Origin of the sequence: Planktothricoides sp. SR001, assembly GCF_001276715.1 — a bacterium.
GTDB lineage: Bacteria > Cyanobacteriota > Cyanobacteriia > Cyanobacteriales > Laspinemataceae > Planktothricoides > Planktothricoides raciborskii.
The window spans coordinates 1-57,671 of the sequence record NZ_LIUQ01000025.1; the positions used below are offsets into that span (position 1 = coordinate 1).

General features: G+C 42.6%; 43 protein-coding genes (1 of these 43 running past the window's edge). 27 read left to right on the forward strand and 16 right to left on the reverse strand.

Annotation, left to right across the window (positions count from 1 at the left end; translation table 11 throughout):
* Nucleotides 1-115 precede the first annotated feature (115 nt).
* Complete coding sequence (locus AM228_RS15545; protein WP_054467015.1) at nt 116-553, reverse strand: caspase family protein; 438 nt, start codon at nt 551-553, stop codon at nt 116-118.
* Between the two features lie 313 nt (nt 554-866).
* Here AM228_RS15545 and AM228_RS15550 point away from each other — a divergent pair, with 313 nt between their 5' ends.
* Nucleotides 867-1,259: a hypothetical protein gene (locus AM228_RS15550; RefSeq protein ID WP_190878150.1), complete on the forward strand. Its 393-nt coding sequence runs from the start codon at nt 867-869 to the stop codon at nt 1,257-1,259.
* Between the two features lie 293 nt (nt 1,260-1,552).
* Here AM228_RS15550 and ftsZ read toward each other — a convergent pair whose 3' ends face one another.
* A complete protein-coding gene (gene ftsZ, locus AM228_RS15555) occupies nt 1,553-2,857 on the reverse strand; it encodes a cell division protein FtsZ (protein WP_054467071.1) in 1,305 nt (434 codons plus the stop codon).
* A 183-nt stretch (nt 2,858-3,040) separates the two neighbouring features.
* Complete coding sequence (locus AM228_RS15560) at nt 3,041-3,889, reverse strand: cell division protein FtsQ/DivIB (RefSeq protein WP_054467017.1); 849 nt, start codon at nt 3,887-3,889, stop codon at nt 3,041-3,043.
* A gap of 461 nt (nt 3,890-4,350) precedes the next feature.
* On the opposite strand from AM228_RS15560, the gene AM228_RS15565 reads away from it, so the two are divergent.
* The 4 genes from AM228_RS15565 (at nt 4,351) to AM228_RS15580 (ending at nt 13,804) form a co-directional block, all read left to right on the forward strand.
* Nucleotides 4,351-5,760: an AAA family ATPase gene (locus AM228_RS15565; RefSeq protein ID WP_054467018.1), complete on the forward strand. Its 1,410-nt coding sequence runs from the start codon at nt 4,351-4,353 to the stop codon at nt 5,758-5,760.
* A gap of 1,042 nt (nt 5,761-6,802) precedes the next feature.
* Nucleotides 6,803-11,848 (forward strand): NACHT domain-containing protein, encoded by a 5,046-nt coding sequence (locus AM228_RS15570; RefSeq protein ID WP_054467019.1) that lies wholly within the window; start codon nt 6,803-6,805, stop codon nt 11,846-11,848.
* Between the two features lie 173 nt (nt 11,849-12,021).
* On the forward strand, nt 12,022-12,402 hold the full coding sequence (locus AM228_RS15575) for a DUF1823 family protein (protein WP_054467020.1): 381 nt from the start codon (nt 12,022-12,024) through the stop codon (nt 12,400-12,402).
* A 592-nt stretch (nt 12,403-12,994) separates the two neighbouring features.
* Nucleotides 12,995-13,804 (forward strand): TPM domain-containing protein, encoded by an 810-nt coding sequence (locus AM228_RS15580; protein ID WP_054467072.1) that lies wholly within the window; start codon nt 12,995-12,997, stop codon nt 13,802-13,804.
* 206 nt (nt 13,805-14,010) lie between these two features.
* Here AM228_RS15580 and AM228_RS15585 read toward each other — a convergent pair whose 3' ends face one another.
* Complete coding sequence (locus AM228_RS15585) at nt 14,011-15,570, reverse strand: WD40 repeat domain-containing protein (protein WP_054467021.1); 1,560 nt, start codon at nt 15,568-15,570, stop codon at nt 14,011-14,013.
* A gap of 65 nt (nt 15,571-15,635) precedes the next feature.
* Between AM228_RS15585 and AM228_RS32795 the strand changes: the two genes are divergently transcribed.
* Nucleotides 15,636-15,773 carry a hypothetical protein gene (locus AM228_RS32795; protein WP_156331823.1) on the forward strand — a complete coding sequence of 46 codons (138 nt, stop codon included), beginning with the start codon at nt 15,636-15,638 and terminating at the stop codon, nt 15,771-15,773.
* Nucleotides 15,774-16,112: 339 nt separating this feature from the next.
* On the opposite strand, the gene AM228_RS15590 is transcribed toward AM228_RS32795, so the two are convergent.
* Together AM228_RS15590 and AM228_RS15595 are read right to left on the reverse strand one after the other, a co-directional pair.
* The gene (locus AM228_RS15590; RefSeq protein ID WP_054467022.1) at nt 16,113-16,751 is read right to left on the reverse strand and encodes a Shedu immune nuclease family protein; all 639 of its coding nucleotides are present in this window, start codon (nt 16,749-16,751) and stop codon (nt 16,113-16,115) included.
* A gap of 5 nt (nt 16,752-16,756) precedes the next feature.
* Nucleotides 16,757-17,077 carry a hypothetical protein gene (locus AM228_RS15595; RefSeq protein ID WP_054467023.1) on the reverse strand — a complete coding sequence of 107 codons (321 nt, stop codon included), beginning with the start codon at nt 17,075-17,077 and terminating at the stop codon, nt 16,757-16,759.
* A gap of 183 nt (nt 17,078-17,260) precedes the next feature.
* Between AM228_RS15595 and AM228_RS15600 the strand changes: the two genes are divergently transcribed.
* From AM228_RS15600 to AM228_RS15625, 7 genes are all read left to right on the forward strand, one after another.
* Nucleotides 17,261-17,488 carry a UPF0175 family protein gene (locus AM228_RS15600; RefSeq protein WP_231636814.1) on the forward strand — a complete coding sequence of 76 codons (228 nt, stop codon included), beginning with the start codon at nt 17,261-17,263 and terminating at the stop codon, nt 17,486-17,488.
* Nucleotides 17,489-17,513: 25 nt separating this feature from the next.
* On the forward strand, nt 17,514-17,717 hold the full coding sequence (locus AM228_RS15605) for a hypothetical protein (RefSeq protein ID WP_054467024.1): 204 nt from the start codon (nt 17,514-17,516) through the stop codon (nt 17,715-17,717).
* Between the two features lie 54 nt (nt 17,718-17,771).
* Nucleotides 17,772-17,930, forward strand: a complete 159-nt coding sequence (locus AM228_RS29735; RefSeq protein ID WP_190878144.1) for a DUF3368 domain-containing protein — start codon at nt 17,772-17,774, stop codon at nt 17,928-17,930.
* A 227-nt stretch (nt 17,931-18,157) separates the two neighbouring features.
* Nucleotides 18,158-22,147, forward strand: a complete 3,990-nt coding sequence (locus AM228_RS15610) for an Eco57I restriction-modification methylase domain-containing protein (RefSeq protein WP_054467025.1) — start codon at nt 18,158-18,160, stop codon at nt 22,145-22,147.
* A gap of 30 nt (nt 22,148-22,177) precedes the next feature.
* Nucleotides 22,178-22,435 (forward strand): hypothetical protein, encoded by a 258-nt coding sequence (locus AM228_RS15615; RefSeq protein WP_054467026.1) that lies wholly within the window; start codon nt 22,178-22,180, stop codon nt 22,433-22,435.
* A gap of 53 nt (nt 22,436-22,488) precedes the next feature.
* On the forward strand, nt 22,489-22,773 hold the full coding sequence (locus AM228_RS15620; protein ID WP_054467027.1) for a hypothetical protein: 285 nt from the start codon (nt 22,489-22,491) through the stop codon (nt 22,771-22,773).
* Between the two features lie 120 nt (nt 22,774-22,893).
* Nucleotides 22,894-23,469 carry a Uma2 family endonuclease gene (locus AM228_RS15625; protein WP_054467028.1) on the forward strand — a complete coding sequence of 192 codons (576 nt, stop codon included), beginning with the start codon at nt 22,894-22,896 and terminating at the stop codon, nt 23,467-23,469.
* Nucleotides 23,470-23,982: 513 nt separating this feature from the next.
* Here AM228_RS15625 and AM228_RS15630 read toward each other — a convergent pair.
* From AM228_RS15630 to recQ, 3 genes are all read right to left on the reverse strand, one after another.
* A complete protein-coding gene (locus AM228_RS15630; RefSeq protein WP_369817740.1) occupies nt 23,983-25,992 on the reverse strand; it encodes a long-chain fatty acid--CoA ligase in 2,010 nt (669 codons plus the stop codon).
* 145 nt (nt 25,993-26,137) lie between these two features.
* The gene (locus tag AM228_RS15635) at nt 26,138-27,088 is read right to left on the reverse strand and encodes a Uma2 family endonuclease (protein ID WP_082348899.1); all 951 of its coding nucleotides are present in this window, start codon (nt 27,086-27,088) and stop codon (nt 26,138-26,140) included.
* 160 nt (nt 27,089-27,248) lie between these two features.
* Nucleotides 27,249-29,441 carry a DNA helicase RecQ gene (recQ, locus tag AM228_RS15640; RefSeq protein ID WP_054467075.1) on the reverse strand — a complete coding sequence of 731 codons (2,193 nt, stop codon included), beginning with the start codon at nt 29,439-29,441 and terminating at the stop codon, nt 27,249-27,251.
* A gap of 285 nt (nt 29,442-29,726) precedes the next feature.
* On the opposite strand from recQ, the gene AM228_RS15645 reads away from it, so the two are divergent.
* From AM228_RS15645 to AM228_RS15655, 3 genes are all read left to right on the forward strand, one after another.
* Nucleotides 29,727-30,011 carry a DUF427 domain-containing protein gene (locus AM228_RS15645; protein ID WP_054467076.1) on the forward strand — a complete coding sequence of 95 codons (285 nt, stop codon included), beginning with the start codon at nt 29,727-29,729 and terminating at the stop codon, nt 30,009-30,011.
* A 600-nt stretch (nt 30,012-30,611) separates the two neighbouring features.
* On the forward strand, nt 30,612-32,237 hold the full coding sequence (locus tag AM228_RS15650) for a serine/threonine-protein kinase (protein ID WP_054467030.1): 1,626 nt from the start codon (nt 30,612-30,614) through the stop codon (nt 32,235-32,237).
* Nucleotides 32,238-32,455: 218 nt separating this feature from the next.
* The gene (locus tag AM228_RS15655) at nt 32,456-33,955 is read left to right on the forward strand and encodes a YdiU family protein (protein WP_082348900.1); all 1,500 of its coding nucleotides are present in this window, start codon (nt 32,456-32,458) and stop codon (nt 33,953-33,955) included.
* Nucleotides 33,956-34,481: 526 nt separating this feature from the next.
* On the opposite strand, the gene AM228_RS15660 is transcribed toward AM228_RS15655, so the two are convergent.
* The 4 genes from AM228_RS15660 to AM228_RS15675 form a co-directional block, all read right to left on the reverse strand.
* Nucleotides 34,482-35,762 carry a tetratricopeptide repeat protein gene (locus tag AM228_RS15660; RefSeq protein ID WP_054467031.1) on the reverse strand — a complete coding sequence of 427 codons (1,281 nt, stop codon included), beginning with the start codon at nt 35,760-35,762 and terminating at the stop codon, nt 34,482-34,484.
* A 159-nt stretch (nt 35,763-35,921) separates the two neighbouring features.
* Nucleotides 35,922-38,570, reverse strand: coding sequence for a DNA methyltransferase (locus tag AM228_RS15665; protein WP_054467032.1), 2,649 nt, complete (start codon nt 38,568-38,570; stop codon nt 35,922-35,924).
* An 87-nt stretch (nt 38,571-38,657) separates the two neighbouring features.
* Nucleotides 38,658-39,305 (reverse strand): MAE_28990/MAE_18760 family HEPN-like nuclease, encoded by a 648-nt coding sequence (locus AM228_RS15670; protein ID WP_054467033.1) that lies wholly within the window; start codon nt 39,303-39,305, stop codon nt 38,658-38,660.
* Complete coding sequence (locus tag AM228_RS15675) at nt 39,302-40,408, reverse strand: DUF262 domain-containing protein (protein WP_054467034.1); 1,107 nt, start codon at nt 40,406-40,408, stop codon at nt 39,302-39,304. Before AM228_RS15675 ends, AM228_RS15670 begins: the two co-directional genes overlap by 4 nt.
* A 303-nt stretch (nt 40,409-40,711) precedes the next feature.
* On the opposite strand from AM228_RS15675, the gene AM228_RS15680 reads away from it, so the two are divergent.
* Genes AM228_RS15680 through AM228_RS15690 form a run of 3 tightly spaced genes read left to right on the forward strand, consistent with a single transcriptional unit; the run spans nt 40,712 to nt 44,055 of the window.
* On the forward strand, nt 40,712-41,158 hold the full coding sequence (locus tag AM228_RS15680; protein ID WP_197285313.1) for a HEPN domain-containing protein: 447 nt from the start codon (nt 40,712-40,714) through the stop codon (nt 41,156-41,158).
* Nucleotides 41,159-41,161: 3 nt separating this feature from the next.
* Entirely contained in the window at nt 41,162-42,538 is a 1,377-nt protein-coding gene (locus AM228_RS15685) for a tyrosine-protein kinase family protein (RefSeq protein WP_054467036.1), read from the forward strand.
* 5 nt (nt 42,539-42,543) lie between these two features.
* A complete protein-coding gene (locus AM228_RS15690; protein ID WP_054467078.1) occupies nt 42,544-44,055 on the forward strand; it encodes a P-loop ATPase, Sll1717 family in 1,512 nt (503 codons plus the stop codon).
* Nucleotides 44,056-44,229: 174 nt separating this feature from the next.
* Here the strand turns inward: AM228_RS15690 and AM228_RS15695 are convergent, their stop codons facing one another.
* From AM228_RS15695 to AM228_RS15705, 3 genes are all read right to left on the reverse strand, one after another.
* Nucleotides 44,230-44,865 carry an NADPH-dependent F420 reductase gene (locus AM228_RS15695; protein WP_054467037.1) on the reverse strand — a complete coding sequence of 212 codons (636 nt, stop codon included), beginning with the start codon at nt 44,863-44,865 and terminating at the stop codon, nt 44,230-44,232.
* Nucleotides 44,866-45,250: 385 nt separating this feature from the next.
* On the reverse strand, nt 45,251-45,895 hold the full coding sequence (locus tag AM228_RS15700) for an LON peptidase substrate-binding domain-containing protein (protein WP_054467038.1): 645 nt from the start codon (nt 45,893-45,895) through the stop codon (nt 45,251-45,253).
* A 301-nt stretch (nt 45,896-46,196) separates the two neighbouring features.
* The gene (locus AM228_RS15705; protein WP_054467039.1) at nt 46,197-47,951 is read right to left on the reverse strand and encodes a DUF2079 domain-containing protein; all 1,755 of its coding nucleotides are present in this window, start codon (nt 47,949-47,951) and stop codon (nt 46,197-46,199) included.
* 496 nt (nt 47,952-48,447) lie between these two features.
* On the opposite strand from AM228_RS15705, the gene AM228_RS15710 reads away from it, so the two are divergent.
* The 8 genes from AM228_RS15710 to AM228_RS15740 all read left to right on the forward strand — a co-directional run.
* The gene (locus AM228_RS15710) at nt 48,448-48,747 is read left to right on the forward strand and encodes a hypothetical protein (RefSeq protein ID WP_054467040.1); all 300 of its coding nucleotides are present in this window, start codon (nt 48,448-48,450) and stop codon (nt 48,745-48,747) included.
* Nucleotides 48,748-49,097: 350 nt separating this feature from the next.
* Nucleotides 49,098-51,584, forward strand: a complete 2,487-nt coding sequence (locus AM228_RS15715; protein WP_231636815.1) for a WD40 repeat domain-containing protein — start codon at nt 49,098-49,100, stop codon at nt 51,582-51,584.
* A gap of 311 nt (nt 51,585-51,895) precedes the next feature.
* On the forward strand, nt 51,896-52,576 hold the full coding sequence (locus AM228_RS36825; RefSeq protein ID WP_156331824.1) for an AarF/ABC1/UbiB kinase family protein: 681 nt from the start codon (nt 51,896-51,898) through the stop codon (nt 52,574-52,576).
* A 189-nt stretch (nt 52,577-52,765) separates the two neighbouring features.
* On the forward strand, nt 52,766-52,933 hold the full coding sequence (locus AM228_RS36830; RefSeq protein ID WP_156331825.1) for a hypothetical protein: 168 nt from the start codon (nt 52,766-52,768) through the stop codon (nt 52,931-52,933).
* A 340-nt stretch (nt 52,934-53,273) separates the two neighbouring features.
* On the forward strand, nt 53,274-54,668 hold the full coding sequence (locus AM228_RS15725) for an oligosaccharide flippase family protein (RefSeq protein WP_054467043.1): 1,395 nt from the start codon (nt 53,274-53,276) through the stop codon (nt 54,666-54,668).
* A 74-nt stretch (nt 54,669-54,742) separates the two neighbouring features.
* Complete coding sequence (locus tag AM228_RS15730; protein ID WP_054467044.1) at nt 54,743-55,603, forward strand: glycosyltransferase family A protein; 861 nt, start codon at nt 54,743-54,745, stop codon at nt 55,601-55,603.
* Between the two features lie 82 nt (nt 55,604-55,685).
* Nucleotides 55,686-57,113, forward strand: coding sequence for a hypothetical protein (locus AM228_RS15735; protein ID WP_054467045.1), 1,428 nt, complete (start codon nt 55,686-55,688; stop codon nt 57,111-57,113).
* A 457-nt stretch (nt 57,114-57,570) separates the two neighbouring features.
* Nucleotides 57,571-57,671, forward strand: the beginning of a protein-coding gene (locus AM228_RS15740) for a glycosyltransferase family 2 protein (protein WP_231636816.1). It continues 865 nt past the right edge of the window; the window shows 101 of its 966 coding nt (coding positions 1-101); its start codon is at nt 57,571-57,573; the stop codon falls past the right edge of the window.

Here is a 57,671-nt window from a genome sequence, read left to right on the forward strand (position 1 = left end):
GGTTGTTTCTTTAGCCCAACTCCAAGCCATTGCTCGACAACAAAATGCAACAATTGTTCAATATTCTAGGATTGGCGATCAATTTTCACGTAAACAACAATACCGAGAATCAGAATTATATATTTGGGTAATTAAGCCCACAGGAGAATAGGTTGGGGGTCAAAAATGCGAGAACCATGTCCAGAATAGTGATAAAAGAATCCCTACCCACATCTCCCGGCTTGGCTTGTTTGATTAAGTATTCTTCAAAGGCGGTTAAAATGCCGTCGCGAGTGGCTTGTTGGTCTTCTAATATGTAGATGTCTTTGGGGTTAAAACCGAAGCGGTGGATGAGTAGTTCTTGCTGTAAATATATGTCGTTGACACAGCCATTTAAAGGTTGTTTGCTATAGCTGTTAATTCCTACCAGTAAGGCAAGTTTGCGGGAGGTACTCTGGGCTAAAACTTGGCGATGGCGTTGGGCTTGTCGGTGGAATAAAACCGGATCCAGTCCTAGGGTGGCTAGGGCGGCGCCTAGGAACTGTAGAAAGTGACGGCGGGTAGAATTACTCATGGCTTTAATTGGGATATTTTGATAAAGTTATATGGGCATCTATATGAGATATTTTGGTTAGGGATTATTTTATAGGACTTACGCAAATCTAGGATTTAATCACTATATATATTGCATGGTGGCCAATGCCCACCCTACATATATATTAGCTGCTATCGTCCTGTTTTATTCAAGATGATAATTCAATATGATAATTTAATATTATAAATTCTGGATAATTTATGGGGTGAAGCTGGTTTAAATTGTTTATTTGATGTGCAGATTATTATAAATGTTGTTAATGGCTTTCTCGTCGGGTATAATGATTATCATTATGCGCTACAAGTATTTTCTACCATTTACAAAAATTCATCCAACAGCCCCTAACATTCGTAAGGTGGGCTACTATGAAGAGAGGAAAGAGAGGAGAGAAAAGAGAGGGGAGAAAAGAGAGGGGAGAGGACTTTTTCCTCTTTCATCAGCATCCTCTATCCTATTTCCTCTATCCTCAATTCATCCAACAGCCCCTAACATTCGTAAGGTGGGCTACTATGAAGAGAGGAAAGAGAGGAGAGGAAAGAGAGGAGAGAAAAGAGAGGGGAGAAAAGAGAGGGGAGAGGACTTTTTCCTCTTTCATCAGCATCCTCTATCCTATTTCCTCTATCCTCTATCCTATGCATCCTCCGATGTGTGTGGATTTTTGCCTACCCTACAATCTAAATACTAAAATGTTTTATATTGATAATTGATGATTGATGATTGTAGCTTTTATAGGAAACCGCCCAACCCCCCTTTTTTTAGTTTTTTAAGGGGGGATTTTTAGGCTGGTGCAAGAAGTCTAATAGACTAATGATTTATCTGGGAATATTTCAGGAATATTTCTTCTCGCTGAGGGGGACTTTTCGGGGGCGGGTCAGGGAGAAACCAACGAGCAGTATGGAGAATCAGCCCCGATCGCGCGTTGCTCAAGCGAGAGAATCGCGTATCAAGGCTTTTTCCGGTCAAACACCCATTGAGTCATTATTTGGGTGGGCGCCGTCTTTGTAAAAATTCGGGAATATCTAATCCTCCGGTTTGGGTGGGTGGTTTGGGTTGTGGACTGGGTTCGACAGGATTGACAGTTCTTGGGGCTGAGGCTTCTCTTCTAAAAGAAGGTGGCGGTGGTGGCACCGTTCGCGATTTTTGGGGTAGGGGCTGCGGTTCATTAGAGAATCCAGTGGCAATCACCGTCATTCTAATTTCGCCCTGAAGTCGTTCGTCAATTACCGCGCCAAAAATAATATTCGCGTTCGGGTCTACCACCTCATAGATAATGTCTGCCGCTGCACTGACTTCATGGAGGGTCAGATCCCCACCGCCGGTAATGTTAAACACCACACCTTTAGCGCCTTCGATAGAAGCTTCCATTAAGGGAGAAGATATCGCCGCCATTGCTGCTTCTCTAGCTCTGGACTTGCCGGAACCGGTGCCAATTCCCATCAAAGCGGATCCGGCATCCGCCATGATCGCTCGCACGTCTGCAAAGTCCACGTTGACCATACCGGGAATGGTAATGATGTCTGATATGCCTTGCACCCCTTGCCGGAGGATATCATCCGCCACCCGGAAAGCTTCTTGCACGGGAGTTTGTTCAGAAATCACGTGCAGTAGGCGATCGTTGGGAATAATAATTAGAGTATCGACCCGACCTTGCAAAGCGGCAATCCCTTCTTCCGCTTGGCTGGTGCGCCGCCGTCCTTCAAAATTAAATGGCCGAGTCACTACCCCAACGGTCAAAGCGCCAACTTCTTTGGCTGCTTCAGCCACAATGGGGGCGGCACCAGTCCCCGTTCCGCCTCCCATTCCGGCAGTAATAAACACTAAGTCAGATCCATCTAAGGCAGCGGCGATTTCATCTCGGGATTCTTCGGCTGCCTTTTGACCAATGGCAGGATTGCCCCCAGCCCCCAGACCTCGGGTGAGTTTTTGCCCAATTTGTAGGCGTTTTGGGGCATTGGCTTGGGTTAAAGCTTGAGCATCAGTATTGATGCCCCAAAACTCTACCCCGGATACTTCGCTGGCGATCATGCGATTGACGGCATTACAACCACCGCCACCCACACCAATCACTTTAATTCTGGCTATACTACTTGGCACAATTTCGCGGCTCCTAGGTTCTTCTTTAGGGGGAGTTTTTTCGCGCCAAATTGGATCTAAATTTTGTCCCCCATACAATCCAACATTATTGAATGGATTGGAGTTTTCCGCATTAGCTGGCGGTAAACTCGTTGTTTCTTGAGCATGGGGACTTTCATGGACCGGCCCTAGTGAATTATTTAGTGTCATGGGGATAGGCAAGGGTAGATATGTAAGAAAGTAAACAGGATCGATAATTTGCTTTGCGCGCTCCCAAGCGCGACTTCGAGTCAACTATAGGCTAAGTTGGAGGGTAAAACCAACCATGCCGTCAGGATTCATAGAAAATTCGTTGGCGCCAGATAAATGACTAACTGCTAATTATAGTTAGTTTTAGGGAGTTTTCCGAATTGTGGGCTTTTGTGGGTTTTTGAGATCAATATAATCGATTTGGCTAGGATTTACCTGTGCGGGTAAATTACGCATTTTATCAAGGATATGCAGTTGTTCGACTAGCTGAGAAGTTTGTCCGCCACAATGTACGATTCCTAGTTCGGTTTTGAGGATTAAGTTGCTCGGATCGCGCCAATCAATTTCATAAATTTTCATTGGGCTGCGATTGATGGCTTGATACACTTGTAACCAATAGGGTTGATATCGCTTGGGGTCGCCAATTACGGTTAAGGTGGGTAGCTGAAGAAACTGATCGGGACTGATGTCACCGCCTTGGGAGATCCAAACCCCATTTTCATCGAGTAATCCGATTTGAGCATTCTGACTCAGGGGAGGAATGGGGTGATTTTTTTGCTGGGCTGAGGGTGGTTTTTGTACTGTAGATGATGGAACTTGGGCGATCGCCACTGGACGCTTTTCCTGCACTTCCACAATTAATTTTGGTGGAAATAACTTACGAGTGACATTAGCTTGGGCGATCGGCCCGCTGGACTCTAGTTTTTCCGCAATCTCTTGAGGGTTTAATTGTAGCAAAGATGTGGGATAAGTGATCGGCAGCAAAGATTTCACAGCTTGGGCTGAAAGAAATTGGTTGCCAGAAATGACAACTTCATTGGCTTGATAAATAAACCAATCGGGTCGAGTCGTGAACCAAACCAGTCCCCCGGTTAAACTGCCAATGATCAAGACTTGCCACGCGGTGTGAAAAAATTTGCGTCGCCGCTGCTGCCGCACTAACCGACGACGACGGGCTAATTGAGCCGGAGATACTGAAGAGATGTTCGCCATCAATTACCTCTGAAGAGACTAGAATTAAGAGCAGAATTAAGAGCATATATTAAGGAGTGAAGCGCCTGGGTGATTCTTTGATCCATCACTAGACGTAAGCCCAAAAGGTATCAGCTATCAGCTATCAGTATTCAGCTAAAGGCTAAAGGCTAACGGCTTATGGGGTGATCACCAGTGTCTATTTTAAACGGATTTAAACGGATTTAAACGGATTTAACCCGGTTCGCTACCCCTGTGATTCAGTTCCCAGTTTCACCAGTTCCCACGGGTCTGGCGACTTAGGGGAGGGGTCTAACCCCACAGGATTCATACCCATCAGGGGTGATCCATCGGACACATAAAAGACCAGAAAATGTCAAGATCCTAGTTGCTGGATACCAAAACCACCTAACCTAATTGGCGATCTGAACCAGACCAGTTATAAATGACCAAAGAATAGCCGTTCGGGAGGCGATCGGGGAATGACATTAAATTTTGCAGAATTTTATAAAGCCTGTAATCCCACGAAAACCATCGATATGGGGAATGAACAGGAGCGGAAATACTATATTGATTTTTCTAAAGTCCGAGGCAGTGATAGCACTAGAGAATTAGAAAGAACTATTACCCGCTTATCCGGTGGAGAACCGACCTGTCAGTTATTTTCAGGACATATTGGTTGCGGCAAGTCCACAGAGTTATTTCGCCTCAAAGAACAGTTGGTGCAAAAAGGATATCATGTGGTCTATTTCGAGTCTTCTGAAGACTTGGATATGGCCGACGTAGATATTAGTGATATTTTATTGGCGATCGCCCGCCAAGTTAGTGAAAGTTTACAAAAAATTTCCCTCCAGTTAGAACCAAAAGGCTTTAAAGCGCTGCTTAAAGGTGCGGCTCAAATTTTGCAAACCCCCATTGAACTCAGCGGGGAAGCGGGAATTGCCGGATTAGGGACAATCAGTGTCAGCACCGAAAATGCAGAAATTGGTTTTTCCTTGCCTGGGGGAATTGGCAAAATTACCGCCAAAGCCAAAGATTCTCCCGCAGAACGTTCTCGATTAAGACAATATCTAGAACCCCGGACAAATAATATCTTAGATGCGATTAACTCCGAGTTGCTCGATCCGGCCACAAAATTCCTGAAAGAACAGGGGAAACAAGGACTGGTGGTGATTGTGGATAACCTAGACCGGGTGGATAGTTCCCCCAAACCCACCGGCAGAACTCAACCGGAATATTTATTTGTGGATCGAGGCGATCAGTTACGCAAGCTGAATTGTCACATGGTGTACACCATTCCTTTGAGTTTAATTTTTTCCAATGACTTTGGTCGCTTAACCAGTCGATTTGGTTTGAAGCCGAAGGTTTTACCAATGGTGCCAGTGCAACATCGCAATGGTGAAGATTGTGATGAAGGCATGAATCTACTTCGACAGATGGTTTTAGCCAGAGCTTTTCCTGATATTGAGCCGGAAAAACGCTTAGAGTTAATTTCCGAGTTATTTGACGAACCAGAAACATTAGATCGGTTATGCCGAGTCAGCGGCGGTCATGTGCGGAATCTGCTGGGGTTACTCTATAGTTGTTTACAACAAGAGGATCCGCCGTTTGAACGCAACTTATTAGAAGATGTGATCAAAGAATATCGCGATGATCTGTTGGCCGCAATTTGCGATCAAGAATGGCAATTGATGTTTCAAGCTTTGGAAAATAAAACCGTTCGCGGCGATGATGATTATCAAATTTTGCTGCGGAGTATGTTTCTGTTTGAGTACCGCGATCGCGAAGGTCGTTGGTATTGGGTAAATCCCCCCTTAGCAGAATCGAGTCAATTTAAAGCTTGGTTAACATCGTCTTCTCAACCAGCCGCATCTTCTGAAACACTGGCTTGAATTTTGCCTGGCTTGACGCCTCAATATTAGACATCTCCAGTAATTGCCTGTTACTCCAGTCCGTTCGCTCTCGCGGCGCGGATGCGCCATCCTTTATATCTGATTTGTGGAGATGTCTATTTATTGGTTATCTATTGGTTATTTTTTCAATTTGGTTGCATATTGATTATATGCTATACGCTTGTAAACGCTGACGATTCTGACCGTCGATCGAGAAATTTCTTACAGTGGTTTTCTACTGAGTAAACCACACCCGTCCGCCATCGTTTTAACGATGGCGGCTTCATAGCACAAGCCTGCCTCCACGAAGGCTGCCATCGCCGGTTTTAGCTGACTGAAATGTTGTAGGGGTCAACGGCCGTTGACCCCTACAACGGCCGTTGACCCCTACAACGGCCGTTGACCCCTACAACGGCCGTTGACCCCTACAACGGCCGTTGACCCCTACAACGGCCGTTGACCCCTACTGAAATTTTGCACCAGTTGCAACAACCGACGGGAAGACGATTCCCAGGCGGTTAATGCGGTTTATCTACCTGAAAAGCGCTGCAAGAATTCATCTCGCGGGAAAAAACGAAATTTGAACATTGAGTAACTTTGTTACTCATAAACAGTAACAAAATTTGTTACCCAAAATCTTTTGCCCATTCATAGAGCAATTGCTAAGACACTGCGAATGTTCGCCAGTCCGCAGACCAGTAGACTAATTGAGCATTAGTCTATGATGGTAGAGTAGTCAAGTACACAAGGGGTCACTTCGGAGGATCATTGATGGTCACATTCCGAAATTGCCTAGATTTTAGGGGCAGTTTCAAAAAAATTTCCAGCTTATTGAATTGGGAAGATAAACCTAATTCTGGTCAACCCATTTAACAAAAATATTTTTTACAAATATAAATAAATAATTTATTTATTTGTAAGTTATTTATTTGCTGCTTTTAGTAATTGCTGTTATGACATCCGATCGCTATTAAAAAAATCGGTTTAACTATAACAGGAAATTTAATCCCATGACGCTGAGAAGATGAATTACCCTGAGCTTATGACTGTTTCTACTCAAAACCAACGAGCTTTGCATACCTTGGCCAGAGCGATTTCCCTATCTCAAGGGGAATTTTCATTAATTTTAGTGCGCTGCAATTATACGAGTGTACAAGAGCGCATGGTACAGGATTTGCATCAGTTGTTACCTAACTCGAAAATTGATTCCGCAAGCTGGCTAGAAATTAAACTGGATTGTCAGGTAAAAACCCTTTATAGCACAATTATTCATCGGATCAATCAACTTCAGAACCCCCCCAGTGGTCTGATGATTTTTGGGTTAGATTCGGTGGTGGCGATCGATCAATTATTTCAGTCAAGCAATCAAGTTCGGGATGAATTTCGCAAGAACTGCCCTTTTCCTTTAGTCTTATGGATGACAGAAAAGTTGTTGCAAAAATTGATTAGATGGGCGCCGGATTTCAAGAGTTGGGCGGCGGCTTCAATTAAGTTTGAAGCCAGCAGTGATGAGTTAATTCAGCTTTGGTTTGATCAAGATGCGGCGTTGTTGGCACGGGTGTTGGATGGACAAGCGCGTTTGGAAGAGTGGGCGATCGCCTCACCAAAAGTGATTCACGATTTACCTGTTTTGCCCCCAGCTTCTACGGTGCAAGGAACGCGGGAGCAACTCGAATCCGCGATCCACGATTTGCAACGTTTCCCTCAGATCGCCCCAGATCCACAATTGGCGGCGATCCAACATTTTGTCACCGGCCGATACGATCATGCCCTTTCCCGAGTTGACTCAGCGTTAGCCCATTACGAGCAAAGTTTTAGTTTTTGGCAAACTCGCAGCCAGAGGACGACCGCCATCGGCGAATCTGGGCAAGAAAGGCTGGGTGTTTTGCTGCTGTATATGGGTTTGTGTTATTGGCGGCGGGCTGAACTCGACCAAGCCAGCAGCTATATGACTCATTGGCAAAAAGCGCGACTTCGGCTGGAAGCATGTTTGCAAGTGTTTCAAGATGCTGGACGCCGAGATTTAGTGGCCAAGTTTGTGCCGCTTTTAGGGGAAGTGTTGCGACGGTTACAAGCCTGGGATGATTTGGCGGCGTTTGCCCAAAGGTGCCTAACTCGGCATCACCAAAGTGAGAATCCAGTGCAGTTAGCCCAAAATTATGGCTTTTTAGCGGAGGTGGCGACGCAAAAACAACAGTGGGAACAGGCGAAAAGCCTTGCCCAGCAAGCCCTGACTACGGTGGCTGGTTCTCCATTGCCGATGCGACAGCATCAGAGTTTATATTTGTTGCTGTTGGCTCGTGCTTTAAGTCACTTGGGTCAGTCTGTGGAAGCGATTAGTTATTTGAAGTTAGCCCTGAATGGAATCGCCCCAGAGGATGACCCTAGGCTTTATATTCAGATTTTAAAAGAGTTGCGATCGCTCTACTATAACCAAAGAGAATATCAGCAAGCTTTTATGCTGAAAAAACAACAACGGGATATTGAGCATCAATATCGGTTTCGCCCGTTCATTGGCGCTAGTCAGTTACCCGCAGAGTCGGTGGTTGTTTCCCCAGAATCAGAACTGGTAGCTTTGGGAAAGTCGCCACGCATCTCCGCATTAGGTCGCGAACAAGATATTCATAATTTGTTATCCCGAATGGCTCGACCAGACCAAAAGCTGATGGTGATTTATGGGGAGTCAGGGGTTGGCAAGTCTTCTCTGATTAATGCCGGGTTAGTCCCGGCTTTACATCAGCAACCAATGGGCGATCGCCTTACTTTACCCATCGTTTTAAGAACTTATACGGATTGGGAGAGAACTTTAGCCAATCGTTTGCATCTGAATTTACCTGTAACCCAGGCTCAAAACTCGGAAATCTCTTTAATTGCTGACTGGATTTTGGATAAGCTCCGCCAAAATGCCGATCGCAATTTAGTCACTATTTTAATCTTCGATCAATTTGAAGAATTTTTCTTTGTTCTGAAACAACCATCGGAACGTCAATACTTTTATGAGTTTCTGCAAGCTTGTTTAGATATTCCCTTCACTAAAGTAATTTTATCTTTGCGGCAAGATTGTTTACATTATTTATTAGACATAGATTTATTAGAAAATCTAGAAGTAATTAATAAAGATATTTTGAATAAAAATATTATATATTATTTAGATGATTTTACTATGGATGATGCTAAAAATGTCATCGATACGTTAACCAAGGAAAGTCAGTTTTATTTAGAACCAGCTTTAATTAATGCTTTGGTGAATGATTTGGCCAATGAAAAAGGCAGAGTTAGACCGATTTCTCTGCAATTACTCTGCAATCAACTCCAAGAAGATGAGCAAGATTACCAGAAAATTAACACCCTTTCTCAATATCAGCAATTGGGAGCCAATCCCCAGCAAATATTGATGGAACATTTTCTGCATCAATCGATTAAAGATTGTGGGGCAGAAAATCAGGCTGCCGCTTGGAAAGTCTTGTATCAGTTAACCCAAGATCGGGGAAATCGTCCTTTAAGAATGAAGTCGGAATTAGCCGTTTTTTTGGGTTCTCAAGCCAGTCAGTTAGATGTTGTCTTAGAAATTTTAGTGCAGTCTGGTTTAGTGGTTTTGCATCGAGAAGCCCCAGGCGATCGCTATCAATTGATTCACGATTACCTGGTGCAGTATATTCGGGATGCTTACGATAAAAATTTTGGGCTAAAAGTGGAATTAAAAAAGACGCAAAGTCAACTAGAAAAAAGTCATATGAAATTAAAAAAATTTTTCCAATTAACGGTTTTAATCTCAGTTTTTTTAGCCGTTTTATCAGGCTTGTATGCCAGACTTTGGCTGCAAGCGGAATCGCGGAAACAAAATTTACAAATTTCAGCGATTGCGGCATCCAGTGAAGCCCTATTTGTGTCCAAGCGAGATTTTGATGCCCTAATTGAAGGCTTAAGAGCTTGGAAAAAACTTCAGGAAATTTCTAGCCCAACTCCAGAGACGAAGCTGCGGGTGATAACGGCCTTGCAACAAGCTATTTATAATGTAAAAGAAAAAAATAGAATTGATGGGCATGGTGCCGAAGTATGGAGTGTAAATTTTAGCCCAGACGGTCAATTTATAGCTTCAGCAGGCAATGATAAAAATCTGAAAATTTGGCGACGCAATGGAAGTTTGTATAAAACTATTCCGACAGATCAGCATTCGGCATTAGGCCATGAAAATAATGTGACTTTTGTGAGTTTTTCGCCATCAGGAAAAGAAATCGCTTCGGCGTCTCGCGATTGCACTGTCAAATTGTGGAATATAGAAACCGGGAAGTTAATCTTGACCTTAAAAGGTCATACGGATAGTGTTTATAGTTTAAGTTTTAATTCCACAGGCGATCACATTGCCACGACGAGTAATGATGGCACAATTAAATTATGGCAAGTCAGTGATGGTAGGTTATTACAAACTTTCTCCGGTCATCAGGGTTCGGTGGACTGGGTCAGCTTTAGTCCCCGGAATAATTGGCTGGCTTCGGTGTCCGATGATAAAACTTTGAAAATTTGGAATTATGATGGGGAAATAGTTGCCAATTTAAGTCATAAATCAGCCCTGACCGTGGTTGGTTTTACCGCCGATGGTCAAACAATTATTTCTGGAGATATCACCGGAAAAATTCAGCGATGGGACTGGAATAATGACTATAAGGAATGGAATTCTCGTCCCACTCAAGAATGGCAAGCCCATGATGGGGGAATTTATAGTATCAGTTTTTCCAGTGTTTTCAATCAGTCCCCTTCCTCTGGAACATCGAGCCAGAAAGAGGAGAAAGTAATGGGGAATTCATCCAGGGTTCTACCGAGAATGACTGAGGATTCAGAGTCTTTTTCCCCAGGGAATACAGCAAAAATACAGGGGCAAATGTTGGCTACGGCGGGTCACGATAGTTTGGTCAAAGTTTGGCATTTAGATGGGCAATTATTCAAAGAATTTACTGGACATAGCGGTCGGGTGACTACGGTGAGTTTTTCTCCGGATGCTCAAGTGATTGCCACGGCAAGTTTTGATAAAACTGTGCGTCTTTGGAGTTTGGTTGGTGTGTTTCTTCATCCTTCTTGGGTGGCTCATGGCGATCGCGTCACGGCGGTTCGTTTCTCCCCTAATGGTCAATTGATTGCATCCGGTAGTCGAGACAATACGGTGAAAATTTGGCGGCAAGATGGCACGTTGTTGAGGACTTTAATCGGACATGGCGATCACATTACCAGTTTGGGCTTTTCCCCCGATGGCAATTTCCTGATTTCCGGCAGTTCGGATCATACCATTAATCTCTGGCGGGTTGATGATGGGCATTTGCTGAAAACATTTGTCGGACATAGCGATCGCGTCACCAGTGTGACTTTTTCTAAGGATGGACGGATGATTGTCTCTGGCAGCCGCGATCGCACGATCAAGATTTGGCGCACCGATGGCACCTTAGTCAGAACCCTGGTCGGGCACAGCGATCGGGTGAATAGTGTGGATGTTTCTCCCGACGGTGAGTTAATCGTCTCTGGCAGTGATGACCAAACCGTGAAAATTTGGAGCCAAGACGGTAAGCTGCTGAATACTTTAGCCGGAGATGATGGCCATCGCTCTTATGTCACCAGTGTGAGATTCTCTCCTAACGGTGAACTCATCGCCTCTGCCAGTTGGGACAACACCGTCAAACTCTGGCATCGCCATGGCCGCTTCAAAAAAACTCTCTTGCAAGGGTACAGCGATAGCGTCGAAAGTGTGAGTTTTTCCCCCGATGGCAAAACTTTAGCCTCAGCCAGTTGGGACAGCACCATAAAATTGTGGAATATTCAGGATGGCACTCTGATTAAAAGTTTACATGGCCATACTTCTGGGGTAATTGATGTAAGTTTTTCCCCTGATGGTCAAAGTATTGTGTCTGGAAGTGACGATCATAAAATTATGTTGTGGAATTTGAATTTAGATAGTCTGACTTCGATGACTTGTGATTGGGTCAGTGATTATCTGAAATATAGCCATAATGTTAGTCCCAATGATGCCAAAATCTGTGAGTCTGTCCATAAACATCCATCAACATCCATCAACATCCATAAACATCTAGGCTGGATGTGACTAGGTGGCGGCTGACGGTCAACGGAAGGAATTTGATAGCGTTTTTGCTCCCTAAAAACCGTTAAAAACGATAGCAATATTAGCAATATTTAAGCTAAAATATAGCTGGGGGAAACGGTTGTTTGCCCCTAGATTTGCCCCTAGATAAAATTAGATGAAATTATTGATCTATCATGTCTGATTTACCACCATTGAATACAGATACGGTTTGGGATATTCTCAACGACAAGCTGGACGATCGCACGGTTAACCGCTTGGTCTGGCACTATCTGGGTTATCGATATGATGAAGAGACGAGTCAGTGGGACGCCAGTAGCGTGGATCCGACCTGGCAAGAATATCCAGAACCCCCTGATTTTATCGCCAGCCGACCCGCTACGGTGAAGTTGACCCGCTCTATTCCCCCAGAAAATAAGCAGTTACTCAAGGAAAAGTTGGGTTTTGCCGGTTATAAAGTCGGTGAATTGGTGCCGCGTTTGACTCGTCGGGCGACGATGGCAAATTGGTTGCTCAGTTATATGGAAATGGAGATCACCAATTCTGCCGAAAATTGATCGGTGGCTGGTGGTTGTTGGTTATTGGTTATTGGTTGGTTGGGGATTCTTTGGGTAGGGATTCTTTGGTGGTTGTTGCCCCCCTAGCCGGTGGCGGTCGAAGGGGGGTTGGGGGGGTTCTTGGTTGTTGGTTATGGGTTAGGGAGATTTCTGTCAAATAACCAACAACCAATAAATAATCACCAATAACCAAACCAATAACCAATAGTTAACAATAACCAATAATTAACAATAAATGACTTGAAAAAAATCTGCCGGTATAGATTGACGGGATGGTAGATGAGTGAATATATTAAAGTAACGTAAACAATTGTAAACAAAGATTAATATTTAGAGGTCTAGGAGGGGTAATGGCACGATTGACCCAACTAGGTTTAAGGAAAACAAGAGTGCTTGCCTGTTCTTGGTGACAGGCGATCGCACAGCTATTCACCGCCGGAAAATCGGTTGATTACAGCAGCCCGGTTTTTCTAAGAAATCCGGTTAAAAAATAACCGATTGCCGACTCTAAATTTAAGAATTGTTTGACTGTATGACAACTCCATATCCATTTTTAGCCCCTTTGAAAGATATTGAACTGACACCGATGCAAATGCAACAGTTATTTCCGCGAAAACTTTTGATCTCTTTGGCCGCCTTTTTCCTGGCTATCTCCACTTGGGGGCTGTTTCCGCATAATGCGATCGCCTACGATAATCCCGAATTACTCCCAGATCAACCTACCCCAATCATCGATTTAGCCAAATCTCTCACCAGCGTTCAAGAAGAAAATCTCGCCCAAGAACTAGAAAACTTTGAAGCGGAAACCGGCTGGAAACTCCGGGTTTTAACTCAATACGATCGCACCCCTGGACGAGCAGTTAAACAATTTTGGGGCTTAGATGATAAAAGTGTTCTGCTAATTGCCGATCCTCGTGGAGGCAACTTGTTGGCGTTTAATGTCGGCGATGATTTATATCCGCTTTTACCCAGAACCTTTTGGATTGAATTGCAAACTCGTTACGGGAATCAGTTTTTTGTCCGTGATAATGGCGAAGACCAATCGATCATCCAATCTCTGCATTCCGTAGAAACTTGCCTGCGTCAGGGAGGCTGTAAAGTGGTGCCCGGACTACCCCGCGAACAGTGGATCTTGACGATGGTTTGCTCCGCATTAGGCGGCTTGGTGATGGGATTTGCCGGTCATCCTAGAAAACCCGGACAAGTGTTTTCCTGGCAATGGGCGTTAATGTTTTCCCCGTTGTGGGGAATTTTGTTTGTAGCGTTTGGCATTGGCCCGGTGGTGACTCGCACCCCTGAATGGTTGCCACTGTTACGCAATGTCCTCGCTTTCGGAGTCGCCGCTTTAGTCGCTTTCCTCACTCCAGTGGTGTCCCGGTCTTCTTCCGCACCAGAAATCTAGTTTTGATCAAACAAAAATTTGCACAGAAACCGGGTTTCTATGTAGAGGGCTGTGGAGTGGCAGACATTTCTTAGAGAACCCCGGTTTCTAACGATTTTTTTGCTCCTGATAGAAACTTTTGATGCCATGTTTCTACCAGGATTTTATTTTTTTGTCCGCTTGTAGGGGCGAACGGCCGTTCGCCCCTACTTTTTCCCCTAAATTTGCTAATGCCATCCGGGTTGCTGGCGATGGGTAATGGTGAACTCTAAGGTCTGACCATCTGGTTTGACGGTCAAGGCCATCATGGGGTTCGCGTAACCTGTGAGAATGTTGAGTAATTCGCCGCTTTGCAAATTCCATAATTTGATGGTTTTTTCGGTGCTGCTACTGCCGAGGGTTTGGCCATCTGCACTTATTAATAAAGAATCAACTAAGCCCGCATGACCTGTGAGTTGATGTTTCAACTCCCCGCTGGAGAGATCCATTATGTTTATAGTCCCTTCACTAGAACCACTGGCAATCATCTGACCGTCAGGACTGATGGCGATCGCCACGGGTGGATCGGACAGAGAAAAACTCCTAATCATAATCCCGGTTTCGATGTTCCACACTTTGAGGATTTTGTCCGTGCTGCCAGTCGCCAGTAAGCGATTATCAGGACTGACGATCATGGGCTTGATGGTGCCGGAATGACCGGAAAATTTCCGCAGCAGTTCTCCGGTGGCGAGATTCCATAAAGCAATCATGCCATTGTAATCACCACTGGCGAGAATCTCACCGTCGGGACTGATGGCTAAGGCGCTGACTCCACTGCTATGACCGGGGAGAGAACGGATTAATTTACCGATTCCGACTTGGGACTCATCGGTGTTGCTTTCAGAATTAGAATTGGCAATTTTCGCCGCTGCATTGCCAGTGCTGGGATAGGATGACCAGGGCTGACCCCCCAAGGCGTTTAAAAGCTGGCGATCGCCGATCCGCCAAAGTTTGATGCTGCCGTCATAACTGCTACTGGCGATCGTTTCACCATCGGCACTAACCGCTAAAGGATACACATAACTGGAACCACTGGTCAGGGGACGCAGCCACTCACCGGAATTCTCTGGGTCAGCAGTCGATGGCTGGGAGGTGAACTCGGAGGTGAACTCCGTTTTCAGGCTTTCTAAATAGCTGACTAATCCTCCCATATAAAGTAAGTCGGGTAATTTTAAAGTTGCAGACTCTTGAGCAGTTTTGATCGGTTCTGTGGGCAGAAACCCGACTAAGATGGGGCGATGTTCCGTGTCAGAGGTTTTAACATCTTTGGGCAGTAGTACGCAGATAACCACGACATTTTGGTTGATTTCTTCAAGGTTAATCTGCCATTGGGCTTGTTGGGGGATGTCTTGGGCAACTTTGACTTGGATGCCAAAAATTGCCTGGGTTTTACCCGTGGTATCTTTTAAACAAAAGTTGAGAGATCGCTTGATGCTTTGCCGTTCTTTGGGGTCAACTTTGGTTACTTTTTCAGCGAGAATGATGGCGATCGCTTCAATGGCTAATTCTAATGGCAATTGTTCCCCCAACATTTGACGGACTGACATGGATGGGGCAACCGAAGGCAGAGTTGATTCCACCAGGGTTTTTCGACAAAATGCCCAAATTTTTTTTAATCTCTCATCCGCGATCGCCACTACCTCGCTATGTACCCCTGGGATTGGACAATGCAGTAATGTGGTCGGATCGTGATTGAGTCTAGCAATAAAATCAACCTGTTGAGATTTCAGAGAGGTAGTCCAGTCCATTGGTCGCTGCTGTAGATTTTCCCAAAATTGTACAAAGATTATTCCCGTCGATCCATTAGTTCTTCGTGAAATCTGCCGACCGTCAGCGCGATCGCCCAGAAAAAAAGTCGAATCCTGTATTTGTCCCTGATCGCATCCCTGGTCGCATCCCTGGTCGCATCCCTGGTCGCATCCTTAGTAGCGAGTCCACTATCCCTGTTTAGGGACAATCGCTGCGGTGATTCCTCTTTTTTTGTAGAATCATTCCCTGTATCTAAGATTATATCTAAGATTGTATCTAAGATTGTATCTTAGATTGTATCTTAGATTTTATGTTAGATTGTATGTTAGATTGTATGTTAGATTGTATGTTAGATTATTTCATCCTGATATCCTGAAACAGAAAAGCATGAAGCGGTGAGAGGATGACATAAATTATCTTTAAATTATCTTTAAAACTAATAATCCAGAGGTAGTGACGGAACTGGTTAAAAAGGCGATCGCCCCTGGTTGCGGAGAGGAAAAGATAGGGGGCGATCGCTAACGCACCTCCAACAGTCAGCTTAATTATCTTCCTGACTAACGAATTGATATTGAACAAGACGACGTAATAAAGTTTGGTATAACTCATCAAAGGTAATACAGGTGATATGTCGATAATTCACAACTAAGTTTTTTTGACGCCATTGCAACCTCTTTTTTTCTCGACGTTCCAAATGCTCATTTCTGCCGATAATCAGTAATCCGGTGTAGTCAATAGACCGGCTATTAAATCGATTTTCAAAATCATCGGTTTTTTCAAAATCGTTTAGCTTCCAAAACCAATCGACGATTTGATTAAATCCGCGCTCGAATCGGGGCGACCATTCTGGAGTGCTTTTACCGGCTTTAGAGACAAAAATACTGTTGGCAGTGGCATCCTCGAATTCTATGAAACAATAAGCATTTGTCACCGAATATCCCACCACTAAATCGATCTTTAAATCTCCAAATATATCGTATTCAAAGGCAATTATATCCGGTCGAATAATTTTCGCATGGTAAGAACCCACTAAGGCGGATAACTGATGCCGTTGTTTAAAAAATGGCAGAATATCGTCAAATTCGGATAAAAATTCACGACTTTGCATGAGGTAGCGGAACTCATCAAGCTGTTGATGGCATAGAATTGGATTGAAATGAAATTTTAAAAATTGTTTCATTTTGGCTAGATTGTTGATAATTTATTAGTTGGTTGGGCAAACCATTCTAATCTTTCTTTGAGAAACAGGTCAATAATTTCTACTATGCCATCGGTGACAACAAAGATTGCTCGGTAGCTGGGAGTTGCGTGAAGCAGATAAAAGGGAGGCTGATCGGCTGGAGTGAATTTCTGAATGTTCGCTGTCAAGGGTTGTTCTAGGGAGAAGGTTTCCAGGGAGGCGATCGCGTTTAAAACCCGTTCTTTTTCTTCTGGGGATAAGACATCTAAACCCGCTAGAACACTGGGATGAATTTCTACGGTATTTTGGGTAGTTTTTGTTTCCATATTTTTTGCTATTGTCGGAAATTTGTTTTTATTTTAGCAGATATTTGGGTGCGATCGCTCCTGGTTGCGGAGGCAATATCGCCCCTGCTTGGGGTTTGGAGGTGCGGTCAGGGCGATCCATAAGCTATAATTACGATAGATATCAAATCCAGATTCTTTTTAAATCATTAGAGACAGACTATTATGATGAATACAATCGAGTTAAAAGTGAATCTACCACCGGGCTTATCTGAGGATGAAGCCAAACTACTTTTAGCGATCAAACTATATGAGGTGGGTAAAGTTTCCCTGGGAAAAGCCGCCAAGTTAGCTGGTTATTCTAAGCGAAGTTTTATAGAAATTTTAGGCAAATATCGCGTTACCGTATTTGCCTATTCTCCCGAAGAATTACGCGAGAAAGTTGGGTTATGAATTCCGTATTGATTACCGATAGCACTTGTTTAATTGGGCTAGAAAGGATTGGCTATCTAGATTTGCTTCCGGTGCTTTTTCAGAAAATTATAATTCCCCAAGCTGTACAAGCTTTGGTATTTCCCTGCCTTGGCTTCAGGTAGAAAAACCATCAGATTTGGGGATGGTGGGAGCGATAAAAATGCTGGTTGATGAGGGGGAAGCTGAGGCGATCGCTCTGGCTTATTAACGAGGATTCCAGATTAGTCTGGATGACCGACAAGCCCGATTTGTCGCTAAAAATTTGGGTATTTCTATTATTGGCACTGTGGGAGTTTTAGTTAAAGCAAAACAAGCTGGACTAATTCCATTTCTCAAGCCGCTTCTGGATGAATTACAAGTTAATGGATTTTATCTCAATGAGGATTTGAAAGTAGAAGCTTTGAAGTTGGTAGAAGAATAATAAATCTGTTACAATTGTGAGCGATCGCACCTGGTTGCGGAGGCAATATCGCCCCTAGGTGCGGAGAGGAAAATATAGGGGGCGATCGCCTAACTTTGGTAGTGCAGAAAAAAATCACTTCAGACCCAGAAAACATAAAAAAAACATAAAGAAAAGTAAACTTGGTGTTCTTTGTGTCTTTGTGGTTATAAAATAAACATGGATCTAAAATATTCTGGGATGAAATCATGGCAAATCAACAAAAACCCAACAAACCGCTATTTTCACAACATTATTTAGATCACCGTCTCCAAGACTGTCCAGAATGGGCGGAAAATGTAGCGGTGGGGTTTAACCAGTTGAATAGCCTTTATTTATCGAAAAAAGATTTACTGCCCAGCCTCAGCGAAGCCCAAACTGAGGAAATTTTTATTAAACCCGCGTTGGAAATTTTGGGATTTAGTTATATTACTCAGGTGAAAACTCGCGGTAAAGGTCGCACACAACGTCCCGATTATGCTTTATTTGATAATGAGAGCGATCGCGATGCTGCTTTTGCGCTACAAAATGATGAAACAGCTTTTTATCCCAGGGTGAAGGCGATCGCCGAGGCGAAATATTGGGAACGTCCTTTAAGCAAAGTTTCGGCTAACGATAACCGAGATATTTATAAGAATGAAAACCCCTCGTTTCAGATTACTAATTATCTCACCGGAACCGGGGTGGATTGGGGGATTTTAACCAATGGTCGAGAATGGCGGCTATATTATCGCCAAGCATCTTCAACCGCTACAGAATTTTATCCAGTGGATTTGGTAGAACTACTGGAAAACGCTGCCCCAGATCGGGTTAATAAATTAGATCAGTTTAAATATTTTTGGCTATTTTTTCGCCAGGAAGCATTTGTTAAAGATTCTCAAGGACGCAATTTTTTAGAACGAGTCCGCGAAGGCAGTACGACTTATGCGACCAGAGTCGGAAATGAGTTAAAAGCTTTGGTGTTCGATCGCCTATTTCCTGATTTAGCGGGGGGTTTTGTGGCGAATGCTTCCCGACAGAAAAAAGCGGTGGAAGCGGACAAGGTTTATCAAGCAACTTTATCCTTTTTATATAAGTTGTTATTTTTGCTTTATGCGGAAGCGAGAAATCTGTTACCCATTGACGGGGATTATCGGGATTATAGTTTAATTCAGTTAACCCAAGAAGTTGCTCAAAGTATAGATACTCATAAAAAATTGAGCCAAACTTCTACGGCAATGTACGATCGCCTCTTGAGTTTATTTCAAATTGTCGATCGCGGCGATTCCGGGTTAGGGGTTCCTCGCTATAATGGCGGTTTATTTCACTTTGATTTTTATCAGCCAGAAGATAGTAGCGAACACCGGGCAAATCATTTTTTATCTCAATTTAAAATAGCGGATGCGGTAATTGCCCCGGTTTTAGATCGCTTGGCGCGATTTGAAGGACAGCCAATCGATTATAGTTTTTTGGGAGTGCGGCAACTGGGGTCTATTTATGAGGGTTTGTTGGAATATCGGCTAAAAATAGAAGATACGGCTACGGGAAAAGTTTATTTAGAAAATGACAAAGGAGAACGAAAAGCCACCGGGTCTTATTATACTCCAGAATATATTGTCAAATATATTGTCAGCCACACGATTAAGCCGATTTTGCAACAGCGAAAAGAACGGTTTGAGGAATTGATGGGGCAAATAGCCCAACTGCGCGATCGCTTAAAAGATCAGCGGTTAGGGCAGCAAAGTCTCAGGGGATTGCAAAAAGATTTACAACGGTTAGAACGAGAAGCCCAAAGCACGTTACTGGATATCAAAGTCTGCGATCCGGCAATGGGTAGCGGTCACTTTTTAGTGGAAGCGGTGGATTATTTGACCGATGAGTTAAGCACGATTTTAAGCGAATATCCCGAACATAATCCAGTGTTAGAAATGCTGGATCAAACTCGTGAAAGTATATTAAATAATTTGGCGCAGCAAAGCATTACTATTAATCCCGATCGACTAGAACCCACTCAACTGTTACAACGGGTGGTAATGAAACGCTGTATTTATGGGGTGGATTTAAACCCAATGGCAGTCGAGTTGGCGAAAGTTAGCTTATGGTTACATTCGTTTACTATTGGCGCACCTTTGAGTTTTTTAGACCATCATTTGCGCTGTGGAAATTCGCTGATTGGGACAACAGCGAGAGAAGCAGAAGCGAAGATGATGCAGGAAGAAAGCGGACAATTAAATTTGTTAACCGGGCCGTTTGTGGGTTTGTTGACAGCGGCGGAAATTATGCGCGGGGTGAGTGTTTTAAGTGATGCGACCTTTGCGGAAGTTGAGCAAAGCGAACGGTTATTTCGGTCTTTTGATGAGGCAGCAAAACCTTATAAGCGTTTGTTAGATATTTATGTGTCTCAGTTTTTTGGAGTGAAGCAAGCTAAAGATTATTTAAGGAGATTAGGTGTAGATGCTATTACAGCTAATCCTGAAAAAATGAAAGATATTGATAAAACTGCTTATGCAGAGGCGCAAAAGATTAGTGAGGAAAAACGGTTTTTTCATTGGGATTTGGAATTTCCAGAGGTGTTTATTGATTTGGAAAATGCCAGTTGGCATGAAAATGCCGGGTTTGATGCCGTGGTGGGAAATCCCCCTTATGTCAATGTCTTAAATATTGAAGAAAAAGACAGAGATTATCTTCTACAAACCTATGATTCTGCTCAAGGTAGAGTTGATGTCTATATACCTTTGTTTGAAAAAGCGATCGATATATTGAAAACCAGAGGAGTTTGCGGTGTAATTACTCCTAATAAATATTTCGTGTATGGATATGGTAGTATTCTGAGAGATAAGCTACTCAGAAAAACCAGTATTTTAAATTTAGTAGATTTGGCAAGGGCTGAAAGCATTTTTCCAGAAGCGGCAACATATACAGTAATATCGATCGTTCAAAATCAACCGCCAACTAAAGATCATTTAATCAATACAAGTATTTTCAGTTTAGATCAACCCCTATACATTCTAGATATTGAGCAAGGAAAATTAAATGGGGCTTGCACTCAAGAGCTAATTCCTCAGAGTAGATTTTTGAGCACTCCAGTTAAAGTGTTTTCGTTATGGCTTTATGACATTCGATGGCAAGTATATGAAAAACTTTATAAAGTTTCAAGTTTCATGGGAGATGAATGGAGTATCGAACAATGTATTCGGATAGGAAGTACAAAACTGAGAAATGAATTGGTAATCACTTCAGCGCAGCATTCTCAAATTGTAGAATCACAAAAAATATTAGCTAGACCAATTATTGATGCTGAAGAAGTAGAAAAATATTCGATTAACTGGCAAGGCAGATATTTAATTTACGATAAAGAAAAATTATATAATCCAAAATCAGCAGAACTTTTTGATCAAAAAAAAGTTTTTGTAAAAGATGCGGGAAAAGTTTTGACCGTAGGGCTTGACATTGCTACGGACAACCCATACTATGCTCTGAATACGGTGTATGTAATTATTCCCAAATCAAGTGATGCCGTAAATGTTGCGTTTTTAGCGGCTATTCTAAATTCACCGATTAGCGATTTTGTGTATAAGCTTCTGTTTGGTGCGTTAACTATTCGTGGTGGTTACATTAGATTTCGAGAATATATTCAATATCTTCCCATCCGTAAAATCAACTTTACCACCCCAGGCGATCGCCGACAACAAGCCCTGGAAAATACGATTAACCTCTACCAGGAGTATCAAACCGATGGCCAAATTAACCCAATTTTAACCCAAGTCAACCATCACCTAAGCCAACAGCCAGAAGAAGCGGATGTAATTCACGATCTGTTAGCTTATCTAGCGGAACAAATGCTAGAACTGAACAAACAAAAACAAGCGGAAATTAAAGGTTTCTTGCAATGGCTAGAACGCTTCATCGGTTGCCCCATTGACAACCTCACCAACAAATCTAAAATTAAGAACTACTTAGGGGACTATTATAAAGAAGAAAACCATCTCATGTTTGATGACTTAATCCCGATTCTGAACCAAAATAAAAAGAAAATTAACATCGACCCGGTAGCCCGCAAAGACCAGCAAACTTTGGCCAAAGAATATCAAGCCAGCTTAGATATCTTACTGCCAATTAAAACTCAACTGATGCGGTGCGATCGCTTAATCGATGCCATTGTCTATCAACTCTATGGCTTAACCGATGAGGAAATTGCTATTATTGAGAATAAAACCTAAAATATAATCACATTACAAGACAACAGCCCTATGAATATTAGAAAGCAACTTGCCCAAGAAATTGCTCAAGCCCCCGATGCGCTTGTGGCAGAAATCTTAGATTTTTGCCTATTTGTGAAACAGCGTCATCAAAATCAAGCGATCGCTCAGTCTATCTCTACCGTCCCCGAAAGTAGTGGTATTCTTGATTTATTAAAAAGTGTCAAAGAAATTCAAGCCCAAGTACCCCCTGAAGAGTGGGACAAACTGCCCCATGATGGCTCAATAAACACTGATACCGAAGGATAATACAATTCGGATTATTTCAGCGCGTAAAGCAACTCGTCAGGAGAGAGAAATCTATGAAAATTGAGCAGTTAAAAAAACGCTTAAAAAGAAATCGTGCCATGACTAGCGTGACGATTAATATTCCTGAAGATGTGGTGGAAGACCTCCAGCGGATTGCCCCATTGTTGGGTTTTTCTGATTATCAGCCATTGATTCGCGCTTATATTGGTCAGGGATTGCGTCAAGATTTAGAGCGATTTGAAAGCGAAACAGTCACCGCGTTGATTGCCAGTTTGAAGCGTCGGGGAGTTAGCGAACAAGTAATTGATGAAGCGTTAAAAGATGTTGTTAGCAGATAGATAATTAGGGTGGTCAATAATTGGAATGCGATCGCCCATAAAAATTTAACCGGGGGTAAGTCTGGGTTGCCCAAGCAATTAAGCTATAATATTAATCACTAATTAAATCAGAGGATAACTATGACATCCATAATCACAACCAAATTATATACTTTTGAGGAATATCTCAATTATGATGATGGGAGCGATCGCCGTTATGAATTGGTTGATGGGAGGCTAGAGCTAATGAATCCGCCAACGATTAGACATTTGCTAATTTCCGATATGATTCGCGATATATTTAAAGCTGAAATTTCTCGCATGAATTTACCTTGGCTGTGTTTTAAAGAAACAGGAGTGAGAACTGGGTGGCGGAAGTCTCGGTTAACTGATGTTTGCGTGGTCTTGCAGGAACAGGCGATCGAATTGCTGGATAAATCTGCTGTTTTTCAAACCCCACCTTTGTTAGTAGTAGAAGTGGTCAGTCCCGAATCGGTACAGCGAGATTATCGATATAAGCGATCGGAATATGCGGCAGCGGAAATTCCCGAATATTGGATTGTAGACCCAATTTTAAATCAAGTTTCTGTATTGCGATTGGATGAAGGATTATATGAGGAAACGGTTTTCACGGGAAACCAGGAAATTGTCTCTCAAATTTTCCCAGAGTTAACTTTAACCGTAGAGCAAATTTTGGCAGCCGGAAATATTGGTTAATTTTTCACAAATATCTCCGGCTGTTCTGGGGAATAATATTGAACTACCGCAGAAGTCATTTCTCTGAGTTCTTGGCGTTGGTTTGGGGTAAATAAAATAATTGGAGTGCGATCGCCTCATTGATGCCATTTTGTATCAAACGGCTTAACCGATGATAAAATTGCGATATTCGAGAATAAAACCTAGAATTTAATCACATTAAAAAACCAGCGATCTATGAATATTAGAGATCAACTTGCCCAGTAAATTAAATTGGCAACGGATGAGATTATTTTTGGTGATTATATTGGCAACGGATGGTAAAAAGACATAAAATAATACCATTTATAATTAAAGATGCAAGCATTGCGAGGGGCGCTTTGCAAAGCGCTCAAATTAACCTCGAAATTGTAGCAATAATTTTTGAAATTGGTATAACTTGGTTATTAGTTGTTGGTTGTTTGTTATTGGTTGTGAAAACATTGCAATAACCAACAACAAACAACTAATAACTAACAACAATTAACAACAATATTAAGTAAACATTTCCGAAATCAGCTTGCGATAGCGATCGCTCACCACGGGACGTTTAATTTTCAGGGTTTGAGTCATTAGACCGTTTTCCAGGGAAAATGGCTCAGTAATTAAGCGGAAAACCCCGATCCGGTCATCAGGACGATATCCGGGCCGATTTTTCACTTCGCGATTGAGTTCTTGGCGGAATAATTCCTGCACCACTGGGTTATCTAAGGTGATTTCTGGCTCAGAGTTGCTGGGTGCCTTGGGTGAGAAGGTTTTCACCGTTGACGGCAGACGCAATTGTAAGTTTTGGCTGGCGGCCCATTGTTCTAATGCCTCAAAGTTGGGGACAATTAAGGCGCCGAGATATTTTTGGTCTTGTCCGACTAGCATCATTTGGTCAATATACGGGCTGCGGATACAAGCGTCTTCAATGGGTTGGGGTTCAATGTTTTCCCCATTGGTCAGCACAATGGTATCTTTTGCCCGTCCGGTGAGGACGAGATGACCTTCGGTGGTGATTAAGCCCAAGTCCCCAGTGTCAAACCAGCCTTCGGCGTCAATGGCTTTGCCGGTGGCTTCGGGATTGTTAAAATAGCCTTGCATGACTTGGGGGCCACGGGCTAGGACTAAGCCGCGATCGCCCACGGGTAGCCCTTGTCTGGTTTCAGGATCGACGATTTTGATTTCTGTTTCGGGAATGGGCAGACCGGCAGAACCCCGTAAGTTGCGCCAATAACGACGGGCGGTGAGTACCGGGGATGTTTCCGTTAAACCATAGCCCACCAGCACTTCTAAGCCGACAATTTCAAAAAAGGTTTCTAAGTGCATGGCTAGGGAACCGCCCCCACTGATGACATATTTAAGGTGACCCCCCGTAGCTTCCCGGACTTTTTCATAAACCAGTTTGGTGGCAAGTTTATGGATCGGCCAACAGAGAACCATTTGCAGGGCAGCAAGCGATCGCTCCATTGATGAAGGGTTGTGGGTATCTAAACGTAAACCTTCCCACGTGCGACGGGCTAAAATATAGCGTTCGGAAATACTCAGGAAAGTATTAACGAGTTTTTGCTTATTTTCCGGTTGTTCCCGGAATTGCTTTTGTACTCCTTCGTAAATTGATTCCCATAACCGGGGAACGGCAATCATAAATTTAGGTTGATATTTGGCAAAATCGCGCTTGATGTGGCGAATGCTGGTGTAAACAATGGTGCAACCTTGGGACAGGACAAAATATTCGGCAGCCCGTCCCAGGGAATGCCAAGTGGGTAATATCCCCAAAATGCGATCGCCTGGTTGTGGCTGAATAATGCTGACCAAGGTATTGATTTGATGCAGCAGGTTGCCATGAGTCAGCATCACTCCCTTGGGTTTGCCCGTAGTGCCGGAAGTATAGAGTAAAGTGGCCAACATATCCCGTTTGAGGATCGCGGGTTCTAGGGGGCGATTTTTGCCTTTGGCCATCACTTCATCGTAAGAAAAAACCATTAACGATTCTGGTTGATCGATAATCGCCGTCGGTGGATCTTCATCAGAAAGCAATACGACCCACTGCAAGGGCAGATCGTCTAAGCCAGAGCCCAATTTTTCTAACAGATTCAGGTTTTCGACTACCAGACCATGACTGCCGCTATTTTGCAGGATATACAGCAATTCTTCCCGGTCGGCGTCACTGCCGCGCACCACATCAGCAGCACCGGCATAGATTAACCCTTGGTCGGCGACGATCCATCGGGGGCTGTCGTTGGCAAATAAAGCCACTCGCGGCGGGATCTTGTTGCTAATCGGTGGCAGTCCTAGGGCTTGAATTCCTGCGGCAAATTGTTGAATTTGTGCGACCAGTTCGCTGTAGGTGACTTGCACCGGAGGGGTGGCGTGGGGATCCCAAAGGGCTAAGGTCTTGCCAAAGCGCGATCGCGCCTTTTCCCACACTTCGGGCAGGGATTGGACATTGGCATAATCGCTGGCTGCTTGCACGTAAGCTTGGTCGCGATCGCGGAGTTCTGAAGAAAAAGAAGCATTCATGGACATTTATTTGATCGTAGGTATCTCATAGAGGCTATCTTAGGCGATCTGAATTAGGACTTACTGAAGCAATGGGAGAGGGAGCCACATTTTGGTGGGCTAAAATGCTGGCTCCCAAAGGTGCGATCGCCTTCCTTTAAATTGCTTAAACCAGTTGATCCGGGTCAATGCCCAGTGCTTGTAGGCGATCGCGTAATTTTTGTTTTTGTTCGCGTTCTGCGGCTAAAGCAGCTTCAGCGCGATCAGCCCGTTCTTTTTCTTGTTGTTTCTCCAGTTGTTCTTGCTGGAGATCCGATTCAGCGCGATCGGCCCGGTCTTTTTCCTGTTGAGCAATTTCTCGCTCTTGTTGAGCAATTTCTCGCTCTTGTTGCGCTAACTCAAAGGATAATTTAACTAAATTTCCCGCCTCGTCATAAAAGCGCAACCAAGTCGCCGTCTCCCGTAAGATCGTGCCAGACCAATGACCCAACCATAGTCCTAAACTAGAACACCACAGCCAGCCGCGATCGTCAGGGGCGATCGCTTCATAACGGAAATTTTCGCCTAGTTTCCAACCCTGTAAAGATTCGGGAGCAAAGGGGTCATAGACAAAATAATGCCCCGTTTTAAAAGTTTGCTCGTAGAGCTTTTTCTTATTGCCCAAATCCTCAGCCGCAGTAGAAGGGGACATCAACTCGATAATCACATCGGGATAGCGTCCTTCTTCTTCCCAAACCACCCAACCTTGACGTTCTTTTGTCCCATCCACATTTAAGGTAATAAACACATCAGGGCCTTTAAAATCTCGATTTCGGGCTTGTTTGCTGCTGTAATAAATGAACATATTTCCACCAGCAAAATAATCTTCTCGTCCTTCATAAGCTAGGGTGACAGCTTCAATGAGGGCATTCATGGCGATGCGATGGCGATTACTTTCCAAGGGTTCTCCGTCGTCAAAGATTAAATCAGTAGGGGGAGGTGTTGGAGTCCACTCTTCGGATTCCGCATTGTGGTCTTCGGCGTTCTGGACTTCGGCGTTCTGGACTTCGACATTGTGGACTTCGGCAGTTTGGACAGTTTGAGATTCTTGTTGTTCCAGAGTCAGTTCCACAGGCATGAGTTTCATCTCCAATTTATTAAACTATTGTAGGGCCGAAGCATTTCGGCAGATATTTGTGGGCTAAAATCCGAGATTTAGTACCGAAATGCTTCGCCCTTTAAGCATATTGATGAAAACACCAAATTTATTAGCGAAATGCTTTGCCCTATAAATCGGGTCAAAATTCGGGATTTTGTTGTCGCCACCAACCACGAACGAGGCAAATTTCATCATAGGAATAACTTTCCCCTAAATAATCCCGAATTGGGGTTAAAGCTCGATCGCCTACTACCTGCAATGCTTGACAAATGGCGGCTTGTCGTTCTGGGGGGACAAGTTGATTAATATCAATGGGTTGATTCAGTTCAATTAAATCAGCTAAATGACTGGCAACTGTGCTGGTTTTAATATTTCTAATTGCGGCAATTTCGGCGATAGTTAACCCATTTTGATATAATTGTAATGTATGAATTTGGGTAGCGGTGGGTCTACCCGATACCGTAGTTTTTGGGGATTTTCTGGCGGTATTTTGGGTGTTAATTTGGGTTTGAATATAGGACATAATCACGGAGATAAAGCGATCGCCATATTGGGCGACTTTATACTCGACCACTCCGGGAGTATCTCGCAAAGCGGCTAAGGTTTGGGGCCGCATTTGTGCCATTAAACGCAAAGTGGAATCCGCAAATACCATATAAGGGGGTATCCCTTGTTCATCAGCGATTTGTTTGCGTAAACCCCGTAACATTTCAAATAACGTTTCAAATTCAACTTTTTTATTAGAAGCAGAGGTCAGAACATTGACAGATTTTTTCGGTATGACGATGTGAACTGAACGCTGTTTTCGCAATACTTCCCAACTGGCATCATTTAGTTTTAACACCGGATAGCCATCGGTGGTTTCTGTCACTAACCCTTGATGAATGAGCGATCGCCCTAATAGCTTCCATTCTTCCGCTGTTTTATCCATGCCAATGCCATAAGTGGATAATCGATCGTGACGATTTTGGAGAACTCTTTTTTGCTTAGAACCCCGCAAAACATCAATAATATAAATCATGCCAAAGCGTTCTTGGCACCGCGCCACACAAGAGAGAAACTTTTGGGCTTCAATTGTCCAATCTTCCGTCGGTTGAGGATTGCAGCAATTATCACAATTTAGACAATTTCCCGGATATTTTTCGCCAAAATATCCTTGCAAAATTGTCCGCCGACAGTCGGTGCCTTCGGCATAGTTAATAATTTGGCGAAGCTGTTGACGAGCGATTTTTTGTTCTTCGATATCGTTCTTTTGCTCGATAATAAAATCGATTGTTTTTAAATCACCATAACTAAAAAATAAGATACATTTAGCTTCTTCCCCATCTCGTCCTGCCCGTCCAGATTCTTGATAGTAACCTTCGATATTTTTCGGCAGGTCATAATGCACCACTAAGCGCACATCTGGCTTATTAATTCCCATGCCAAAAGCAATGGTGGCGACAATTACTTGCACGTCATCGCGAATAAACCGGGTTTGATTGTTGGTGCGGTCTTCATCGCGCATTCCGGCATGATAGGGTAAAGCGGCAATCCCGTCTTGTTGTAGTCTAAACCCTAGTTCATCAACTTTTTTGCGACTCAGACAATAGACAATAGAAGAACCTTTACTTTGGCGGATTAGTTGCAGAAGTTCGCCATAGGAATTGTGGCCTTTTTGTCGGACTTCATAGTAAAGATTGGGTCGGTTAAAACTCGCTAGATGAACCAGGACTTGTTTCAGGGCAAGTTGTTGGATAATATCTTGTCGTACCCGGTCGGTGGCGGTGGCAGTGAGCGCCATCATGGGAATATCGGGATAGCGATCGCGCAATAGTTTTAACTGGCGATATTCCGGGCGAAAATCATGCCCCCATTCTGATACACAATGCGCTTCATCAATGGCAAAAGAGTGAATGCCGATTTGATAGTGGAGTAAGTCTAAAAAGGGTAAAAAGCGATCGGATAATAACCGTTCTGGGGCGACATAAAGCAGCTTCACCTTGCCATTGATAATCGCCATTTCCCGCGATCGCATCTCTTGGGGCGATAAAGTGCTGTTGAGAAAAGTCGCCCCAATGCCATTATTCCGCAAAGCTTCCACCTGGTCTTGCATCAAAGCAATTAAGGGTGAAACCACCACCGTCACCCCGCGTTTCAGCAATGCAGGCAGTTGAAAACAGAGGGATTTTCCGCCCCCCGTGGGCATCACAATTAATAAATCCCGATTTTGTAGCGCCGCTTCAATAATTTGCTGCTGTCCGGGGCGAAAAGTATCATAGCCAAAAAAATGTTTTAAGGCTTTGTTCAGTTGCACTTGGGCGGTTGTGGGTGGAGGACTACTCCCTAACATTGTTTGCTTTTGTGGGGTAAACATCTCTCGTTATTTTATGTTGTTAGTCAACTCTTAAGGATCTGATTTGATCAAATTCATATAAAACTTCATAATTTTTTTGTTGTTGGTTGTTGGTTGTTGATTGTTGGTTGTTAGTTATTAGTTATTTGTTATTAAAATAATATTCCCCAGCCACCAACCATGAACAAATAACGAATAACAAATAACCAACAACAAGTATTTTCAGCCAAAAACACGATAAACTAAATAAACTAAGAAAAATACTTACTGATGGAGTTTCTGATGCCAAAAGCAATTTGGAATGGTGCGGTATTAGCAGAAAGCGATCGCTGTGAAGTGGTAGAAGGCAATCAATACTTTCCCCCTGATTCTATTAACCAGGAATACTTTAAACCTAGCAATACTCATACCACTTGTGGTTGGAAAGGTGTAGCTAGTTACTACACCATTGAAGTCGATGGTCAACAAAATAAGGATGCGGCTTGGTATTATCCCACCCCCAAAGAAGCCGCCAAAAACATTGCTGGATATGTGGCATTTTGGCGGGGAGTAAAAGTCGAGATTTAATTACGATTTGCTCTTTATAGCCTTTTTATAGCCTCTTTATCGCATTGCGATATCGCTGCTAGATATCTTGGCGAAAAAACCTCAGCCCTAACCCTTCTCCCGTTCTGGGAGAGGGGCATAAAAAATCATAAAATTATTTGTGTTTTTTTCCTAAATTGCGAAATTTTTCCTAAATTGCGAAATTTTTGCGAAATTTTTGCGAAATTTTTGATGTCTGTAATTTGATGGATTTAAAAGTAGGCCGTTGAGCGACTCGTGACCCGATCGCCTGCCTGCCTATTGTCGGTTATTTTAATAACTCTTAGAATAACTCTTAGAATACAGTAGAATAGAGATAAATCAGTCAAGGTAGGGGAAGAGGATGACCCTGCGAGTTGTATGCGATCGCATCAAACAGAATACTGGCAGGGAATCCTTGATTTCGCTCGTGAATCAATTACTATAATAAGTGAGCCAGAAGCTTAGGCAGATTGACAACGGATAATCGGGCTATTGACTCAGGTAATGTATAAGTATCGATAGGATCAAATACAAGCCATTGGGAGCATCGATTGTCGTAGATGGTTGTTGTACAACCTTGGAGTTATAAGGTGAAGTTTCATGTACTGCGTTAATCCAGCTTGTCCTAATCCGAACAATCCTGACACAACTCGCCGCTGCCAAAGTTGCGGGGCAAACCTTCTACTGCGCGATCGCTACCAAACGATCAAAGCGTTGGGTCAAGGTGGCTTTGGGGCTACGTTTATCGCCCGCGATCGCGCCTTACCCGGTGCCCCTGTCTGTGTGATTAAGCAACTGCGTCCGGCTTCTGAGTCTCCCCGTGTTCTAGAAATGGCGCGGCAGCTTTTTGCCCGAGAAGCCAAAACCCTTGGTCGGGTTGGAGATCATCCCCAAGTTCCCCGACTCCTGGACTATTTTGCCGTCAAAGATCCCGTGATTGGTCAGGAATTTTTCTATTTGGTTCAGGAATATATTGCCGGCAAAAACCTGAAGCAAGAAGTAAAAGCTTCGGGGCTGTTCACTGAGGAGAGGGCTAAAGATTTTCTCCGGCAAATTTTGCCGTTGATTAAATATCTGCACGAGAATGAGGTGATTCACCGCGATATTAAACCGGCGAATATTATCCGTCGTGATATCGATCAACAGTTGGTTTTGATTGATTTTGGGGCGGTGAAAGATGAGGTGAATCAAACCATTATGAGCAACAATACGGGGGAAACCGCTTTTACTTCCTTTGCTATTGGTACACCGGGTTTTGCTCCCCAAGAACAGATGGCTTTGCGTCCGGTTTATGCCAGCGATATCTATGCGATCGGGGCAACTTGTCTTTATTTATTGACGGGTCAATCGCCGAAAAATTTTGGCTACGATCCCCTGACTTGCGAAATTATTTGGCGACCATCCGTGCAGATTAGTGATGGGTTTGCGGAGATTCTGGCAAAAATGCTGGCGGCAGGAGTGCGCGATCGCTATCATAGCGCCGATGAAGTGCTCCAAGCCTTGGATCTGGAGTCTCATAGCCAGGATTTAGCCCAAAGTATGATGACGCGACCGATCGCGCAGACTCAAGTACCGGAAGAAACAACCCAAATCGATACAGAAGACTCTAAATGGTTGCCAGAACATATTCGTCAAGCCCGGGCAATTCGCGATCGCAAAGCCAAAAAAGAAAAAACCATCTTAAAACAAGGTTTAACCATGAATACCGGCATAGATCCCAGAACCGTTGCCCAATCTGGTGGATCTGGAGGTTCTCACGGTGGGACTCACGCGAAAATAACCCCAGATTCTGAAGCCCTCGATGCCCATGGGGTCAGATTAGCTTATACCAAAGGTAAACGAGATTTTATTGAATGCGATTTAGTGGGATTAAATCTGCAAAACAGTATCTTACAAAAAGCTAATTTTTATCACTCCAAATTAGATCGAGTCAATCTTGAAGGTTCAGACTTATTTAATGCGAGTTTTGACCGATCCAGCTTAACTCAAGCCAATTTGCGGAATGCCAACTTAAGCAAAGCTTCTTTTCTTTATGCCAACTTAAGCGGCGCTGATTTACGCGGTGCCGACTTAAGTTATGCCTCTTTCAACTATGCGAACTTGCGAGGAGTCAACCTCTGTGGGGCGAATTTGACTGGGGCGATGATTACCGATCAACAGTTATCTTATGCTCGCACCAATTGGATGACCATTAAACCCAATGGCAAACGCAGCTTTTTTGGCTAAGTTTGATCTTTGTGGCAGCGGATGGGGCAACGGATCGGGCAACGGATGGGATAAGGGATGGGGCAATGGATTGGCAGAATGGTAGGGTGCGTTAGTGGAACGAAGTGGAACGTAACGCACCACCAACGGATGGGCAACGGATGGGGCAACGGATGGGTTTGCGGACAAAAAAACTGGCAAAATAGAAAATAGAAAAAAAGCAATGAATCTTTGTATCCGTGACCCAAACTCAAGCATTCAAAACTATAGAAACGGCTAATCCTTTCTTAACCCTGAACTATGAACCAGCCCTGGAAAAGCTGGGGGATGACTACTACGATCCCGTTCCTGCCGCCGAATTTCCCGTACATATACTGCGTTTTCGCAATGACGACTTACTGCCTACTTTGGGACTCGACCCAAAAGAAGTCACCGATCAAGATTTTATCGAAGCGTTCGGTTATTTTCTGGGCGTCCGACCTTTTTTAGCCCTGCGCTACCACGGCTATCAGTTTGGTGAATATAACCCCAACTTAGGAGATGGTCGGGGTTTTCTTTATGGACAGGTACGCGGAGTGGATGGCGAACTCTACGACCTGGGCACCAAAGGCAGCGGTAAAACCCCTTATTCTCGTACCGCTGATGGTCGCTTAACCCTGAAAGGGGGAGTGCGGGAAGTCCTGGCCGCTGAAGCCTTACAACGCATGGGGGTGCGGACTTCTCGGTGTTTGAGTCTGATTGAAACTGGAGAACAACTCTGGCGTGGGGACGAACCTTCTCCCACCCGGTCTTCGGTGATGATTCGTTTCAGCAAGTCTCATATCCGGTTTGGCACTTTTGAACGATTGCATTATATTAGCCGTCCAGATTTAATTGTCAAGCTATTAAATCATGTGATTTCACAATATTATCCCGCTGTGAGTGGGCGGAAAATCGGGAAAGTTTTGCCACCGATCGCCCCTGATTTGATTCAGAATGGCCTGGAGGAATATAGTCAAGAGCATTATGTCCGTTTTTATGGGGAATTAGTGCAAAGAGTGGCGGAATTAGTGGCGCAATGGATGGCCGCCGGGTTTTGTCATGCGGTTTTAAATACGGATAATATGTCGATTACCGGGGAAAGTTTTGACTATGGCCCTTATGCTTTTATTCCTACCTATAATCCCAAGTTTACAGCGGCTTATTTTGACTATTATGGTCGCTACAGTTACGGCAATCAACCGACAATTTGTTACTGGAATTTACAAAAGTTGCAAGTTCCCTTAAAAGCCGCGATCGCTCCCAATGAGATGGAAGCGGCTTTAGATCGGTTTTATGAGTATTATGAGGCCGCGTACCGAGAACTAATGCTGAAAAAATTGGGTTTTGAAAACGTACCCACAGAAGAAGGTCGCGAATTAGTCAAGTTAACCCTACAAGTTTTAAGCGAATATGAAGTGGGTTATCACGAGTTTTTCTGGCAATTGACTCAACAGTTTTACCCCCAATGGCGTGAAGATATAAGTCTGATTTTTCCAGAGGTAGAAGCTTCCGAAGTTTTGCAACCTTGGCGGCAGTTATATCATCATATGTTGCAGTTTTTATCCGGGGATGAACTGGCAAAAATCGGTGAACGGTTAAGGCGATTTAATCCCCAAACGGTTCTATTACGACCAGAAATTGAAGCGATTTGGGAGGCGATCGCTGTTGAGGATAATTGGCAACCATTCTATGAGTTATTGCAGCGGATTAAAGCTTAGGCTTTGCCCGATTATTGCCGCTGTCAAAAATCTAGGGTGTGTTAGGCTGGCAATTAACTTGAGAAAAAACAATTAACCTCGATTCCAGCCTAGACGCACCATAGACTTGCAATTAACACCGCTTTCAATCAAATATCCAAGATTCGGGGCGCAAGCATTGCGCCCCTACTATTCTATTTTTGATTGTAAACGGTATAATTCCCAAAAAATCTGATTTAAACCAATTTATAATCGATGATAACCCGCGATCGGGCGAAGCATGACCGGATTCAGATTAATATTTTCAGCAATAATTTGTCTGCGGTCATGCTTCGCCCCTACAAAAATTTGTGGTAGATTCAATAGAAAATTGCTGTAAACCAATTTATACCAATTTGACAAAAAATTGTAGGGGCGCAATGCTTGCGCCCTTAATGCTATGAAGCACAATTGAAAGAACTATAATGCTACAATTAAGAACTTAATTTGGGCGCAAGCATTGCGCCCCTACTACTGCATTTTTTATTAACAACGGTATTATAATCGATTATAACCCGCGATCGCGCTCTAAGTCAGCAATCACTTTTTCCCAGTACCATTGCTCTGAATTCCCCGGATATTTGTCTTTGGCTTGCTCAATTAACCGTTCGGCAATTTCCCAATAGCCACCGACTAATAAAAGTAGCCGTTGCTTTTGTTGATTTTTGAAAAGATTCGGGTCTTTTTCCGGGGGAGTTGCTCCTTGAATTTTTTTCTGGCTATCTAGGGCTTTTTGGTAGTTGTCCCAGTCTTCTTTTTCGCAAAAAATTTGGGCGGCAGTTTGATAATCTTGGATGGCTGCTGAGATTTCTTCTAAGCGACTGTGGACGATCGCCCGATTATAATAAGCGTCCCCTTCTTGGGAGTTAATTTTGATCGCTTGGTTATAGTCTTGCATGGCTTGAGCATACTTGCCCGTTTCCCGATAAGCATTGCCTCTAGCAATATAGGCTAAGGTGTCTTGGGGTTCTTTTTCCAGGACTTTATTATAGTCCGCGATCGCGCCTTGATCGTCACCAAATGCGGCTCTAGCTTTGCCTCGATTGCGGTAAATAGTGATATTTTCTGGGGCGAATTTTAAGGCTTGATTGAAATCTGCGATCGCCTCTCGATAATTTTGCCCTTTACAGCGGACAATTCCTCGACAGAGATAAGCTGCGGCATCTTTTGGATCGACTTCAACTGCCCAATTTAACCCCGCTAATGCCCCTTGAACATCGCCATTTTCAGCTTTTTCTAATAATTGAGCATAAAACTGTTTTTCCGATAACATTTGTGGCAACATTACCGGCTTTTTCTGGGGAAAAACCGGCGCAGGTGGTGGAGATTGTAGGTTTTTAATTTGATCGAGACATTGGCGAGCATTTGTCGCGTCTTTCTGCTGAATATACATTTCTGCCGCTTGTTTAAAATTGGCGATCGCTGCCTCCGTATTGCCCATTTTTCGGTAGACTGTTCCCCGCAATTTATAGGCTTTAGAATAATTAGACTTAATCCCAATTGCCCGGTCTATATCCGCCAGCGCTTGCGGCAAATCTCCTGAAGCAATGTGTCCTAAACACCGGGCAAAATAAGCCTCAATATATTCAGAATTGAGGTTTAAGGCTTGGGTATAATCGGCGATCGCCCCTTGAGGGTCTCCTGAGTCAAACTTAGCCAACCCGCGATGATAGTAACCTTGAGTAAAATCTGGATTACTGGCTAATGCTTGGTCAAAACAGGCGATCGCCCCTAAATAGTCTTTATTGCCAGCTTTGGCTAATCCTTGGTTAAAAAAATCTTGATCCATTGTCACTTTGCTATCCCCAAAAAACCACTGCTGAATCCTATTGTAGTCTATCTTTGGATTGGCTCACCAGCTAATACCCAATTATACTCCCAGAATTTTGTAAATATCCAGGCATAATTCAGGCAGAGATAATTCCGTCACCTTCTGCCCAAAATTACTCTATTCCTCTGCCAAGGTTCCCTCAAATTCTGTCAATGAATCTTCTTCACTTTCTATCTCATCCACCGCATCATCAGTTAACCCCAGTTCTTTCTTAGCAAATACACGCCTTGCGCGGCGATCGAGAATCTTAATAATATTAGTGCGATCGGCTTTAATCGCCTCAATATCCTCTTTTTGAATTAACACCATATAATAACGGGATATTTCCATCATCCGATAAGCATACTGGAAAGCATCTCTGGTAAACTCACCCGTGGTGACAATCATTACCACATCAGCCCCAGTGACAAAAGTCATCCCGACTTCTTTCGCTAACACTTCAACATCAACTCGTTTCGTGTTTTTGCACTGGATTTGCCAGCGGTGATAGACAAAGCGATCGGATGCTGCTAAAACATCGACTTCCCCTTGCCCTGTTTCATAGTCCCGTTTCCGCCATTTTGTGAAGCGAAGACTGGTCAAACGAATCATCCAAATTGCTAACAATTCCAGGGCTTTACCTTTAATATGTTTGTCGGGATGATCTAAATCATTCACCACATCTTCAAAACTTCGATTTAGCTCAGTTTGGGAGATTTCTGTCAGTGCGGCGATCGCCTCTAAGAGTTGAGACAATAATTCACGTTGCGCTTTTTCCGTCAGTTTAACCAGATTAGGTTTAGCCCCACGTCCTCCGGTAGTTTTTTCCGTTGAAATCAACCCAAATTCTACTAAGGGTTGAATAATATCCTTAACAAAGGACTTAGAGGGAAATCTGACTTTATAAACACTCACCGCATAGTTAGCAATGTCATTCCATTTAGTGAGTTCTGTAATGCTCATCTGGAGCATGGCTAAAAGAAAATACTTTTGCTCTGAGGTCAGAGTATAAATATCGTCAATATAATCTTTATCAAGTTCTAAAATATCATAGACTCGATCCCAGTTAATCTCGTAAGTTTTCTCAAATACTCCTGCCTTTTCTAGCCATTGTCGCATGGTGCTAACATAAATAGCGTTGGGGGAGAGAGAATAGCCCATTTCTTCCAGTTCATAACCAATTAAATCTAATTTCGGTCGATCGCCTCTACTATTAATCGCTTCCACCGCTTTGAGTAAAGACATTCCGGTTAAGCTAGTTAAAATGTGACGGGCAAAAATTGTCGCTACTTCATCAGCATCAGTTTGATGTTCTAGGATTTGATTCGCAATATCTGTGAGTTGGTACTGCCAATCATCATCATTAATCGATTCAACTAACTTGTAAGCACGAAGAGAGAGAAATGTATTCATTGCCAGTTTGCTACGATTTTCTCCTTTTTGTAAATCATTTTGGTTGGAGTGGCTGGAATAATAACCCTTGGCAATTTCATCCTGTAGAACCCGGCGATCGGGTTGATTTGCTTTACATAGTTGCATCAGTTCAGGTAAATGCATCGTTTTGGGTTCAAACTGATGACCATAGGTGAATTTAAGTTTTTGTTCTGGCATATCGTTACTTGGTGATTGAAATAAGTCTAATTGAATATGACTATTTTTATCATCTATTGTAGATGATTTTTCCCGATAATCAGGAGCTAAATCCAGCGCTTTAGTTTTGAGATATTTTCGGTCTTTTAATGGAGTAACTACTAGGGGCGCATCGGCTTCAAATCTAAATTGTGATGCTTTAATATAATTCTCATCTAATTCAAAGGCTAACCAACGGCGATCGAGGGTTTCGGCGACTCTTCCGGTCATATTTGAACCGGCAAACGGATCGAGGACTAAATCACCGGGTTCCGTACAAAGTGCGATCGCAAATTCCGGTAATGCTTGGGGAAATCTCGCCGGATGAGGTTTAATTCCGGCTTCCTTGCAGCGTCGCTGATAGTAGTCATTAGATGCGGTGTTAGAAGCGGCAATCACATTCACGGGCTGGGCTAAATCATGGTCTAAAATCCAATTAAATTCGCCCAATACTGGTTGACCAATAAATGTGCCTGCACTAGACGCAGTATCGGCGATAATGTTGGGAGGAATCGCCCCACCGCGATCGGTCTGAAACTTAGTAGAAATATCATGTCCAGAGGGGCGTAGTTTAGCTTCATAACCATTTTTTAACAGGTTTTTCATCGCCTCACTGTAAGGGCGTAAAACTCGCTTATTATTGGCTTTAGGGTGGGGATCTTTTGATAACCACCAAACCGTATTTACAGCATCTTTCACCCGCTCTCGTCGCACTGTCACCCATTCTGCCGGGGTCGGAAGTTTGGCGGGATTATACCAGAAAATTTCTTGAGCCAGGAAAAACCCTAAACCGCCTTTTGATTTAGGTTGACAAAGCTCGATGACTAACTCAAAATGATAGAGCGATCGCACCGGAAAACCTTTCAGCCAAGTGCCACCAATATCGATAAATAGCGACCCTTGAGGCTTAAGAATCCGATAGAATTCACGGGCAAATGTCTTGAACCATTCAACATATTGATGAGCATCTACATTGCCATATTCTTTCTTTCTTACCAGGGCGAAAGGTGGGGAAGTGCAAATTAAATCGACACTTTCATCGGGCAATTCTGCCATCAGTTCTAAACTATTGCCCAAGTAGGCTGAACCTAGCTGAGTGCTGTAGTAGGGCTCACGGCTAATTTTGTTGGCGATATCAAATTGAGACACAATGGACACGATTTTGCTTTCCTCTTTGCTTTATAATACCGATTTAATTTTTATTTTTCTTAGGCTGCTGATATTTACAGATTGAGAAACTTAAGATTACTTGCGCTTAAATCTTTCTGAAATCGCCGCATTTTCTATTTGGTTCTTAAACAAATCCAGCAGATTGATAATTTCTTGGTGTAACTCTATATACTCATTCCTATCAACCCCCGAATACTCCCCGTGAGCAATTTCGTTTCTGGTTTTTAACAGCTTTTCATCGATTAAATTAGATTTCGTCTTGTACTCGGAAAAGTCTATCCCCAGAATATCAGTGATGTCTTTCAAAATGTCTGAGTTTAGATTCGATGCAGTAGATATTGGATCTTTAGGTAAATTACATCGTTGATTTAATTCTGAAATAAAAAAATCACAAACGGGTATATACAAAGATGCTTTATTGGTTTCTTTTGCCTCCTTCAGTTTTTCTTTCATGGCCAAAGCTAAAAAATTAGTAGAAATATCCTGGTAGGTAAGCTTTTTTAGCCGAACATATTCTACATAAGCGTTAGCCGCTAATTTTACGAAACCTTCCCAATGGGAATAAAGGATACATACCGCACTTCTCACTAATACCTTATGTCTTTGGTCGGAAACATCTTTTTTCGCTTCTACTAAAGATTTAATTTCGGCCAGTTCTCTTTTTCGCCAAGCCAAGTCTTGAGCTAGTTTATCGCTTAAGTTTTCAAGAGTTCGGATGCTCATGGAGCAAATACCTCTCTACCAAGCTGAATCAGATAGGGTAAGCGTCTTGCCGCATTTACTCCAGCCCCCGACCATTTTTTATAGGTTGGATGTGACCAAATAGTTTTAATTTGATTGGGTATTTTATCCGCTGAAATTGGATTTTGGTAGTGGAATCCAATTCCTAGTGCTACTACTTCATAAACAGATAATAGAAACCCTCCAAGAAATCTATCATCCTCCGCTCTATATCGCTTGAAGCTATTATCTCCCATTGCTTCATTAAGAATATTAAATGTTACATCAAACGCTTTTTCTATACGACGGTAGTCTAAATCTTCTTGAAGAGCCATTTGGCGTATGCCAACTGTTAAAAACTCGCTAACATCACCCTTTAACTCTTGAATACTTGCATCATCTCGCTCGTATAGAAGAATAAAACGCGATACTAATTCCATATCATACTGTTCTTCATACAGGCGATCGCTCAAAGCAATACAGTTTTTAAAAGACTCTCTATCTGCCAATGAACGCATCAATTTATATAAATCCTTATTCAACATTAAAACAATGCAATTTCTCACTTCTTGGGGTGTAGCGATCGAACCGCCTGTATTGAGTCGCTGAAATAGCTCATATTTAATCATTTTATCGCTTTCTTTTACCACGATATTCAAGGCGATTTTAGCTCGCTTGATTAATAGGCGTTGAAATTGAGTTAAAGAGTTGTGTTCATCATTGGGGTCATTCCACTTTTTACCTTTCAATGAAGGTAAGTATGTGGTTGCTTCTAAAGCAACAAAAGGTTGATATTCATCTGTAACATTTTGGTTCAAAATACCGACAAATTCATAAATTGTTGAGAGTCTTTGTAACCCGTCAACTACATCCCAAATACCATCATCTCTTTGACTGACAAAAATTGGGGGAATTGGGATGCCTAAAAGGATTGATTCGATAAAAGTTGATTTTTGATGATTTGACCAACGGAAAAACCTTTGAAAATCTGGGTGAATATCGATTTCACCGTCTTTATAAAGGCTGATCAACTCGCCAATAGACATTGAGTAACTATCTGTCTTAATTTCTTGTCTGATTTTGTCAATTTCTTCTTGTAGTGACATAATTGCAAATTTCCTAAGTGTTATCGTGTAACGTTTTCTGGGCAGAAGGCTAACCTTTAAATAGGATATCACGAATTGTCAGTGTGGCAACAGCCAGGGAGTCGAAAGCGTTTCTTTCTGCGCGATCGCCCCTTGTTAATTCAGCGGATGAAATAAATTAAGCGGCTTTTTTCAACTCATCAATCCTATGAAAAGGCCATGTTGAGCCATATTGTCTCTAGAATCGCGATCGCCCTAACTCTGGCATAAAAATTTAAAATTAAGTCCATCATTTTGTCCTTAATGATATAAATAAATATAGTCGTGATTACTAAGACAATGCAAGAGTCCTATTCCAACTCAGCCGGGAGGCATCTGATTGATGCCAAAATTCTCTTAGAAAACCAACGCTGGGACAACGCCGTTTACCTCGCGGGCTATGTGGTAGAATGTTCCTTTAAACTGCTGGTAGAGCAATATTTTAAGCATGATAAAAACGCCGTCAAGAAGTATGGACATGACCTCAATGAACTTGAGGGAAGGGCAATGGAAAGGTTGCGGGTTCTCTATCCCATTTTAGATCGACAACTTCCATCTGCAACAATCATTGATACTGTTTTAGCTCAGGATCACCCTGAAAGAAGATATGCCAAGTCTCCGCTTTGGACTGAAGAACAAGCAAAGTTAGCGGTTGAAGCTGCCGAAGCAATTTACCGGAAAATCATCCCAAACTTAGTGCTAAATGGCTCAATTTATAGTAAGGATATTTAATCCATGACGATCGCTTTTGGTCAAACATTAAAGAAAGTAAAGGAATGCTTTCAGGAACCAAGTATTTTATCTGAACTTGTACCTACGCTTGAGTCTGTCACCATTATTCGTGATGTGAATGGCAAAATTCGCCTGTTTCTTGATTTATCAGAAGGACAAACACCAGAAGCCGTTAATACAAGTCACCTGGATCGGCTTCTTTCTCAAAACCTTGGGCTTTATTATGGTAATGATATTTGGTTGCCTACCGGAGAAAAAGATGCTTATAAAGCTTTAATTGATACGATTAAAGCCGAAAGGGAACCGGCATCTTGGGATGATGAATCAGAGACACTTCGCTGGTATATTCTTGAGCGTCATATTGCCAAACAAGCATGGACAAATAAAAACGTCGGTCAACCACCTTGGAAACCAGAATTAATCTATCAAAAATATAAGCCTGCCATCATATCTTTTTTCTCTTTTAAAGGCGGTGTGGGGCGAACAAGTACCCTGGTTGCAACCGCATTGACTTTAGCTAATAATGGTCATCGAGTGGCGATTGTCGATCTGGATTTAGAAGCACCGGGTTTGGCCACAATTTTTTTACCTGATGAGTCTCATAATTTTGGGGTGATTGATTATTTACTGGAAAAAAAGGTGCAAGGAAAGAATTGGAAACTTCGCCCTCAATTGATCAATATTAGCGATCGCACTTTGCTCGGAGATGAGGGCGAAACCATCCAATTACTTCCCGCAGGAACCGTCGATCGCGATTACTTAGAAAAATTAGCCCGGTTGGACTTTCAGAACCTTGTCGATGGTGAGATCGGCAGGACAATGGGAGATATGTTAAAAGAATTAGAAAGTGCCGCCAAACCTTTAGATTTTATTCTGATGGATGCACGGGCTGGTTTTCACGATATTGGTGGCTTGGCGATCGCGAATCTTTCCCATGCAGCAGTTATTTTTAGCACGAAATCCCGTCAAAGTTGGGCGGGTTTAACCCATGTGATTCGCCATTTAGCCAGCCCTGGAGTTGATGACCGTTTGCCGTTGATTCTCGTACATTCAATGGCACCAGGATTAGGAATAACGGGCAGAGAACAAGAGTTAACCGAATTTCGAGAACAAGCCTACACCATTTTTCAAAATAACTATTATTCTGAAAATGAAACTGTCCCTAACGCCAACGATCCCGATGCGCCATTTAATCCTTTTGTTGTACCATATCAGGATATCCTCCGAGGAGACATTGCTCTATTTAGCCGAAACTCAAGCCCAGAAGAGTTAAATCGATTGTCAGATATTGTCAGAATCATGACTGATTATCCTTATCAGAATATTGCCGAAAAATTATGTTTAATTTTTGGGCGTGAATTAAACCAAGTTAATCAATGAAAACCATGAGTGAATTTAATCGACAAAATTTACTGGAATTAATTAGTAAAATTGCCCCTTCAGGGGGATCCGCTGAGGGCGAAAGCTATAAGGAGGAGGAATTCTTAAAAAACTTTTTGCCGATTGCCGATTATCGCAGGGCGCTAGAACCTAATATATTATTAATCCAAGGAGGGCGGGGCGTCGGCAAAACAGAATTATTCCGTTTACTAGCTATTCCTTCAGGACGGGAAGCTTTGGTGGAAAGCTTGAACATTAGAGCATTACCTCCTTTAAGCCAAACAACATGGATCGCTGGCTTTGGGCGGACTCGCAAAGCAGAAAAGCGCTTTCCGACACCAGACATTGTTGAGTCTCTTATGCAAAATGCTACAAACATTGAATGGCGCAGTTTCTGGATTGGGTTAATGTTAGGTGTCATCCTACAGCAAGAAGACTGTAAGCTAAAAGATTTTATTTTTGCCGAAATTGATCCAGAGATCGCTTTCATCGCCAATAATCTAAAAGAAAAATTGTCCCTTTTATCCGATTGGCTGCCCTTGGTGAATGAACATCTGGAAAAATTTAATGATGTATTAGATAAATTAGATGAAAAATTAATCGAAACCGATAATTGGTTATTTGTTAATTATGACGAATTAGATCGGTTAGTCAGTTCTTATACTGCCTTAGCCAGCCCAATTCGTGAACTTTTAGCCTTATGGCTGGATCGATCGCGCCGTTGGGAGAGAATCTGCCCGAAAATATTTTTGCGAACCGATCTATTTCGAGAAGAATTTTTGAATTTTCCCGATGCTTCTAAACTATCGGGTCATCAAATTCGCTTGGAATGGCAACATTCCTGGCTTTATCAACTTTTAGTCAAGCGTCTCGCCAATTCTAGTAATGAAATGCGAGCATATTTACAAAACATTCCAGGTTTAATTATTGAACAAACAACTAGCTTGGGATGGACTGCCACATCAAACGAAAAATTGTTTGAACAACTGATCGAGATGATGATTGGTAAGTATATGGGAAATGCTCCTAAAAAAGGAATTACTTATCGTTGGATTCCTAATCACCTTCAAGATGCTGGTGGTCGAATTGCCCCACGTTCTTTTCTAAAATTATTTGCCTTAGCAGCCAGCAGAAGAATTTCCGGACAATCTGAACAGAACCTACCGGAAACCAAACTGTTGCACCCCTCTGATTTACAGGGTGCTTTAATGGATACCTCCGCAGATCGCATTCGGGAATTACAAGAGGAATACCCCTGGTTAGAATCTCTGAAGACTAGCTTAGTGGGTTTAAATGCTCCGATGCCCAGGGAGACATTTTTAGAAGCCGTACAATCTACTCGATGGAGTGAAAGACCTGAAAAAAAACCACCGGCTAATAACTCTGAAGAAATATTGAAATATTTACTGCAAATGGGAATTGTTGAAAGTCGTTTTGATGGACGGATTAATATGCCGGAAATTTATTTATATGGCTTTCAAGTGAAACGTAAAGGAGGGGTGAAACGGCCAAAGTAAGCAGAAAAAGTAGAAAAGCGCAATTTAATTGCTTTTTGTGTCTATTTTATGCTCGGATGGAAAACCACAAAGACACAGAGAACACAAAGATATAAAATATTTTTGTTCTCTCTGTGTGAAATTGGTTAATTTTTTTAGATTTAAAACTGGGAAAGCGATCGCCTATAGTTGTCCCTATCGTTGTAGTTTTGCCCAAACAAAACCAGACCCTAATCCTTGCAAGCGGGCCATTTTAATCCACAACAGGGTCATGTGTTCTAGATGCAAACTCATGGCCAGATTTCCCGTGTCCACAGGTTCCCACCCCATTTCTATACAGAGGTTTGCCACTACCTGTTTAGCATCAGGATCGTTGCCTGCAATTAACATCGCTGGTTTCAAGTCCCCATAACCGGGATAAGTATTATTTTCAAAGTTTTCAAATCCGTAAATGGTGAAGGCTTTTACTACTTTGGTATTGGGGACAAGGTTTTGGACAAATTCACCGCCAGATTGTTCATTATTTAGTCCGTGAGTGAAACCAGCGCCAACGGGATTGGTACAATCTACTAATATTTTACCGGATAAATTTCCGGATTCTGCCAGGGCGGTTTGATTGGCAGAAAAGGGGGTAGCCAAAAATACTATTTCCGCAGTGGCGAGCGCCTCGGAAATCGCCGCCACTTGCAAATTAGGATACTTGGCTAAGGCAGCTTTTACCTTGTCGGAATTGCGATCGCGGGCGGCAATTTTCACCGTATGACCTAATCCTACTAACTGTCCGGCTAAAGCGGATCTTACTTGGCCGATGCCAATAAATGCAATGTTCATGGTATAGCCTGTTTATTTTTTTTAGAGATGTAAAAATTCATTGTTCATTCTAGGGTTCATTCCAGGGAGTTAAACGGTAGCAATTCGTCAGGAATCATCTCACATCTAGGCATCAAATGCCCGCAATTTTTACCCAAACCAACCCAGTAAAATCAATCGATAGCCGCAACAGAGATGAGTAATTCATTAAGCCCGTTACCGGGGATGAATTAACTGAATTTAGACTTAGTTTAGTATATAATAAAAATAGTATTTTTTCTTTTTACCAATTTCCTAATTACCAGTGTCCTCAATAATTCTGTATTTTTGAGGCATAGAAACTGAAAAACCCGGTTTTTGACAAAAAAACCGGGTTTCTGGGTTTTGGGAAACGTTTCAATTAATTCTAATTTTCATTAAACGTATCTTTCAGAACTGTTCGCGCTGCCAGATGATTGCGAGTCGAAGTGAGAATTTCTGATTCTCTGGTAAGGCGATCGCTTGTACTGATCATTTCCAGCAGGTCTTGCTGTTCTTGGGGGACACCATAAAGGTTGCTGGCCACCCAATAAGACAGTTCTGTGGGCAAACTGGGAATATCGTCGGGAATTTCGATTTTTTGATCCATCAACTTGGCCGACAACCGCACCACATCCTTTAATAATTCCTCAACGTTCGCCGCTAAGGGACGTAAATCTTCAGTGGTTGGTTGATCAGAAATCCATTCTACTAAACCGACCAGATAGGGTTTTTCGCGAACGTATTCCAAAACACGGAATCGTTGCTGTCCCAAGGTCAGCATTTTCATCCGGTCATCAGGCAGGCGTTGATACTGAAGAATCTCCGCACAGCAACCAACCGTCGCCGGTTGGCGTCTTACGGGATCCCATAAGACGACCCCAAACCGGCGATCGCTCTCCAGAATCGTGTTCATCATGATTCGGTAGCGGAATTCAAAAATATGTAGAGGCAGAGGCCGACCTGGAAATAGAACTACTTCCGGTAAAGGAAACAGCGGGAGTTCCCGAACAGCAATATAGGAGGGTGGCATTTTTCCTGAAGTCTGTGCTTACTGAGCTTCTATACTTACTTTAACTTACTTGGTCAGAGTTTGCATAACTTATTCGTTGTTGTTTATTAGTTATTTGTTATTTGTCGGCTGGGCAAATTGATTTAATTTCTTGATTGATTATCAAGTGGTAGGGTGGGCAAAATTTTGCCCACCCTACGATTTAAGTCTGATGTAGAAATTTTGCCCACCCTGCGATATTTTAGGGTGGGCAAATGGATAGAATTACTTAACTTGTAGTCTGATGTAGAAATTTTGCCCACCCTGCGATTTAAGTCTTTATTTATTTAACTAATAAAGCAGTAATCTTGTCTCGATAAGTTTGCCAAGCGGTGACTGCTTCGGGGTCGGAAGTTTGTCCTCGGTGTAATAAAATTACTCCATCGGTAAAGCGAATGATGCCATAAAGTCCACTATTGTGGATATTGTCAATGACTGAAATCATGTTTTTTAATAATGCCCGGTCATGTTTGAATGCAGGCTGATATTGTTCCAGTTGCCACAAGTCCGCGATCGCATATTCTGTTTGCACCACTCTGGCGCGATCGTTGCGTAATTCTAGGGCGGGAAATCGGAGAATTTCTCGACGGCTGGACAAATGGGGCACAATATAAGTAGTGGCAGAAACACTGGCATCTGGGGGAATTTCTGGCAAAACAGAATGAATTACGGCGCTATGTTGCCACCGTTGGGGCAAGGACACATAAACCCAAGGATTAATTGAGTCAGGAATAATAAAAGATAAGGTGCGATTCGGGTTAGAAGTTAGGGATAAAATAATCGATAAACCGAGACAAATTGTCCAAAATCGTTGCATGGAGACGGTGAATAACTGGGGACGATTTTTTAAGGAATTGATCCACCCTTCAAATACTTCTTTTACCACCGTAACCGGGGCAACCCACAGACTAATTTGGGTCAAGCCTCTCAGCAGCAAGTCTCGCATTGGGGCGGTTCGCAATTCTTGACGATTTGACCACCAAAGAATCATGCCGTAACAAATTCCCGGTACTACGGTCATGGCATACCGAATGTTAATTGATAAAGCGGTTTGCCCTTGTTGTAAGAAAATTGCAATTAAAGGAAAACCAGCGATCGCCCATGCTGCGGGGGCGGCTACAGGAATTAACCCAAAAGGCAACCATTGCCCCAATAAATAAAGAATTTTGCGGTCTATGGGAATCAGGAGTTTCCGCAATACTTTCCCCGGTTGGCTAATTAATGCCCACAATAAATCTAACGTGGTGGCTTGTTCTTTGGGTTCTTCCGAACCCAGCAAATGCCCAAACCTTTCCAGGGTAAATCGGCGAGCAACATCCTCAGAAAATAAGGGCATAATGATATTAGTCAACCCTAATATGTAGAGAAAACTGAGCATAGAAACCCCTAATCCTAATTTGGGATAACGTTTACTTAGGGTCAGATAAATTCCCACCCCAAATAAGGAAACTCCGCCATCTTCCCGGACTGCTAATACACAAACTGCCATCAGACAAAATAATGGCCACCAGCGTTTTTCCATTGCCAGCAGCAGGGTAAACATAAATAATGGCATTTGACAGTTATCGGCAAAATTAGAAAGGGTCGGGCCAATAATTGCATTTGCACTATAAAAGCTGACCACAATCATGGCCGCGAGGGGGGGTTGCAGATATTGTCGGGCGAGGATATATAAGACTAAACCCGCTGCGGTGACTAAGGTTACTTGTAAGACGGTTAAAGTTATGGCATTAGGAAATAGGGCGTAAATCGGTAGCCAAATTAATAAGGCTGGGGTGAAATGTTGCCCTAGTCGGTGATAGGATACGTCGGGAAATTCGCCACTGTGAACCACATTTGTGGAGAGTGAAGAGGATAAGGAACTCTGAAAAAAACGACCGTGAAGACTATTCCAATAAACCTGGTTAAAGATGCCTTGGTCAAAGGAGGCATAGAAGGTGTAGTACCGATGCACTGTTAAGGTCAAAGCGATTAGGAAAAAGGTCATTGCGGCGGCGATCGCCAATCGAAACCACGGATTTTTTGGCCAAGACAACATGACAAATTCTCACCGGATGGAAATTGCAAGAAATATTAAGCTATTTAAAGATACCGCATCAAGAAACAGGGTTTATAAATATATGTAATTTATAATTTGTAATTTGTGACTTGCAATTATTCAAACGGGATCCATTGCGGAGCGTTAGCCGTAAGGCTATACGGCAGGAAAGTCCCTAGAGACTTTTGATGGTTTACACAATTATTAAATTTTGATTTAACAATCGTAAATATTGTCTCATTTTATTATCTCATTTTTAAGCGATCACCTCATTTTCAATCCTGGAGTTTTTGCGAAATTCCGCCATCAAGTCGCCATGAAGTCAATGAGTTTGAGTAATTTGATCCTTTCTGGGCATAAATTGGCGCATTGAGCGGACTTTGCTAAAATGAAAAAATGATAAAAAACTTTGCAAATCACCGAAACAAAAACTAATATTCAGAACGAATAATTGGTGCTATAATCAAAAAAATTAATTATAGGAGACGCCACAATTATGACAAATGCAACTGTTGAAGACTGGTCTAAAGAGTTATTGAAACTACAGCGCACCATGTTTGACAAGTGGATTGAAGTGACCCCAATGGCAGCGGGAATGAAAGCCCTGAATGTCAAGGGCAGTGTGGAAGAATCGATTAAATTTGGCGAAGATATTATTGCAGCTTCCCTGGAGCTTCAATCCCAAGCCAATCAATCGACTTTGGACATTCAAAAGCTGTTTTGGGATAACTATTTCAAGAACCTGCGTCAAGCCACCCAGTATCTAGAAAAACAAGTCGAAGTAAAAGCGGCTTAAGTACGGATTCACTATTGATAGAATATTCTCAGTCACTTGAAGATAACATCAGTGTCCCAGGTACAACTGAAGAAATTCCTTCCTGGAGAAAGGGGTGTAAAAGTTAAAATTCAAACATCATCCCAAGGTCAACTGCATTTCTGATTAGCGATTTAGCTGGCGTTTGAGTAAATTTATTAAATGTTTAAATGAGCAGAAGACGGTTAGGGTAGGTGAATTGATTCCAACACGAACACGAAATATACTGAGTATTCTTGTATCAACGCACAAATCTCCTCAAATTGGGGAGATTTGTGCGTTGATCGGGGAAAATGACTATTGATGGGGTTGTTGGAAAAAAACACATGATCATGGTGGCAGTGCTAATCGGTGTCTGCGGGGAAGACGAGGCGACAAAAAATGGGGTTGACCGGGAAGCGGTGGAAACACAACCGGGGACGGTTTCGCGGCGATCGCCACAACGGGTGATGGGTAAGGTGATGGGTAATATACAGGCGATCGCCCACGCATTAGCGGAATCCCGGTCTCAACAGATAGATTCGGGGAAGTTTGCCCAACCCCAGATTACGGAATTGATTAATCCTAGTCCCGAACAGATGCGCGATCACATTCAACAGTTATTTGATCGGCCGACAGTGGATGCTCTACGTTTACTCTACTTTTGTGGATCGGCAATTGTGACGGCAACGGGTCAAGTTTATTTATGTGAAAAGACGGCGAAAGATGCGCCGCCATACCCCCTAGGGTCAGTTTTGCCGCCAAACCAGTCGATGATTTCCCTGGATTGGGTGTTGCAACAGATGGAACAAAGTAATAGCCCCCAAGGGGTAGTGATTTTGGATTGTTTGGATGTAATTTACCAGGGAAAAGAAGTTTTTGAACAGATATCCTGTCGTCGCTTTACCAAAGGGGCTTTGCTTTGTCATTTCCGCATTTGGCCAAAACCAATTTCCGAGGAGTCAATTTCCGGGGAGAAAGAGAGTCATTCGGAGGCAATTTTAAGGCAATTAATGGCAGAAGATGATTTTCCCAGTTATACCGATTATTTAGTAGCTGGACTGGCTACCGGGGCAGCGGATCTGGATCGAGATGGGGTGATTTCTCTGGGAGAATGGCATGATTATGCGGCCTATCAGTTGAGTTTGGTGACTGCTGGGATGGAGGCAGCAATGTATGCGATCGCACCAGCGGAAAAAATAGCGATCGCGGAAATCTTGAGTCTAAACGCCAATCAAGAATACTATCATACTCTGATGGAAGTCGCTAAGTCTTATCAGGGAAATTTTCCCTTGGTGGTGCAGCGAAGTCTTGATGTGCGTCGCGAAAGTTTGGGGGTGTCCCAGGCGATCGCTGCTAGTCTGGAAAAAACCGTGTTAGTCCCTTACCTTTACCATAAAGCTAAGTTAGAACTCTATAAAAAATTACGCCACAGAGTCACGAAAAAACGCGGGATAATTTCTCCCGAAAATCGTCTCTGGTTGAAGTCGCAACAAGGCATTTTAGGATTAACTGATGCGGATATTCAAAATATTGAACCGCCAGCGGTTGCTAAATCATCAAATCAGCGCCGCTTACCAGGGTTAATTATGGCCGGAATTGCCCTGACAATGTTATTTGCTGGGGGAATTTATGCCTTGCGATTAGGTGGGCGATCGGCTTTAAGAAACGCAAAACAGCCAGTCAATTTATCCCCTGCCTCGGAAACGATTAATCCTAGTCCCAACCAAGGAAATGATGTAACCGGCAACCCCAATAAAGGGAATGATGTAACCGAAAATAAGTTAACAGATCCGTTTCCTATTCCTACAAAAAAACCGATTACCCTCACGGATCATCAAGGGCCAGTTCAAGCAGTGGCGATCGCGCCTAATCAAGAAATTCTGGCTACGGGCAGTAATGACCAGACAATTAAACTATGGAACTTAGCCCCCCTTTGGCAAAATAACTCAGAAAACCCGCCATACTCTAATCAATTATTAATCGATACCCTCTCAGGACATACGGATAGAGTGAGAACTTTAGCCATTAGTTATGATGGTCTAACTTTAGCCAGTGGGGGCAACGATCAAACTATTAAAATTTGGAATTTAAGCCCCAAAAATGAGCGATCGACTTATTTAAAATCAACCCTAACCGATCATATTGGGGCTATCTATGCCCTGGCTTTTTTGCCCAATCAAAACATATTAATTAGTGGCAGTTCTGATTGGACAATTAAAATTTGGGATTTGAATACAAATCAAGTTATCAAAACCCTAGAAGGTCATCAAGGATCGATTAGATCATTAGCGGTCAGTGCAGATGGTCATACCTTAGTCAGTGGCAGCACCGATGGCACCGTAAAAGTTTGGGATTTAAGAACTCGACGTTTACAACATACCTTAATCGGACATACAGATTTAGTTCGCACTGTCGCTATTAGTCCTGATGGGAAAATTATTGCCAGTGGCAGTTGGGATAATACCATTAAACTTTGGACGCTGCAACCGCAAACAGAAATCAGTGAATCTGCGGATTCTGATGCGGATTACTCCCCGTTTTTAATAGGGGCGATCGCTGGCCATACTGAGCATATCAATTCAGTGGCATTTACCCCCGATGGTCAAAACCTAATTAGTGCCAGTGATGACAATACAATTAAAATTTGGAAATTGCATTTATCGGCAGATCAAAAACATAAAAATAACCGCGAATTAGCGTCAGTTACAGCCACCTTTACTGACCATAGTACGGATATTTTATCCCTAGCGGTAAGTGGTAAAAATGAGCAGTTTGCCCAAAGTTATCCGCTGCTAGTTAGTGGGAGTTGGGATCATCAAATCAAAATTTGGTGGTAAAGAAACCGGGTTTTTTGCGGCATATAAAAGTTATCTGTTTATCGCCACCAAGAAACCCGGTTTCTTCTGCCAACCGCTATCCGTTGCCAACCACTATTTGAAAATAAAATAGTCAACCCATTCCCTGCCAACCGCTATCCGTTGCCAACCACTATTTGAAAATAAAATAGTCAGCCTATCCGCTGCCAACCGCTATCCGTTGCCAACCCTTATCCGATCTCAAGAAGCCAGTTACACCGTTCGCGAAGCGTCCCGGAGGGAATCGCTTACGGCGAAATTTAGCCAAAAGTCGTTGGTTTGAGACCAAAGAATTGGTGATTCCAGAAATTGTTTGGGACCTCACTACCCAAAAAGTTTTGGTGATGGAATGGTTGTATGGTAAGCCAATTTTAACCTGGGATTTTCAGTTGCCCAATGGCAATGAAGACCAAGCCAAAAAAAAGGCGATCGCGAAGCGTTGCGGATGCAATCTCGCCACCTTATTAACCCGCGTATTCTTTCAACAAATTTGTCTCGATGGCTTTTTTCATGCCGATCCCCACCCAGGCAACTTATTTTATCTCACCGATGGTCGAGTGGCTTTATTAGACTGTGGTATGATTGGCCGCCTTGATCCCGTAACCCAGAAAGTTTTAATTGAATTACTCCTAGCAATGGTAAACTTAGATGCCCAACGCTGTACCCAATTAACCTTAGAACTTTCTCCATCCCCGATTAGTATTAATTTAGCCCGCTTAGAAACCGAATATGACCGATTATTGCGAAAATATTACAATCTAAATCTATCAGAAATTAGCTTTGGTGAGTTATTTTATGAAGTGTTAGAAGCTGCCCGCAGTAACCAAGTCCTTCTTCCGGCAAACTTGGGCTTATGTGCCAAAACTTTAGCCAATTTAGAAGGGGTTGCCCGTACCCTAGATCCTGAATATAATATTTCCGAACAAATTAAACCTTTAATCACCGATTTATTTAGTCTGCAAATGATTGGATAAGCCCCAATTCCTGCCCTACTCAGAACCGCCTTAGACCTAAAAAGTTTATCCCTACAATCACCTCGACAGGTTGAAGTTTTATTAGATCGGATTACCTCGGAAAGACTGCGCTGGAATTTCCGGATCCAAGAATTAGATGACCTGCGTCGTAGTATTGATGACTCCGCGAACCGTCTGTCTTTTAGTATTTTGGTCGGTTCTTTAATCATGGGCGCCGCGATGATTTCCTCCCAAGAACCGATCGCCCAAGTTTATTGGGTCAGTGAGGCGTTATTTGCCGCCGCCAGCTTATTAGGTTTATGGTTAATCATCAGTATGGCGATTCCCTCCGGGACGCTTCGCGAACAGGAAAATTAAGTTAAAGATTTTGTAAATTTTTGTGATTTCTTGACAATTAACTTGACATTGTGGTTTATTTTTGCGATAATGATCATAATAAAGTAATAATAAAAATATGTGCAAATTTTACCACATATTCCCCATATATCTCGGTAAAAAGTGTCTAAAATTATTCGATTAACGGAAAAATTTAACAATTTTTCAGCCAATAATTAAGCCCGGTGCGATCAAACTGACTTACTGAAATTCCCAAAGTCAAAAATCAGGGTGGGTTCACGCAAACATTGCGCAAAAATCCTTATAATTCGTCAGTTGAGCGGACTTGTTTGAGCCTAGCTGATCATACGAGGAGCCACTAATGCCTGTGATTAAAAACAAAAACGAGCCATCAAAAACCAAAGCTCAGAAAGAATCCTCTTTAAAAAAGCAGGCCATCCGTGGCACAGCCTGGACAATCATTGGTTATGGAGGAGGTCAAGCACTACGTTTGGGCAGTAACATAATTTTGACTCGTTTGCTAGTGCCAGAACTTTTTGGTTTGATGGCTTTAGTCAATACCTTCATCACAGGTCTCACATTATTCTCTGATATTGGCATTAAACCCAGTATTATTCGTAGTAGCCGCTGGAATGACCCGCTGTTTCTCAATACAGCTTGGACTTTACAAGTAATGCGCGGTTTTTGGTTATGGTTTGCTTGCTGCCTAATTACGATTCCAGTGGCAAAATTCTATGAAGAACCTAGGTTTCTATGGTTAATTCCAGTGGTTGGTTTCACAACGGTCATTGGCGGCTTTAACTCTACTTCCTTAGCGACACTCAACCGCAAAGTGGAACTGGGTAAGTTAACCAAACTGGATTTTAAAACCCAGACATTGAGTTTAGCTGTGACGATTATCTGGGCTTATTTCAAGCAAACCATCTGGGCACTTGTAGGCGGAATGATCGTCTCTAGATTTATGTCCATGTTTTGGAGTCATCAATTAGCTCCTGAAACCTCAAACCGCTTTGCTTGGGATAAAACCGCAGTCAAAGAACTCCTGTCCTTTGGCAAGTGGATATTTTTATCCACCATGATGACCTTTTTGGCTGCCCAAGCCGATAGACTGATGCTCGGTAAATTGTTGTCCTTGGAAATGTTAGGAGTATATACCATCGCATTTACTTTTGCGGATATCCCGCGACAATTTGTTAAGAAATTAAGTGATCAAGTGATGTTTCCGATTCTATCCCAGAAAGCGGATCTGCCCAGGGAAGAACTGAGAAGAAAAATTCTCAAAAAGCGCTGGCTATTACTGACTGGCATGGCATTGATCGTTACTTTTTTAGGATGTTTTGGCGATATAATTGTCTTGCTCTTATATGACCACCGGTACAAAGATGCTGCTTGGATGTTACCCATTTTATCATTAGGTCTTTGGCCTTTGTTGCTGCATATAACAGTTAATCCCAGTCTATATGCAATTGGCAAACCTGTCTATGTTGCATTTGGCAATGCTTTAAAATTTTTATATATGATTGTTGTTTTACCGCTTGGCTATTCTTTGATGGGATTAGTCGGATCTATTATTGTCTTAGCCTTTAATGATTTGCCTTCTTATGTAGCGATTAATTTTGGTTTATGCCGAGAAGGTTTGACGGGAATCGGTCAAGATATTTTAGCCACCCTGATGTTAATCAGCTTATTTGCTGTAGTTTTAAGCATTCGATATAGTTTGGGTCTAGGAAATCCAATTGCAGGCATTTTATCCTAATTTTATGAAAATGAGACGATAAAAGCCTTTACACAAATTGATGTAAAAAATAATATTGACTAGGGAAAGAATAAATGTCTCAACCAGTGGATTTACTCTTAATTACATGGAATCGCCGGGAGTATCTTGAAAAAACGATCCCAAACCTCCTAAGTGATCCCAGTGATTTTCGTTTATATTGTTGGGATAATGGCTCTCGTGATGGAACCGCAGATTTACTAAAATCTCTTCAGGATTGCCGAGTGGTTCAGCGACATTTTAATCAGGAAAATGTTGGCCAATATGATCCTTGTATGTGGTTTTTACAAGAAGCGAGTAGTGATATCGTCGGAAAAGTAGATGATGATATTTTGCTGCCTCAAGGCTGGACAGAACGAATTGCACCAATGCTTCGGAAAGAACCAAAGTTTGGCATGTTGGGTTGCTGGATTTTTATGCCGGAAGATTGGGATGAAAATCTTGCCCATAAAAATATTATTGAGCTATCTAATGAACGAGTTTTCCGCACACTTACAGTTCAAGGGCAATCATTTTTGGCCAGAAAAGAATACCTGATTCGTTATAAACAAACGCTGAACTTACCACAAGAAAAGCTCAAGTGTGGCTTGCCAGTCCATACACTGTCGATGTCGCTTGATGGGTTGGTAAGCGGTTATCCTGTGCCACTACTTTATGCGCATAATATGGATGATCCGCGATCGCCCATGAATGTAAAGACGAAATCGGGAACACTTCAGTCAGAATCAGCTTTATCGGCACGTAACCGAGGATTTCAATCAGTCGAAGACTACACAGCATGGATTACAGCGGATGCGCGTCGTCGTCAAAAATATCCATTTTATCAATTGTTGGCATGGAAAAAACTTGAGCGAGATAATACCCTGATTGGCAAAATTAAACGCAAGCTGTTAAAGCCTTTTTTAGCTCCGAAATAGACCAAGACAGTTCCTCAGACCATGCCGTTCACTTTCATTTTATCTATGGTTTCTGCTTATGAGTCCTCAAGCACAACTGGTCATGCTGCTTTGGCTGCCATTTGTCTTGTATATTTTTAAACGCTATTCACCCTCAGTCGGGGTGATGGTTGGGATTATTGGAGGTTGGCTGTTTCTTCCTTGGAAATCAGGATTCAAAATCCCGCTACTTCCTGCGTACGATAAAATGGGTGCAACTGGCTATTCGGCATTAGTTGGGGTGGCCATCTTTGATTCTCAACGCTTCAATAAGTTCAAATTAGGTTCGCTAGAATACCCAATGCTCCTCTGGTGTATCAGTTCATTCATCAGTTCAATCAGCAATGGGCTAGGACCTTACGATGGATTAGCTTCATCCCTGGCTAAAACCATGACTTGGGGAGTGCCTTATTTTTTGGGTCGGATTTATTTCAATAATCTGGCGGGGATTCGCGAGTTGGCCATTGGTATATTTGCTGCTGGAGTTATTTACGTTCCTTTGGCTCTTTACGAAATTCGCATGAGTCCCGTATTGCATAAGATGATCTATGGCGGCTATCCCCGTGGAATCGCTTCGATCATGCAAGCAAAACGATATGGAGGATTTAGACCGTTTGTGTTTATGGAACATGGGCTGGAGTTGGGTGTTTGGTTCATGGCCACGAGCTTAATTGGAATTTGGCTGTGGAGAAGTGGGGTGTTGAAAAAATTATGGAATCAGCCCATGATCTTACTGATTCCTTTGATGCTGATTACATTTGTGTTGGTGAAATCAACTGGAGCTTGGGGATTACTGGGTTTCGGGTTAACGATTATGCTAGTTGCTCAGTTTTTAAAGTTATCACTCCCTTTAGTCGGTTTAGTATTACTGATTTTTTATTACTTATATATTGCTTGTACTGGTTTATTTCATGGAGGTGATATCATTGCTTTTTTGTACCAGCTAGGAATACCATACGAGCGAGTATCTTCTCTTGAATTTAGATTTGCTAATGAAGAAATTATGGGAGGATGGGCTCGTCATAGAATTCTTTTTGGCTGGGGAGGATGGGGGAGAAACTTTCCTCCTGACTTTGAAACGATTCCCGATAGCTTATATATTCAAATTTTTGGTGTCAATGGTATGTTTGGTGTGTTGACTTGGGGACTTGCTATTCTTTTACCTGTCTGTTGTTTTTGCTTACGTTATCCTGCCAAAAATTGGTTTCACCCCAAGGTAGCACCTGCGGCAGCGATCGCAACTGTCTTGCCATTGTACGTCCTAGATTGCCTACAAAACTCAATGATTAACCCTATCTATGCTTTCATGTGTGGCGGTTTAACAGGAGTGGCATCAAGTCCTCCAGAAAGCTTAAAAGATAAACCATCAAAAAAATCATCAAAACCCAGGTACGCCAAATCTACTCCGCAACAAAGTCAAGTGAGAAAAGGACGGAACCGACAGGGACACCGAAGAAATAAAGTCCGAAGATCACCCAAAAATATGATATGATTCACAAGAAATCACGGATCATAGTTCAGATAAGCAGTCATGCCAAATAAATTGCACACCCTGATTCGCTGAAACCCTTGCAACGACCATTCCGTTGGGATGAAATTATTTTTGTCCTCTTGCTTAAAAACGGAGCAGTGATTTTAAGATTTTTTTTGATTTAAAACAATTGAAAAATATGTAAAGTATATAATATTTTTTTTTGATTCCTTCATCTAGGATAAGGAGCAAGTAAAATAGGCTAAAATCAAATTTATACCATATACAAAAAATCATGCAACACTAGGGTACGCCCAAATTAATCTCGTAATTGTATCAATAATTTTTAATTTGGTATTCAAAGCTAAATTAATAAAAAATATTCAGCAAAAAAATAATATAACAGAGTAAAATATGATAAATTAATGAACAAACATAAAAATTATTTTGACAAGAATTTTTTTGTGAAGAATAAAACATGATGCGTCTTGCTATTGTTATCATTAACTATCGGACACCTAAACTGGTAATCGATTGTTTAGGCTCGCTGGAAAATGAAATCACCGTCAATCGCGATTG

What these genes read in the sequence shown, in the direction of transcription:
- AM228_RS15545 (WP_054467015.1), bottom strand. Translation starts at nt 553, where the DNA reads ATGAGTAATTCTACCCGCCGTCACTTTCTACAGTTCCTAGGCGCCGCC.
- AM228_RS15550 (WP_190878150.1), top strand. Translation starts at nt 867, where the DNA reads ATGCGCTACAAGTATTTTCTACCATTTACAAAAATTCATCCAACAGCC.
- ftsZ (WP_054467071.1), bottom strand. Translation starts at nt 2,857, where the DNA reads ATGACACTAAATAATTCACTAGGGCCGGTCCATGAAAGTCCCCATGCT.
- AM228_RS15560 (WP_054467017.1), bottom strand. Translation starts at nt 3,889, where the DNA reads ATGGCGAACATCTCTTCAGTATCTCCGGCTCAATTAGCCCGTCGTCGT.
- AM228_RS15565 (WP_054467018.1), top strand. Translation starts at nt 4,351, where the DNA reads ATGACATTAAATTTTGCAGAATTTTATAAAGCCTGTAATCCCACGAAA.
- AM228_RS15570 (WP_054467019.1), top strand. Translation starts at nt 6,803, where the DNA reads ATGACTGTTTCTACTCAAAACCAACGAGCTTTGCATACCTTGGCCAGA.
- AM228_RS15575 (WP_054467020.1), top strand. Translation starts at nt 12,022, where the DNA reads ATGTCTGATTTACCACCATTGAATACAGATACGGTTTGGGATATTCTC.
- AM228_RS15580 (WP_054467072.1), top strand. Translation starts at nt 12,995, where the DNA reads ATGCAACAGTTATTTCCGCGAAAACTTTTGATCTCTTTGGCCGCCTTT.
- AM228_RS15585 (WP_054467021.1), bottom strand. Translation starts at nt 15,570, where the DNA reads ATGGACTGGACTACCTCTCTGAAATCTCAACAGGTTGATTTTATTGCT.
- AM228_RS15590 (WP_054467022.1), bottom strand. Translation starts at nt 16,751, where the DNA reads ATGAAACAATTTTTAAAATTTCATTTCAATCCAATTCTATGCCATCAA.
- AM228_RS15595 (WP_054467023.1), bottom strand. Translation starts at nt 17,077, where the DNA reads ATGGAAACAAAAACTACCCAAAATACCGTAGAAATTCATCCCAGTGTT.
- AM228_RS15600 (WP_231636814.1), top strand. Translation starts at nt 17,261, where the DNA reads ATGATGAATACAATCGAGTTAAAAGTGAATCTACCACCGGGCTTATCT.
- AM228_RS15610 (WP_054467025.1), top strand. Translation starts at nt 18,158, where the DNA reads ATGGCAAATCAACAAAAACCCAACAAACCGCTATTTTCACAACATTAT.
- AM228_RS15615 (WP_054467026.1), top strand. Translation starts at nt 22,178, where the DNA reads ATGAATATTAGAAAGCAACTTGCCCAAGAAATTGCTCAAGCCCCCGAT.
- AM228_RS15620 (WP_054467027.1), top strand. Translation starts at nt 22,489, where the DNA reads ATGAAAATTGAGCAGTTAAAAAAACGCTTAAAAAGAAATCGTGCCATG.
- AM228_RS15625 (WP_054467028.1), top strand. Translation starts at nt 22,894, where the DNA reads ATGACATCCATAATCACAACCAAATTATATACTTTTGAGGAATATCTC.
- AM228_RS15630 (WP_369817740.1), bottom strand. Translation starts at nt 25,992, where the DNA reads ATGAATGCTTCTTTTTCTTCAGAACTCCGCGATCGCGACCAAGCTTAC.
- AM228_RS15635 (WP_082348899.1), bottom strand. Translation starts at nt 27,088, where the DNA reads ATGCCTGTGGAACTGACTCTGGAACAACAAGAATCTCAAACTGTCCAA.
- recQ (WP_054467075.1), bottom strand. Translation starts at nt 29,441, where the DNA reads ATGTTAGGGAGTAGTCCTCCACCCACAACCGCCCAAGTGCAACTGAAC.
- AM228_RS15645 (WP_054467076.1), top strand. Translation starts at nt 29,727, where the DNA reads ATGCCAAAAGCAATTTGGAATGGTGCGGTATTAGCAGAAAGCGATCGC.
- AM228_RS15650 (WP_054467030.1), top strand. Translation starts at nt 30,612, where the DNA reads ATGTACTGCGTTAATCCAGCTTGTCCTAATCCGAACAATCCTGACACA.
- AM228_RS15660 (WP_054467031.1), bottom strand. Translation starts at nt 35,762, where the DNA reads ATGGATCAAGATTTTTTTAACCAAGGATTAGCCAAAGCTGGCAATAAA.
- AM228_RS15670 (WP_054467033.1), bottom strand. Translation starts at nt 39,305, where the DNA reads ATGAGCATCCGAACTCTTGAAAACTTAAGCGATAAACTAGCTCAAGAC.
- AM228_RS15675 (WP_054467034.1), bottom strand. Translation starts at nt 40,408, where the DNA reads ATGTCACTACAAGAAGAAATTGACAAAATCAGACAAGAAATTAAGACA.
- AM228_RS15685 (WP_054467036.1), top strand. Translation starts at nt 41,162, where the DNA reads ATGACGATCGCTTTTGGTCAAACATTAAAGAAAGTAAAGGAATGCTTT.
- AM228_RS15690 (WP_054467078.1), top strand. Translation starts at nt 42,544, where the DNA reads ATGAGTGAATTTAATCGACAAAATTTACTGGAATTAATTAGTAAAATT.
- AM228_RS15695 (WP_054467037.1), bottom strand. Translation starts at nt 44,865, where the DNA reads ATGAACATTGCATTTATTGGCATCGGCCAAGTAAGATCCGCTTTAGCC.
- AM228_RS15700 (WP_054467038.1), bottom strand. Translation starts at nt 45,895, where the DNA reads ATGCCACCCTCCTATATTGCTGTTCGGGAACTCCCGCTGTTTCCTTTA.
- AM228_RS15705 (WP_054467039.1), bottom strand. Translation starts at nt 47,951, where the DNA reads ATGTTGTCTTGGCCAAAAAATCCGTGGTTTCGATTGGCGATCGCCGCC.
- AM228_RS15710 (WP_054467040.1), top strand. Translation starts at nt 48,448, where the DNA reads ATGACAAATGCAACTGTTGAAGACTGGTCTAAAGAGTTATTGAAACTA.
- AM228_RS15715 (WP_231636815.1), top strand. Translation starts at nt 49,098, where the DNA reads ATGGTGGCAGTGCTAATCGGTGTCTGCGGGGAAGACGAGGCGACAAAA.
- AM228_RS15725 (WP_054467043.1), top strand. Translation starts at nt 53,274, where the DNA reads ATGCCTGTGATTAAAAACAAAAACGAGCCATCAAAAACCAAAGCTCAG.
- AM228_RS15730 (WP_054467044.1), top strand. Translation starts at nt 54,743, where the DNA reads ATGTCTCAACCAGTGGATTTACTCTTAATTACATGGAATCGCCGGGAG.
- AM228_RS15735 (WP_054467045.1), top strand. Translation starts at nt 55,686, where the DNA reads ATGCTGCTTTGGCTGCCATTTGTCTTGTATATTTTTAAACGCTATTCA.